This is a genomic window from Epilithonimonas sp. (assembly GCF_032055105.1).
Lineage (GTDB): Bacteria > Bacteroidota > Bacteroidia > Flavobacteriales > Weeksellaceae > Epilithonimonas.
Genome location: NZ_DAMBRK010000018.1, coordinates 33,401 through 79,705, shown reverse-complemented (window position 1 = coordinate 79,705; position 46,305 = coordinate 33,401). Strand labels below are relative to the sequence as shown.

Genomic DNA, 46,305 nt, shown 5'->3' with positions numbered 1-46,305 from the left:
ATTCAATAGCGTGTATATATTATGAATAGGCACTTTTCATAAATTTAGGTGCGTACAAGTACATGATTTTTTTATACGCACCTAATCACTCACTTCTTATTTGCACTTATTTGATGCAGTATGATAGTGTAATAAACAAAAAAGCCTTTAAACACTACTATTTAAAGACTTTTGATGTTGTTTGATTTCTCTTCTTGCAGAAAGGAAGGGATTCGAACCCTCGATACAGTTACCCGTATACTACCTTTCCAGGGTAGCTCCTTCAACCACTCGGACACCTTTCTAATTGAGGTTGCAAATATAATGAAATATCTGATTACTCCAAGGATTATTGAAATTCTTCTGTAATTTCTCCACAAATATTTTGAGAAAAGACATCAAAGAAAGTTTTAGAATATTTAGGGTTTTTCAAAATGTGCATACATTTTGTAATTGCTGACTCTGCAGTCATATCTTTTCCACTGATTGCACCAATTTTTGTAAAAATATTACTATTGCTGTATTTCCCAAAACTAATTCCACCGGAAATACATTGACTAATAACCACAATCTCAATTCCACGATTTCTTAATTCCTGAAGAACCGATTGCGTTTTATCACTATTGAAAATAGTTCCTGAACCAAAAACCTGCAAAACAATGGCTTCCGGCGTTTTCAATTCCAATAAAGATTCGAAGTTCATTCCGGGGAAAATTCTGTAGAAAAGAACATTTTCGTTGAGATAAGTATCCAATTCGAACTCATCTTTTGGTTTCCAAAGCAAATCTTTTTCGATATTAAGATGAACACCTGACTGTCCCAAAATTGGATAATTCGGACTTTGATAAGCATCGAAGAATTCAGCAGAATATTTCAAGCTTCGATTTCCGCGGAGAAGTTTGTATTCGAAATAGACAGCGACTTCTTTGATAACCGCTTCATTATTTTCATAGAGACTTGCGTAATATAAACTTGTCAAAAGATTTTCTTTCGCATCTGTTCGCAAATCTCCAATTGGTAACTGAGAACCTGTCATAATAACGGGTTTTCCAAGATTTTTTAGCATAAAACTGAGTGCAGAAGCTGTATAAGACATTGTATCCGTTCCGTGAAGAATCAAAAATCCGTCAAATGCTTCGTAATTTTTATGAATCCATTCTGCAATCATTCGCCATTCATTGGGTCCCATATCAGAAGAATCTACAGGTTTTTCAAAAGGATGAACAGAAACCTCGCATTCGAGAAGATTCATTTCTGGGATTCTTTTGAAAATAGTGGAAAAATCAAACGGAACAAGACTTCCCGTCGTGTAATCTTTTTCCATTCCGATGGTTCCGCCGGTGTAAATAAGTAGGACTTTTCTTTTCATAAGAGAATGTTGATTCGAAGGTGAAAACTGCAGCCTACTTCGACTCCGCTCAGTATAAACTCATACGGATTAAGCTGCCATAAAAATTCTCAACAAAAGTAAAATTTTAATATGAATCGGGAAAATAAAAAATGCCCGTTATAAAACGAGCATTTTATTGATATTTAAGTTAAATTATTTAACCAAAAGGATACTAGCAATCTGATTCGCCAACTCAGTTCCGATTCTGTCTTGAGCTTCTTCCGTAGCAGCACCTGTGTGAGGCGTCAAAGAGATTTTTGGATGCGTTAAGATTTTCTCTGAAGGCTTTGGTTCGTTCTCGAAAACATCAAGACCTGCAAACGCCAATTTTCCAGAATCCAAAGCTTCAATCAAAGCTTCTTCATCAATTACTCCTCCTCTAGCACAGTTTACGATAGCTGCGCCAGTTTTCATTTTTTCCAATTCTGCTTTTCCAATGATTGGACCATTCTGAGCAGGAACGTGAAGCGTGATAAAATCCGAATGCTGAATCAATTGTTCCAACGGCTCCGTTTCTATCTCCACATTGATATATTGTTGGTTGTAGAAATCTACACGTACACTTGCTTTCCCGATTCTCGTGTCAGAAGCAATCACTTTCATTCCCAATCCAAGAGCAATTCTAGCAACTTCCTGTCCGATTCTTCCGATTCCTACGATTCCTATAGTTTTTCCTCTCAGTTCAATTCCAGCTTCGTATTTTTTCTTCAATTCCGCAAACTCAGTATTACCTTTCACAGGCATTTGTCTGTTAGAATCTTGCAGAAATCTGCTTCCTGAAAAAAGATGAGCAAACACCAATTCCGCCACAGATTCCGAAGACGCTGCAGGCGTATTGATTACGTGTTTTCCTTTTTCTCTCGCGTAAGCAACCTCGATGTTATCCATCCCAACACCACCTCTACCGATGATTTCCAGACTTGGGCAATTATCCACCATTTCCTTCGTCACTTTCGTCGCGCTTCTTACAAGCAGAACTTTAACTTGATTTTCGTTGATATAAGTGATTAGATTTTCCTGAGCCACTTTGTCCGTGATTACCTCAAATCCGTTTTCTTTAAGAGCGTCTATTCCAGATTGCGTCAATCCGTCATTAGCAAGTACTTTCATTATAAATTGTATATTTTTTTTGAAGAACAGAATCTGTTCAATAATTAATTGGTTTAGGAGCTTAATCCCGCTTTCCGCTATATCTTTTTCTTTTTTAGCAAAAAAAGAAAAAGGATGCCGCTACAAAACGTAGTTTCGACGATTCCTTAATTTAATAAAATAATAGAGTCAATCGGGGCTAGTGGTTTTGTCATCAAATCAAAAATTCCCGAAAGTTTGAGGCTCGGGAATTTTTTGATTTAAAATATTTTTAGTCACGGAAAACCTCTATGGTTACTTGTTTTTCAACCAAATCCGTGAATTTTCCTTTGTATCTTGTTGCGCGTACAAGGTGATTGTCTATCCAGTGATAGTTTCCACCTCTTGGTTTTCCAAGCAAAACGCTATGGTATTTGAAACCGTGTTTGTTCAGCCAAGTTTCTGTAATTTCTCTCAAATCTTCTGTTCTGGAAGTGAAGAAACAAATCTGATGACCCTCGTCATACCATTTATTAATGGTCGCCAAAGCATCCGGAAAAGGCTCGCAAGTTACCATTCTCTCTGGTTCTTCGTTAGGAACATCTTCGGTAATTGTACCATCGATATCGATAAGATAATTCTTGACATCGCCTTTCAGCATTGGGCTCAGATGATCTACGTATTCTAATTCCATATTTGTTAAAATTGAAGTTGCAAAATTATATATTTCTATTCAGACTAACAAATTATTATTAAAAGCTTAATGAAACTTTAATTTTATAGTATAATTTTAAGAAAAATATCCTTTTAGTTTTACCATAATCACTTATCAACCTAAAATTTTTCAGCTTATTAGACTTTTAAACACAAAAAAATCATCCGAAAAACATATCTCTACTTTTTATATATTTGATTATTAATAAAAACTATGGAGAAAAAACTCAAACTTTGGGACGCTGTAATGATCGTAATGGGATCAATGATAGGAAGCGGAATTTTTATCGTGAGTGCGGACATTATGCGAAATCTAGGTTCTGGCTATTGGCTGATTGTCGTTTGGTTGATTACAGCAGTTATGACCGTTGCAGCAGCAATAAGTTACGGTGAATTATCGGCAATGTTCCCAAAAGCAGGTGGACAATACACTTACATCACAGAGATTTTTGGGAAACCAATGGGATTTTTATACGGTTGGGGAATGTTTACTGTGATTCAAACCGGAACGATTGCGGCGGTTGCCGTTGCTTTCGGAAAATTCACAGCTTATTTGATTCCAAGTTTGAATGATGCTCCTCCGATTTTTCAAAGTGGCGATTTTAAAATCACGTGGATTCAGATTCTAGCAATTTTTGTGATTCTATTTTTGACTTTTGTGAATACACGAGGTGTTGAAAGCGGAAAACTTCTCCAAAATGTTTTTACTTCATCCAAAATCATCGCACTTTTAGGTTTGATTATTCTTGGTTTTGTTTTGATTTCTCAATCTAATTGGAGTTCTAATATGAGCTTCGGTTGGGATGCATTCCAAAATCTGAAACAAACTGAATGGAAAGGTATTTCCGGCGCAACTGTTTTGGGTGGAATTGCCGCTGCAATGGTTGGTTCGGTTTTCAGTTCTGTGGCTTGGGAAAATGTGACTTTTATCTCCGGTGAAATCGAAAATCCAAAGAAGAATGTTGTGAAAGCAATGATTCTTGGAACTTCTGCTGTGATGATTCTTTATCTTTTAGTGAATTTTGTTTACCTCAACGCACTCGACAGAGATTCTATTGCGTTTGCTGCGAATGACAGAGTTGCTGTTGCTGCTGCCGAAAAAATGTTTGGAAATGCAGGAACAATTATCATTGCAGTTCTTGTGATGATTTCGACTTTTGGTTGTGTGAACGGAATTGTTCTCGCCGGAGCTAGAGTTTTCCAGACAATGGCAAAAGACGGATTGTTCTTAAAATCTGCCGTTGAAAATAATAAAAATGGTGTTCCTGCAAAATCACTTTGGATGCAGGGAATTTGGGCAAGTTTACTTTGTCTGAGCGGACAATATGGCGATTTGCTGGATATGATTTCGTTTGTGATTGTTTTGTTTTATATGATTACCGTTTTTGGTGTCATCCATCTGAGAATCAAAAAACCTGAATTAGAAAGAGGTTACAAAACTTTTCTTTATCCTTTTACGCCTATTCTCTATCTTTTGTTTGGAACCGGATTTTGTATTCTATTATTTATTTATAAACCGCAATATACTTGGCCAGGATTGGGATTGATTTTGATTGGGTTGCCTGTTTATTTTTTTATTAATAAGAACCAAACTAAAAAAAATTAATTAAATATAAATACTATGGCATTAATACCTCCTTTTTTTCTTGATTGTGTAGTAGGGATAGGAATAATAAATAACTCTAAAAAACAATGGATTGGGACTGGCTTTTTATACGGTAACTATATAGAAAAAAATACTGAAGGCCAAAATCTATACGAAGTTTTCTTAGTAACAAATAAACATGTAATAAATGATTTATCAAAAATAATTCTTAGGTTTAATCCTCAAGAAGATTCTCCAGCGAAAGACTATGAACTATCATTAAATGACCAAAATAGATTTGGGCATCCAAATCCTAAAATAGATGTTGCTATAATTCCAATAAATACAAATTTATTGAAAAGTGAGGGGATGAAATTTCAATTTTTTAATTCTGATATCCACACTTTTAACAAAAAACCAATTAATTGACAATGAAACAACTGAAGGTGATGGTGTATTTGTTTTAGGCTTTCCAATGGGATTAATTGGCACCGATAGACAACATGTTATACTAAGAAATGGTTGTATTGCAAGAATTCGAGATTTATTTGAAAATAGAAATACAGACTTTATTGTTGATGCCTTAGTATTTCCCGGAAATAGTGGAGGTCCAGTTATATTAAAACCGGAGATTATAAACATAGAAGGAACAAAAGTTAATAATAAAGCTGCATTAATTGGAATAATTAAATCTTATATTCCTTATCAAGATACAGCAGTAAGTTTGCAAACTAAACGTCCAAGAATCATCTTTGAAGACAACACAGGCTTATCATTAGTAGAACCTGTTGACCACATTTTTGAAACAATTGAAAATTATAAAAAATTAAAAATGATACCAACAAACATAAACAACAATCAACAATTTCAATACATTTTAAAAAAGTAATTAATTCTACCCTTCCAGCAAAAACTCCTTATAATTCCCCAAAAACTTAACATCAGCGCCAATAGCTCTCAATTCATCAATTGAATTAATGTAAAGAACATTGTTCCAATCTCCGACAACAGTTACAAAAAAGAAATAGTTGCCAAGTTTGGTTTTCAAAGTTCGGGATTCGATTTTGCTAAGGTTCATATTGCGCCACGCAAAAACCGATAAAACCTGATGAAGTCCTCCGGCGTGGTCTTGAGGAAGTGTAATCAAAAGTCCGGTTTTCTTTCCAGAACTGTTCAAGTCACTGTCAAAACTTTCATCACTTTTGGAGATCACAATGAATCTCGTATGATTCTCTTCAACATCGTGAATGTTGTCATTTATGATTTTCAATCCGTATAATTCCGCAGCAAATTTGTTGGCAACAGCTGCAATTTTTCTATCAGGATTTTCAGAAACACGTTTTGCTGCAGCAGCTGTCGAAGCAAAATCTTGTTTCGGAACATCCGGATAATTCTGATTTAAAAAATGAAAACTTTGAGCAAGAGCCTGCGGATGAGAATAGATTTTTTCAATTTCAGTATCATTTTCTTGACTTGGATGAATCATCAAATGATGTGCAATCGGCATTACAGCTTCGGCTTCAACTCTGATTTCAGGCGTCTGATAAAGATAATCCAAAGTCATAGAAACCGTTCCTTCTATCGAGTTTTCCAAAGGAACAACCGCTTTATCTACTTCATTATTCTGAACCGCCAAAAAGCAATCCAAAATATTAGCTTTTGGAATCAATTCTTCGTTTGGGAATAATTGCTTTGCAGTTAACTGTGTAAAAGAGGCTTCGGGTCCGAGGAATACTATTTTCATACTGCGAAATTAAAGATTATTCTTTATTTAAACCACCAAAGTAGATTTATTCATCAATAGAAAATCCTTCTACTCCGCTCAGGATGACAATTCTAATACTAGAGTTAAGTCATCAACACTATCAGGTTAAGTAGAGCAGAAAGCTTTTCGCTGAAAAAAACTATGTGTCTATGTGGTTAAATCAATCCATAGTTTTCTTAGAGAAATCGAAATTAAAATTGGCGCTCACGATAAAACCATTGTTGTATTGGAATACATTTTTACCTTCCACTTCTCTTCCAAGTTGAACAATTTGATTTAAATAACCGCCTTCTACTCTAACTAAATCATTGAATTTATAACCTAACAACACTCCGATTCTATTTTGGTCAAAAATATTCTCGCCAACATTTTTCCCGAATCCAATCATTACCTCATCGTAAACCGCTGCATAAGGCGTTTTCTCAGCAATCGAAATTCCCTTTAAAGGCATTTGCAAACGAACCATATAACGCGCTCTGTTCATAAAAGGATATTGATCTTCCGAAGTCAAATTCGCATTAGAATATCGCCCGACCCAGCGCTGTTCTAGCATAAAACGATGAGATAAATCGATTTTTCCAATCTTGTCGGTTACAGTTGCCATTTCGTAAATTCTATGCTCCGTGAAATCTTTTCCCATTCCGTTCAATGGAATTTCACCATAAGGAAAAGTCTCTGCCCAAGCGTAACCAAGTCGTAATTGCAGATTCGGGTTTGCCTGATAATTAATTCCCAAACGCAAAAGACTCTGTTGCCAAGTTGTGATATAATCATTTCGTCTCCATTGATACTCGGTGTGGATAGAAAATTTGGAATCAACTTTAAAAGTTCCGTTGTAAGCGTACCAGCCAATATTATTGTGATTGCTGATTCGATTTTGAGCGGAAAATAAATTTGATATTAAAACTAAAAATAATGCGCTAAAGAATAATTTTGCTTTAGTGAAAACCATATTAAAATGTTATCGATGTCAGCAAAAATAGAAATTCGGAAAGGTAAAAACAAATAACTTTAATTCGTTTCTATGCTGATTGCAGGAACTTTATAATTATTGAATTTCTTATCGGGCTGTAGAATTCTTGCTTTTTTCAAAAGGTCTTCCGCAATTAGAATTGATTGATTATGAACTTCGATATCATTTAGGAAAAACCTTGATTCTGATGTAAGATTCAATTTTGTTTTAGCTTCAGCAATGGTTACTTTTTCGATAGTTTGAGGCTTCTTCATTACAATATTAATCAAACCATTTTTCACAAGGTCATCATATTGTTCGATTTGCGAAGACGGCGATTTGTAAACCTGAACACTTTGAATTTCTTCTGGATTGAAACTGTGAAGCAATATATTAGAAACAATCACGTTATCAACAATATAAATTGGATTATCTTCAGATTTCTGAGCCAAAAAAAACTGAACACAAAAGAAAAACACGAAAACAAGAATTAGCTTTTTCATAAATTTTAGATTTAATTTAAAATTAAAGAATCAATAAAAGTTAAAATTACATCTCGCTGATTTTTCAGATTAAACAGATTTAATTTATTGAAAAAAATCTGCGTGATTAGCGTAATCCGCTTGAGAAATATTTTGAATCAATTTAGTTAACGTCGCCTTTCTCAATACCTTCTTCGATTTTTTCAACCACCTCTTCTTTTTCTTCTTGTGAAATGTTGAATTGTTCTTCTTTATCCTCATTTCTTACAACCAAAGAAATCCAAATCGGAAAATGGTCAGAATCAACAGATTTCATTCTTTTCATATCAACCAATCGGAAATGTGGACTTACGAAAAAATGGTCTAGAGGCCAACGCAGAAACCAATATTTGGCGTGAAACGTATTGTACATTCCTCGTCCACGTCGCGGGTCTAGCATCCCACTGGATTTTAAAAATAACTTAGTCGTTCTAGACCAAGCGACGTCATTCAAATCTCCAAAAACAATAGAAGGTTTGCCATAATTTTTCGCTTCTTCGCCAACCAAAAGAATTTCCGCATCACGTTCTATACTTTCAGGATTTTCCTGTGGCACAGGCGGTGTTGGATGGATTCCATATAAACGAACGATATCATTATTATATTCCAAATCCGCTACAATAGACGGAATATCATCATCAATCAAATAATTGATTTCTTTATTTTTAATCGGGAATTGGCTGTAAAATAGAAGTCCGTAAGTGTTTGGCAAAGGCACTTCAATCTTATATGGATAATTGTCTGTAGCCGATTTCAGAGCGTTTTTCCATTCTTCATCAGTCTCCAAGAAAAACAAAACAGACGGATTATTTTCGTTAACTAAATCAATTAATTTCTGATAATTATTATTGTACTGATAAACATTGCAAACCAAAATATCCAAAGGTTTTTCACCGGAATTTGGTTTAATTTTATCAATCATCGTTTTTCCAAATTTTGTGTAAGGAATGATGATATAAAATAAATAAAATGACAAAATGATCTCCGAAAAAAGAAGAACCTGATCATAAATCGTTGGATTTTCAAAAGTAAAAAACCAAACTAAAATGAGAACCAAAAGAATGATAAACTTCTGAAAACGTGGATAATCAAAAATTCTGAAAGTCCAATATGTATTTTTAATCGCCGGAATCAGAACCGATAAAATCGCCAAAACCGAAATGCTCCAATACAAATAAGACGTCCAGTGTTCCATTCTATCAATTTATTCTTTAATATTTTTTCCGAGGATAATCAGACTTCGTTTTTCGCCGTCCAATTCTGCAATATTTTTGAGATTTGCCCATAATTTAAAACCGAATTTCTGGAACAAAGTCAAACTCGGAAGGTTGTGTGCAAAGATGAAAGCCAGAAGATTTTCGATTCCAAGGTCGTGAGATTTTTCGATGGCATATTCCAGAATCAATCTGCCTAATCCTTTTCCTCTGTATTTTTCATCAATATAAATACTGATTTCAGCAGTTTTCTGATAAGCCGGTCTTCCGTAGAAATCCTGAAAACTTACCCAGCCAACTGTATTTTTCTCCGAATCCAAAACCATCCAAAGCGGACGAAATTCGGAGTTATGCTGATGAAACCAATCGACTTTACTTTCAACAGAAACAGGCTCCAAATCAGCTGTAACCAATCGCGATGCAACTGTAGAATTGTAAATTTCCACAATCTTAGGAAGGTCATCTAAAGTCGCATCACGAAAAGTCATATATTTAATTTAAAGTATTAAAAGCTTGTTCCAGATCAGCAATCAAATCTTCAGCGTCTTCGATTCCGACACTTAATCTCACCAAATCATCCGTGATTCCAAGAACCGCTCTTTTATCTTCAGGAATTGAAGCGTGCGTCATCATTGCAGGAAGATTCGCTAACGATTCTACTCCACCCAAAGATTCTGCCAAAGTGAAAACTTTGATATTTTCTAAGAATTTAATCGCATCTTCTTTTTTACCGGATTTGAAAGTGAAAGAAACCATTCCTCCAAATTCCGTCATTTGTCTTGTTGCCAAATCGTATTGCGGATGAGATGATAATCCTGGATAATAAATCTTTTCTACCAAAGAATGATTCTCAAGATATTTCGCCACTTCAAAACCGTTATCAGAATGTCTTTGCATTCTAAGTGCCAATGTTTTGATTCCTCTCAAAACCAAATAAGAATCGTGAGGACCTAAAATTCCTCCGCTCGCAAACTGAATAAAATGTAATTTTTCTCCTAATTCCGCATCTTTTGCAATCAAAGCGCCGGCAATCACATCAGAATGTCCGCCTAAATATTTAGTCGCAGAATGCATCACAATATCAGCCCCCAAATCCAAAGGTTTCTGAATATAAGGCGTCGCAAATGTATTATCAACTGCTACCAAAATATCTTTGCCTTTTACGGCATCAGCTACCATTTTGATGTCTACCAATTTCATCAATGGATTAGTAGGTGTTTCTAACCAAATTAATTTAGTCTTATCAGTAATAACATTTTCTAATTCCTCAACATTATCAAAACCGATGAATGTAAATTTTAACTGATATTTTTCGAATAATCTTGTGAACATTCTGTAAGAACCTCCGTAAAGATCATCTACAGCAATCACTTCGTCACCCGGACTTAGCAATTTCAAAACACAATCAATCGCTGCCAAACCGGAACCGAAAGCCAAACCTCGAGCGCCGTTTTCGATGCTTGCTAAAGAATCTTCTAAAGCTTGTCTCGTAGGATTTGCTCCTCTGGAATATTCGTAGCCGGAAAGTAATTGTCCTGGACTTTTTTGTGCAAATGTTGATGTCAAAAATACAGGAACGTTCACTGCACCGGTTGCCGGTTCGTGATGTTGTCCGCCGTGTATAACTTTTGTATTGAATTTCATATTATAATATTTAGATTTCAGAACAAAGATTTCAGATGTCAGACAAAAATCTTGTGTCTAATATCTGAAATCTTAATGTCTTTATTTTACATTTTAATCGCTGATTTCACTGCAAATTCTTCTGCTACTTCAGCTAACCATTGTGCTACATCGTCTTCGCTGGTTGCTCTTTCGTAAGTATGTCCAATAGAAACCAGAATCTGGTGAAAAAATCTTTTCATCTCGTCAACAGGCATATCTTTTGTCCAAAGGTCAATTCTAAGAGCTTCCATAGCTTTGCTGTCCCAAACGGAAATCATTGCGGCTTTGGTTTCCTGTCTTTTGATTCCGCCGTCTTCGGCTTTCCAAAACATTTTTTCCGGAACGTGATTATCGTCCAATTCTACATCTATAACGATTTTTGTCTTTTTCATTGATTTTATTCTTATAAAAAATTAAATATTTAAAAATTAAGAGATTCAGAATTTGAAACTCATAACTTATAATTTATAACTAACATTACTTCGGTCTGTAATCCGAAGCATTGAAAATTTCCGTTGCATTCTTTTTCAAAAAAACTTGCAGTTTCTCTTCCGGATGAGCTTTCAGATAATGTTTACAAATTTGCCAACCTGTCCAAATTGCGATTTGTGGCGAGCTTTCTCTATCTACTTCTGTATAGAATTTTGAGAAAGGACCAGGCGTAATAAATCTTTCTGAAAGATTGGGGTCCGCACTGAACAGCAAATCATTTTCTACAAAATAATTCCAGATATTAGCTTCATTTGCAACCGCCCAATCGTATTGAGCTTTTGTATAATTTATTTTTAGATAATCCGGAACATTGGGTAAAAAAGCATCTTGCAAAATCTGAACTTTTCCTTGGTAAACAATCTGATCCAAAAATTTTTGCTGATCATTCATAATTGGAACCAATCGTGATGCAAAAAAAGCAGAGATTTTCGGAACAAGATTATCAGGATTCATCGATTTTTGAAAATATAAATCTAGCCCTTTATAATTTTTGTTTCCATCTCCCATAAAACCTGTTACATCAACAAAAAGCATATTCTGATCTTCTCTCAGAAAAATCGGATCTGTTACATTTTGTGGATCAACAACAGATGAATAAAGATAAATATGAGGCGGAACGAAATTCGGAAAGTAATTTTTGATGTGTGAGAAAAGATCAACTAAATCTTTATTCAATTTTGTTTTATCAATCTTAGAAATCGCTTCTTTATAAATGCGAACTTCCATTGTATCTTTTCTTCGATCTCCATAATCTGCATCTGGAACAGAACCCTGAAACCAAGGATACTTTGCTTTGAAATCTTCCAAACTTACTTTGGAATCATAGAATTCACCTGACAAATCTGTGACATCCACTTTTTTGACAGGATTTTTGATTTCGACATCCCATTGGTTTTCATTTTCTTTTTTACAGGAACTCAATCCAAAAACTAAAACCGCAGAAATCGTGATATATCGGAAAAACTTCATTATTTTTACATTAAGATTTTCGAAAAGCAAAAATAACGCTTTAAATCTTGAATCAAGAATTTTAACAAAATATTATGCAGACACAAAAAGTAATCGATCATATTGTCAACTGGTTAAAAGATTATGCAACCAAAGCGAATTCACAAGGTTTTGTAGTAGGTGTTTCCGGAGGAATAGATTCCGCAGTGGTTTCAACTTTGGCAGCGAAAACAGGATTGCAAACTTTGGTTTTGGAAATGCCAATCCGTCAAAAAGCCGATCAAGTGGACAGAGCCCAGGATCACATCGAATTTTTAAAATCAAATTTCTCTAATGTAGAAGGTTTCCGAGTTGATTTGACTCCAACATTTGAATCTTTTGAAAAAACAACAGAAGGTTACAAAGATGATTCTCCAAATAAAAATTTGGCTGAAGCCAACACAAGATCAAGATTGAGAATGGTTACACTATATTATTATGGCCAAATCAATGGACTTTTGGTAACTGGAACAGGAAACAAAGTTGAAGATTTCGGAGTTGGATTCTTTACAAAGTATGGCGACGGCGGTGTTGATATCTCTCCTATTGCGGATCTTTATAAAACTCAGGTTTATGAGATTGCAAAAGAATTAGGTATACTTGAAAGCATTCAACAAGCAAAACCAACGGACGGACTTTGGGAAGTTGACAGAACAGATGAAGATCAAATTGGCGCCACGTATCCAGAATTGGAATGGGCAATGGAACAGCAACTTGTTGGAAAAACCGAAGCAGACTTCGAAGGAAGAGAAAAAGAAGTGATGACAATCTATCTAAGATTTAACAGAGCAACTCAACACAAGATGAATCCGATTCCTGTTTGTGAGATTCCTGCGGAATTGAAATAGAATTTAATTCAAAAAATAATATGAAAATTAGAAATACACTTGCTATTTCACTGGGTTTAGCCTTTTCATCGATGGCTTATTCTCAAGAAACCAAGACCGAAGAAACTGCTACTTCTGCTCCAGTTGAAGTGATTGACAGACTCAACATTCCGGGACCTTTGACTTTTAATGAAAGCGAATATTTTTTGACTTGGAGCAAGCAAAATTCGACAACTTGGGCTCAGCAACAATATCTTTTGAGAGATGATGATTTTAAAAATTATAAAGAACTTATTAATATCTCTTATTTCGATAAAGAAATTGACATTGACAATGCTGCAAAACAAAAAGTAGAATATGTTGAAAAGAGAAAAGAAAGAACTCAGGACAAATATTCTTTCGTCAATGTAACCGAAAGTCCCGATGGTAAAGAAATCATTGTGGATTATCTCGTCACAGTTGTACCTCAAGATGGAGAATCTTATGCAGAATATAACATTGACAGATTCAAAAATTTTGATACTAATGAAAAAAAATCTTTCTTGATTTTTTCTTATTCTAAAAGAATTGCTGGCGATTTGAAATACTCTAGCAAAGCTTTGTCAAAAGAAAGAAGCCGATTAATGGAAGCTGTTATCACAACTGCAATTCCTGTTGTAACCTATAAACCAACTGCGGTAGAAGCCAAAAAGTAAAAAATAAAACTTAATTTTACGGAACACTTGACAATAGTTGAGTGTTTTTTTATGATGAATGACCAAGTTTACATTAAACGTTGCATAGAATTAGCTGAAAAAGCTCTAGGAAAAACTTACCCAAATCCTTTGGTTGGTTCTGTTATCGTTTATAACGACAGAATTATTGGCGAAGGTTTTCACAAAAAAGCTGGCGAACCACACGCCGAAATCAATGCAATTAATTCTATAAAAGATGAAGACAAACATCTGATTCCAGAATCTACAATTTATGTTTCACTTGAACCTTGCGCTCACTTTGGAAAAACACCGCCTTGCGCTCTTAAAATAAAAGAATTGGGTTTCAAAAAAGTGGTAATTGGCGCAATGGACAGCCACGACAAAGTGAATGGAAAAGGTAAAAAAATCATTTCTGATGCAGGAATTGAAGTGGTTTCAAGTGTTTTAGAAGGTGAATGCAGACAACTAAACAAACGATTCTTTACTTATCACGAAAAAAAACGTCCTTTCATTATTCTGAAATGGGCGCAGTCTGCTGATGGTTTTATGGATAAAGATTTTAAACCAATCCAAATCAGCAATTCGCTTTCAAAGCAATTTGTTCATCAGATGAGAAGCGAAGAACACGCTATTTTGGTTGGAAAAAATACAGCGCTTCACGACAATCCAAGTTTGACTGTAAGAGAAGTTGAAGGTCGAAATCCTATTAGAATTTTAATTGATTTCAATCTGGAAGTTTCACAGGATTCTAATATTTATAATGATGAAGCAGAAACCATTATTTTTAATTCGATTAAAAACTTCGAAGATAAAAATTTGAAATTCATCAAAATTGAAAGACAAAATTCATTAAATCAAATTTTAGAAAAACTGTACGAATTGCAAATTCAATCTGTAATCATCGAAGGTGGAAGATTTACATTGCAAGAATTCATCAATCAAAATCTTTGGGATGAAGCTCTAATTTTCAAAAATCCCAATTTAAATTTGGAAAACGGAACCAAAGCTCCGGAATTCAATTTCAATCCTAAAAAAAAAGAAAATCTACGAGACACAGAAGTTTTATTTTTCAGTAACACGAGTCTTGATTAATATCAGAAACTTAGCTCAGAAAAAATCCGTAAATTCGCACCTTTAATCATTCTATGAAAAATCTAAGCGCATCTGTTAAAGGTTTGATTTTTTCTTTGTTGGCAATGGGATTTGCTTTTGCGATTTACTTTTTGTTTTTGGCAAAACCGAATTATTATTTGGTGGATAATCCTACGCCGGAAACTTATTATTTTAAAATCAATAATGGCGGAGAAAACATTCTTTCTGCAGGACAGTATTTGAAAGTTGACCTTAATAAAGGGAAAAATAAGATTCAGGTTTTTGATCAGAACAAGAAAATGATTTATGATTCTGCTTTCACAGTAGAAAAAGTGAGAGGTTTAATTAATATTACGAAAAAGGATTATTACATCAACAATCAATATTACGGATATGGATTGAACAAAGATTCTCTGATGGCTACAAAACCAGGAATCGAGATTGATAAAAAGCAATATCTTGGCGATGTAAAGAAAACAAACAAGCTCTACATCGAGGATTTCTATTATAATCTGGACGAAGAGTATGATCGTGTCATCAAGAATGTTGCGAAAGTTGAAAGTCGTACAAAAATCTTCAGAAAGCAGGATTTCATCAATTATTACAACAACTACTATAATTTTAAGTAGATTAAATTATAAAAATCAAATGATTAATTATAATCATTTACCAATCATCATTTAATAAAAAAATGGAACATAACAACGTAACACCATACAACACAGAATACAGCAAAAAAAGTCAGGTAGAAGATATGTTTGACAATATTGCGCCAAAATATGATCTTTTGAATCACGTTCTGTCTATGAAAATAGATGTGCTTTGGAGAAACAAATTGGTGAATATGCTAAAACAAGACCAACCAAAATTGGTTTTGGATGTTGCGACAGGAACTGGAGATTTGGCAATTACTGTTCAAAAAGGGACTAATGCTGATGTTGTAGGTTTGGATCTTTCTCAGCAAATGCTGAACGTTGGAATCGAAAAAATCAGAAAGCAAAACCTAGACGGAAAAATCTCTATGCAGAAAGGAGATGCTGAACAACTTCCGTTTGAAGACAATAAATTTGATGGTGTTACCGTTGCATTTGGAGTAAGAAATTTTGAAAATCTTGAAAAAGGATTATCAGAACTAAGAAGAGTTGTGAAAGAAAACAAAAGTATTTATATCTTAGAGTTTTCAAAAGTAGAAGGTTTTCTTGGACCATTGTATATGTTTTATTTTAAAAACATTTTACCAGCAATTGGACGTTTGGTTTCCAAAGACAACCGTGCTTACACATATCTTCCTGATTCTGTGAACGCTTTCCCTTTTGGAGAAAAAATGAAAACCATACTTTTGAACACAGGTTTCAAAAAAGTAGAATATAAAAAACTAAGCTTAGGAATAGCCACAATATACAAAGCAACGAAATAGAATGAAGCAACGATTTATCAAGATTTTAGCATTTGGAATTCTTTTGAGCAGTAATTTACAAGCTCAGACTTTCAACAATCTTTTCAGAACGAAAGATAGACAAGATAATCTGGAAGATTTTGATCTCAAAAAATTCAGTTATGGATTTTATCTAGCTGCTAACAATTTTGATTACAAAATGGTTCTGAATCCTATTTTTGGGATGGATGGTAATCAAAATCTTGTAGAATCTAAATCCACTTACAGTTTCGGAGCTGGATTAATTGGAAAAATGAGACTCAATGAGTTTCTTGATCTAAGAATAGAACCAGGCTTACATTTTGTCCAAAGAGATTTGACTTTCAACACCTTTGAACATAACAGTCAATATTCTGGAGGTACCAATTATAATTTACCATTTGATCCAATCACAAATCCAAGTGATGAGCAAATTAACAAAGTTGTAAAATCCACATACATTGATATCCCAATTTTGTTGGAGGTACATGGTGACCGCTGGTACAACTCTCGTCCATATGCTGCGGCAGGGATCAATTATTTGGTTAATTTACAATCCAATCAAACATCGACTTCGGACAATCTTCTGAACACTTTCCGCTCTACAACACACAATTTTGGCTGGAGTGCAGAGATTGGGATCCAGTTGTATTTTAGTAGATTTAAGCTAACACCAGCCATCAGAGGAACTTTCTTCACCAATAACGAGTTGGTTTCGGATAATGCCACAACACAACCTTATTGGACACCGGCAATTTCTACATTGCAATCCAGAGCCTTTATGTTGGTTCTTAAATTTGAATAAAAATAAACTGAGCTTCTTAGAAAGCTCTTTTTTTATATTACTACGCTCTTAAAACAATCATAATCTATCGTTCTGAATTATTAAGACGATTTAATTTAATGTTAAAGCATTATAAATCAAACAGAAACAAGTTACATTTAATAAAAGAAGAATAAGCTGTTAATTCATGATTATTTTTTCCTATTTTTGTAAAAGTTAGAATTTAATTCTGGTTATGTTAAGCGAATTAGAAAACAATTTTTCTGTTTTGGAAAAAAAGATTCTTAATCTTTACAAGAGATTCAAGAACCTTTCGGAGAAACATGCAGAGACAACTCAGGAGCTAGAAAAATTGCGAGAGGACTATGTAGAGGAAAAACGCAGAAACCAGATCTTAGTAGAAGAAAACAAAGAATTAAAACTTTATTCAGCAATATCTGGAAACGCCGAGCACAACCGACTGATGAAAAATCATATCAACAGATTGGTAAAAGAGATAGACATGTGCGTTTCTGAATTACAAAACACCGGTTTATAATCATGGATTTTAGAAGAATAACCATCAATATCGCCGGAAGAAATTATCCACTGAATGTACCAGCAGCCGAGGAAGAAACCCTTAGAAAAGTTGGTAAGCAGATAGAAAATATGATAAAGGACTTCGAATCTAGTTTTGATGTAAGAGACAAACAAGATGCATTGGCAATGTGTGTGTTGAAACTGGGAACCAATGCAGAAGTTTATTCTTTAAACAATGAAAAAAATATTAAAAATACAAACGAGCGTGTTGCTAAAATCAACGCACTCTTAGATCAATTGGAAAAGTAATTTTTCAAGTTTTTAAGCTACCTACAATAGTTCTAACACAAAGAAGTAAACTCAACAATTAAAAATTACCGGACGAAAGTTCATTTGATGGCGTGCTGCCTTGCGCAGATTACAGAGAATGAAAATCAGTTCAAATCGTGTTTTTATGGAGTTTACTCTATAACTGAACTGTTGTAGGTTTTTTTTATGAAATAAGATGAAAAGTAAAAAGTGAAAGATGTATAATGAAATGTGATGATTACATTTTACTTTTGACATCAAAATTTAAACAAAAAAAAGGAGACAATTAAAACTCAATATATATAAATTTTATGGAAACAATTACCATTATTATCGGGGTTGTTGCACTTATTATCGGAGCTGTTGTTGGACTTTTCTTCGGAAAAAGTTCTCTTAATTCTAAGGCTCAATTTGTGATAGAAGATGCAAAGAAAACTTCCGAAAACATTATAGAAAAAGCCAATGTTCAAGCAGAAGCTATAAAAAAGGAAAAACACCTTCAAGCCAAAGAAAAATTTTTGGAACTAAAGTCTCAACACGATTCTGATATCCAATCTCGTGAGAGAAAAATGCAGGAAGCTGAGAAACGTACCAAAGATAAAGAGCATAAGCTGAATGACGAGCTTAGCAAAGTTGGAAAATTAGAAAAGGACCTTGAAAGACAAGTTTCTGAATACAATAAGAAACTAGAAGTTGTTCAGAAAAAACAACACGATCTAGAAGTTGCAATGGCTCAAAAAGTAGAAATGTTGGAAAAAATCTCTAACTACTCTGCAGAAGAAGCTAAAAACGAGCTGGTAGAATCTTTGAAAGCTGAAGCTAAAACAAAAGCGTCTGCACACGTTCAAAGCATTATGGAAGAGGCGCAAATGAACGCTAAAAACGAAGCTAGAAAAATCATCATTCAAACCATTCAAAGAATTGGTACTGAGCAGGCGGTTGAAAACTCTGTTTCTGTATTTAATATCGAGTCTGATGAAATCAAAGGTAGAATCATCGGTCGCGAGGGTAGAAACATCCGTGCACTTGAAGCTGCAACTGGTGTGGAAATCATTGTTGATGATACACCGGAAGCTATTCTTTTATCTTGTTTCGATCCTGTAAGAAGAGAGATTGCAAGATTATCTCTTCACAGATTGGTAACGGATGGTAGAATCCACCCAGCTAGAATCGAAGAAGTGGTTGAAAAAACTAGAAAACAAATCGAGGAAGAAATCATCGAAGTTGGTAAAAGAACCATCATCGATCTTGGAATCCACGGTCTTCACCCAGAATTGGTAAAAGTAGTTGGTAGAATGAAATTCCGTTCTTCTTACGGACAAAACCTATTACAACACTCTAGAGAAGTTGCAAATATCGCAGCAACAATGGCTGCAGAATTAGGATTGAATGTAAAACTAGCTAAAAGAGCAGGTTTATTACATGATATCGGAAAAGTTCCAGAGCAAGAGTCTGAACTTCCTCACGCACTTCTTGGGATGCAATGGGCTGAGAAATATGGTGAAAATGCAGAAGTAATCAATGCCATTGGAGCCCACCACGACGAGATCGAAATGACTTCTCTCCTATCTCCTATTATCCAAGTTGCTGATGCTATTTCAGGGGCTAGACCGGGAGCAAGAAGACAAGTTCTAGAATCTTATATCCAAAGATTGAAAGATCTAGAAGCAGCAGCTTTAAGCTTTGAAGGTGTTTCCAGTGCTTATGCCATCCAAGCTGGTAGAGAACTGAGAGTGATGGTTGAAAGCGGAAAAGTGAACGACGAAAACGCTTATCAATTATCTTACGACATCTCTGAAAAAATCCAGAATGAGTTAACTTATCCTGGCCAAGTAAGAGTGACTGTGATTAGAGAAACAAGAGCTGTGAATATCGCAAGATAATCCTCAGTTTGAAATAAAAACAAAAGGCTTCCAGATTTTGGAAGCCTTTTGTTTTTTATATTTAATATCAGAAAAGTCGTTTGGTTACAAAACCTTCGTTTTTAAACCAAAGTAAAAGTCATTTGGTTACAAAACGACCGTTTTGTGACTTCCGTCGAAGTTGTTTTGTTACCAAACCCTCGTTTTTAAACCAAAGTAAAAGTCATTTGGTTACAAAACTATAGATTTGTAACCTTCTGAGAACTTGTGTAGGTTCCAAAACTAATTGCAGAGCATTTCATCAATTAATTTGAGGATTACTCCACCGCTACAGAATCATCTCCTCTTCCATCCGCAACAGCATGGATATTTTGATTCTCATCAACAAGGATGATTTCTGTCTTACCGATTTGTTTGATTTTCTCGAATTTATAATTCTTTTTTTCAAGAGCTTTTATGGTTGTTTCTGGGAAATTATATTCTACTTTCACCACTTCTGGCAACCATTGATGATGAAACTTCGGTGTGTTAATAGAGAAATTGGCGTTTTGTTTAAAATCAATCACACCAACAATCGCCTGAAAAACCGAAGTCGGAATTGTAGTTCCTCCAGGTGTTCCAACTACCATTTTTACTTTTCCGTCTTTCAAAACTATCGTCGGCGTCATAGAGGACAACATTCTTTTTCCTGGTTCTATTTTGTTTGCTTCTCCACCAACTGCACCAAACATATTTGGAACACCGGGTTTTATAGAGAAATCATCCATTTCGTTATTTAAGAAAAATCCAGCTCCGGAAACGACAGTTTTACTTCCGTAATAACCATTAAGTGTCGTGGTAATAGAAACTGCATTTCCAAATTTATCCAAAATTGAAATGTGCGTAGTTTGCGTACTTTCTTTTGGTTGATTGATGATTTCACCAACATCTTTACTTGGTGTTGCCAAGTTTGGATTGTAAGATTTCCAACGGTTTTTCAAATAGTCATCAGAAATCAACATTTGAGTTTTGTCGGTTGTAAAATCCGGGTCTCCCATATATTCTGCTCTATCAGCGTAGGCTCTTCTCTCGGCTTCGACCATAATCTGAACTGCTTCAGCAGAATTCTGTTGATATTTTAAAAGGTCTTCGTAAGAGGCCATTTTCAACATCTGAGCGAGCAAGGTTCCTCCGCTGGAAGGCATTGGCATCGATACAATTTCGTTGCCTTTATAATCGAATGACAGGGCTTTTCTTTCTTTCGTTTTATAATTTTTTAGGTCTTTTGCTTGGATGATTCCGTTTCCTAATTTCATTTCGGCAAGAATTAATTCAGCAGTTTTGCCTTCATAAAATTCTTTTTCTCCTGACTTTTGGATTCGTTTCAATGTTTCCGCTAATTCTGGCTGAATCAACAAATCTCCAGCTTTCCAACCTTTGTCATTAATAAAAACAATTTTATTCTTGTTGTGTTTTTTTAAATCATCTTGATGACGATTCAGAAGCTCAGCTTCTTGTTCTGTAATTGCAAAACCTTTTTGTGCTAAATCTATCGCAGGTTCTATCAATTTTGAAAATGGCAATTTCGCATATTTCATAGTTTCGAACATTCCAGAGATACTTCCAGGAACACCAACTGCCAATCTTCCATATTGCGACAAATCTGTATTGGCATTTCCTTTTTTATCCCAATACATATCGAAACTTGCTTTGGAAGGCGCCGTTTCACGATAATCTAAAGCCAACTTTTTCCCATCAGAAGTTACAGCAACCATAAATCCACCACCACCAATATTACCGGCCTGAGGATAAACAACTGCCAAAGCCAATTGTGTTGCAATGGCAGCGTCAAAGGCATTTCCGCCTTCTTTCATAACTTTGGAACCGGCTTCACTTGCCAAAGGATGAGCCGAAACCACAACGCCCTTGTTCTTAACTTTGACTTCTTTGATGAGATTGAAGTCTTTATATTGCGCAGAAACCGTGATGGATAAAAGGAAACTTGCGTATAGTATTTTTTTCATAGTCTTGATTTAATTGATGTTATTAACCACCCCGAATTTCAAAATAAATTTTGAAATCCCCCGTCCATTGGAGGGGAATTTTTGGTGCGTAAATTTAGTCTATAATTATTTGTAGTTGGTCCAATAATCCAGCGAGATTATCTCTTGAGAATTTTGCTTTTATCAATTGATTTTGATTGGGATTAATGGAAAAATGATTGGCATTTCTGAAATCAGCATTATCCAAAATCGTTCTATCAAAAACAGCATTGGTCAAATTGGACTCTGTAAAAACTGAATTCGAAAGATTAGCTTCTGTAAAATCGGTTTCGTTTAAACTGCAATTTTTAAACAGCGTTTTTCTAATATCCAATTGATAAAACGAAGAATGATTCATCAAACAATCCTCAAATCTAAACGAAATATTGAACTGATGAGCATCGTCGAAATTAATTCCAATCAACTTACAATTCTTGAAAACAACATCCCGAAAAGCTGTTTGATTGATTTTGACATTACTGAAATCACAATCTTTGAAATCGCAATCGGAAAATTTGTAATCTGACAAATCCTGATTGGCGAAATTACATTCTGTAAAAACACAATTATCATAATCCGCCTTTGGGACTTTGGTTGTATCGAGTTTCGTAAATTTTTGTTCGGAGAAATAGTCCATTAGATTAGAAGTTAAAAGTCTGAGGTTAGATTTCGGAGAGATTTAAAAATGATGCTTACAAAACCACAAAAGTCACAAAAGTTTTTAATTATTAAAGTTCTTCAAAAGTAAAAAAAGTAATATTTAGAAGTGGCTTATTTTTTCCACTTTAAATAATTTTATGTTTAAGCTTTCCTTTTGTGACTTTTGTGGTTTAAAATTTAATCTAAAAAATAAGTATTAGGTTTTTCTAAGTCCGGCTGAGGAATTTCCGCCTGTTCAAAAATAGAAAACTGAATCGTTTTGCAAAGACTGTTAAGCGCCAAATCATTTTCTTCCTCATCAAACGGGTCTTGAATTTCTTGAATCACCGCATCCAAAGCAATAAATGTGTAACTGATAAACAAAACGATAATTGGTGTCATCCAGCCAATCGCATCTACCAAACCAAATGGCAACCAAAAACAATACAGATAAACCGTTCTGTGAAGCAAAACGCTGTAAGCAAAAGGCAAAGGCGTATTCGCAATTCTTTCGCAACCTCCTGCAATAGTGGACAGATGGTTGAGTTGTACATCTATTGAAGACAAAATAATGGTGTCGATTTTCTGGTTTTGATTCTGAACATTAATCCACTCTCCCATCAAATCTAAAATGATAATTGGTTTGAATTTCTTGTCTTTTATTTTTTCAAAATTCTCTTCAGAAAGCAATTCTCTCAGTTTTCCATTGTCTTCTTTGTTTCTCAATTGGAAATTCAGAGCCCAACAAAATGCAGAAATCATTTTTACGAATTCCTGTTTTTTTGTTTTTGAATCTGGAGAATTGTCATTAATCAAAGTCAAAACCTGACGTGTTAAAGACCTTGTTTCGATAACCAAAGCTCCCCAAAGTTTGCGTCCTTCCCAAAATCTGTCATAACTCGCAGAATTACAAAATCCCATAAAAATGGCCAAAGACAAGCCCAACAATGTAAAAATCGCAGGATTGAGATGGACTTTGAAATCGTAAATAAAACCTTTGAAATAAAATACAATTACCGAAAACAAAGTAATAATCAACAATTGCGGAATAATCTTTCGCAGAACAGAACCTTTCCAAATGAAAAGCATCAAAAACCAGTTGGTTCTTTGTCTAACAATCATAATAAAACTGAGTTGAGAAATGGTCGTTTTTCAAACTTTCAAAAAACAGATAAATTTACTGAATGTTCCGTTGAAGCAAAAATTCTGAAGCCATAAATTTCAAGACTATAAAAAATTAAAGTCTCAGTTTTATAATCGAGACTTTTATTTAATTTTAAATTATCTGTGTCCTTTATGACCTTTGTTATGAGGATTTCCGTGTCCTTTTACTTTTCCAAATTTCTGATGTTTGGGTGGATTATGATATTTTTCCGAAACGATTTTCTTGTGAACATATCTAGGATTTGAAGTAAAGTGATTAACCTTAACAACATTCCTTGGCGGTTTGTGCTTATAATTATTTACAACTATATGATTTCCTCTGTATTTCGCATATTGTTTGTAATGAACCTTATGTCTTTTGTATGGATATCTATCAACCAAGACCACTTTGTGAGTTTTATAAAAATTGACGTGATGATATCTAACCGGTAACGCGGTTGAATAATTCCATCTGTTTCCAGAAAAATAGTAATATCTGCGTTGTGGAACGTTGTAGTAGATATCATATTCTGGCAAATAGTAAGATTCTACATAGTTATAACCTCTTGGCCCCCAATCCGGCTGACTATTGATATTAACATTGACGTTAACCTGAGCTTTAAAAAGTCCCGAAGTAAAACTCACAGAAAATAACACCAACAATAACATTAACCTTTTCATATTCTAATATTTTTCAAGAATAATTCTTAACAAACATAATACCATAGATTTTAAACAATTAGAAATCAATTACTACAGAAATTATATTATTTAAAAAACATTTTGAAATCGCTTTAAAAACAAATAAATTTACAGAACAGTTCTGAGCATTCAGAAAGTTTGAAAATGAAGAAATCGAAAAAAGTTTTAATAGTTACTTATTATTGGCCACCAGCTGGCGGACCCGGCGTTCAACGTTGGTTGAAATTTGCAAAATATCTGCGTGAATTTGGTTGGGAACCGATTATTTACACACCCGAAAACCCGAGTTATCCTTTGGTGGATGAGACTTTGATAAAGGAAGTTCCTGAGAATTTGAAAATTGTTAAAACCAATATTTGGGAACCTTATCAGTTGGCGGAGAAATTCAGTAAGAGTAATAAAAAATTCAAAGGCGGACAGTTTGATGTTGGAAAAAACCAGTCTTTGATGTCGAAGCTTTCAATTTTTATCAGAGGTAATTTTTTCATTCCTGATGCGAGAAAATTCTGGGTAAAACCTTCCATACAATTTCTCAAACAATATCTGAAAGAAAATAATATTGATGTTCTCGTTACAACCGGTCCGCCTCATAGTTTACATCTTATTGGACTTGGATTAAAAAAAGAATTACCCAATCTAAAATGGATTGCCGATTTTCGTGACCCTTGGACAGAAATATCTTATTACAAACATCTCAAACTAACTTCAAGTTCTGATAAAAAACATAGACAACTAGAGAAATCTGTTTTTGAAAATGCTGATTTGACTTTGGCAACAAGTTATACTGATGCAGAAAATTTCAAAAAAAATGGCGCCAATGCTTTTTGTATAACGAATGGTTTTGATAAAGAAAACACTTCGACTCCGCTCAGTGTGACAAATGGAAAAGTAAAATTCACTTTGAGTTATGTTGGAGTTCTGGAACAATTGAGAAATCCTGAGAATCTTTGGAAAGCATTAGAGAATTTGTGTAAAATCAATTCTGATTTTTCTAAAGATTTTGAATTGAAGTTTGTAGGAAGAATTGATGATAAAATATTGAATGAAATTAAGAGTTCGATTTTAAAAAATAACATTAGAAACCTTGGTTATATTGCCCACAATGACTCTGTGAATGAAATGCAAAATTCCGATTTATTATTAATTACCAATTTCCCTAATGGGACATCAAAAGGCATTATCCCCGGGAAACTGTTTGAATATTTGGCTACTGGAAAACAGATTATTTCGTTTGGACCAAAAGATGCTGATGTGGAAACGATTCTTGATAAAACCAAAGCTGGGAAACATTTTGATTATTCGGAAATTAAAGAAATTGAGAATTATATCCTTTCGCTTTATGAAAATTGGAAATCTGGAACATCGATTCATAATGAAGCCAACATTAATGAATTCAGTAGAAAAGAATTAACGAAAAAACTGTCTGAATTACTAAATAAAATTTGATTTATTCATCAAATTTCAAAGACTTCTTAAAAAGAACTTAAAATTAACATCTAATATATTGTTGGCACAAATTTTTCTACTAACTTTAATAATCAATTAATTAATCACAAAAATTTACAAAAATGGGAAATAAAACAAATGGCCTATTGGCATTATTAGGATTGGGAGCATTGGCTTGGTGGAAATACAAAAAATCTTCTCCAGAAGATCAACAAAAAGTGAAAGACACCATCAATAATGCAAAGGATAATCTGACGAAATTTGGTAACGACTTGAAAGATAAAGCCACTCAAACAGCTGAGAAACTGAAAGCAAAAGCTGAAGAACTGAAAAACGACGCACAACAAGCTGCACAATAAATAAAAAAACCGCTTCATTAAATGAGGCGGTTTTTGTTTTTCTAATGTTTAATGATAAGCGATTGCTTCTTGATTATCATTTTTAGATGGTAAATTCATCAAAACAATAGCGAATAATATCAACAAAATTCCAAACCATTGAACAGGAATCACTTCTTCTCCCAATAGCATAAAAGCCATCGTAACAGAAACCGGAAGTTCCAATGAGGAGATGATACTTCCCAATCCCAAACCTGCTTTCGGGAAACCTATATTAAATAAAATCGGAGGAATAATAGTTCCAAACAGCGCTAATACAAATCCGTAAGTCCAGAAAATGGAATAATCAAATGGGCGGATATGCTCTGTATTGTCTGTAAAGTTGAGATAAAAAGATTTCAACCCGTCAAAATACATTGGTCCAATCTGAGCAAAAAACAAAAACAAAAGTACAACCACACCGCCCCCAGAAAGCATCGTCATACTTTTCCTCAAAACAGGTAAATGTGTTGCTAAAGTATTGGATGTAAACATCGTCATTGTAAATGATGCTGCTGCTAAAAGCCCCCAGAATATCCCGTGCCAATCGATTTTCACTTGCATATTGATTAGGTTGGTTGCTAAAATAGTTCCTGTTAAAACAATCATAACAGCTATAATTTTTCTGGCATTTGGGAATTTTCTAGCAATGAAACTTTCTACTACAACGCTGAACCATACCGATTGCATCAACAATACAATGGCAATAGAAACATTAATATACTGAACTGCGATATAATAAAACAAACTAGTGAATCCCATAGAAGTTCCGGCCAACATTAGCATTCTGATTTCTTTTGAACTTGGTTTTGACAATTGTTTTTTTGAGGTTTTTGTTTGGAATAAATTCAGAATTAATAATCCTATAAATCCTAAAACAAACTGAGCTGTCGTAACTTCAGAAGTTGTAAATCCATCTTTGTATGATAGCTTTACAAAAGTCGCCAACATCCCGTAGATACTTGCACCAATCCCTACAAACAAAACACCTTTCAATATATTTTTTTTCTCCATAACTATTTTTGAGCCGGCGAATGTACGATTTAATATTTGAGCTTTAAAGTTTTATAAGATTAAAAAAATCATGTGACTGATAGATAATTTAACTTGGTCTTTAAAATAAAAAAGCCACTCTTACAAGTGGCTTCATTATGATTGAAAATGAATCAAGGATTATTTACCTTCTTCCATTTTTCTTTTCAATTCTGCTAATGCATCGATATCTCCAAGTGTAGATCTTTCTTCGTTGTTAGAAGAAGATGCAACATTGCTAGATCTGTTGTTGTTAGATTCTCTTACATTCTTTTTCTCTTCGTCTCTGAAGATACCTGTGTGAGAAACTACTACTCTTTTGAATTCTTTGTTGAATTCGATCACTTTGAATTGAGCCTCTTCTCCTTTTTTGATTTTAGATCCGTCTTCCTTCTCTAATAGTCTTGATGGGCAGAACGCTTCAACCTCAGCATCTTCGAATTGTACAGAAGCACCTTTGTCGTGAACTTCAGTTGCTTTTCCAGCGTGTACAGTTCCTTCAGCATATTTAGTTTCGAATTTATCCCAAGGATTCTCAGTCAATTGCTTGTGACCTAGAGACAATCTTCTTGCTTGAGTATCCAATTCTAATACTACAACATCTAGTTTATCTCCAACGTTGCAGAATTCAGATGGGTGCTTGATTTTCTTAGTCCAAGAAAGGTCTGAGATGTAGATCAATCCATCGATTCCTTCTTCCAATTCTACGAAAACTCCAAAGTTTGTGAAGTTTCTTACAGTTCCAACGTGTTGAGAACCTACTGGATATTTAGCTTCGATGTTTTCCCAAGGATCTTTGTTCAATTGCTTGATACCTAGAGAGATTTTTCTGTCTTCTCTGTCTAAAGTAAGAACTTCTGCTTCTACTTCATCACCAACTTTTACGAAATCTCCAGCACTTCTCAAGTGAGTTGACCAAGACATTTCAGAAACGTGGATCAATCCTTCAACACCTGGAGCGATTTCTACAAATGCACCATAGTCAGCAAGAACAACTACTTTTCCTTTTACTTTATCTCCAACTTTAAGGTCAGCAGAAAGAGCATCCCAAGGATGAGCTTCTAATTGCTTCATACCCAATTGGATTCTAGTTTTCTCATCATCAAAATCAAGGATAACCACTTTTACAGTTTGTCCGTCTTCCAAGATTTCAGATGGATGATTAACTCTAGACCAAGAAAGATCTGTAATGTGGATCAATCCGTCAACACCTCCAAGATCTACGAATACACCGTAAGAAGTAATATTCTTAACAGTACCTTCAAGAACTTGTCCTTTTTCTAATTGACCGATGATTTCTCTTTTTTGACCTTCAAGATCTGCTTCGATCAACGCTTTGTGAGATACAACTACGTTTTTGAACTCAGGGTTGATTTTCACAACTTTGAACTCCATAGTTTTTCCTACAAACTGATCGTAATCTTTGATTGGCTTAACGTCGATTTGAGAACCTGGCAAGAATGCTTCGATTCCGTGTACATCAACGATCATACCTCCTTTAGTTCTAGATTTTACAAAACCGTTAACGATTTCTCCAGTTTCGTGAAGTTCGTTTACTCTATCCCAAGCTTTAAGCGTTCTAGCTTTTCTGTGAGATAATTGTAATTGTCCAGTTTTGTCTTCTCTTCTGTCAACCATTACTTCAACTTCATCGCCTACTTTAAGACCTTGGTTGTAACGGAATTCGTTAAGAGAAATAACACCTTCAGATTTGAAGTTGATATCTACGATAGCTTCTTTATCTGTTAATCTTACAACTTTACCAACGATTACGTCGTTATCTGTAAGATCATTAAGAGAACCGTTATAGATTTCTTCCAATTCTTTTTTCTCGTTTCTGTCTTCTGCGTTAAGACCTGATTCGAAAGAATCCCAATCAAATTGTTCTGGTGCTACGTTTTGGTTCAAAAGAACCTCTGCTGAATTTGTCTCTTTTGACATTTTCTAAAAAATTTGTATTCCTAATTTATTCAGACTTTGGCTTTGCTGTGACTCCTGAAAAATATGGAAGATGTTAATTGTTAATGTTTTACTTCGCCGAAAGTGCGTTCACAAAAGTGGTGCAAAAATACAAATTTTATTTGAAATAGACAATAATTTAAAAGAAGTTGAATTTATTTATAACCAATTGATAATCAAAACAAAATAATTAAGAGCTAATCCTGCCATCCACTATATCTTTTTTGTCAAAGCTTTTCCATCAGCAAAAAAAAAGGATGCCGTTAAAATCGGGGCTATTGATGAAGTACTTATAAATGAGATTTGATAATTAAACAAATTTGAATCCTAAATTTAAACCTTAAACCCAAGACCTTGAACCTCGAACCAAAAAGAATTATCTTTGCAAAATGGAATTAGAATCAATCTTTCAAAAACTGCAGATCTCTGATATGAATCAGATGCAGAAATCTATATACAAAGCATCCGAAAACGAAACCGACATTGTTTTGCTATCACCAACTGGTTCTGGGAAAACATTAGGATTTCTATTTCCGGTTCTCAGAAATTTGAAATCTGACATCAAAGGAATCCAAGCAATTATTTTAGTTCCTGCAAGAGAATTAGCTTTGCAGATTGAGCAGGTTTTCAAATCCATGGGAACAGATTTCAAAGTAACGATTGCTTATGGCGGACACGATAAAAAGATCGAAATCAATAATCTGATAGAAGCTCCTGCAGTTTTAATTGGAACGCCTGGAAGAATTGCTTATCATTTGAAAAACGAGAACTTTGATCCAAGTTCAATTAAAACTTTGGTTCTGGATGAGTTTGATAAAGCTTTGGAACTCGGTTTTCAAGAAGATATGGAATACATCATTGGTTCTTTGACTGGACTAGCTCAACGCATTTTGACTTCTGCAACCGTAATGGATAACATTCCGAAGTTTGTAGAACTTAACAACGAAAAGAAAATCAATTTCCTCAAAGAAAACGAGTCAAAACCAAACATTCAATTTAAAAAGGTAATGACAACGCCAGAGGAAAAACTAAATACACTTTTCCAGTTAATCTGTAAAATTGGGAACAAAAGAACTTTGATTTTCTGTAATCACCGAGATGCTGTTGATAGAATTTCAGAATTATTAAGAGAAAAAGGAATCCAAAGAGAAACGTTCCACGGCGGAATGGAACAAGACGAAAGAGAACGTGCACTTCTGAAATTCAGGAATGATTCTGCAAGAATATTAATCACAACAGATTTGGCTTCAAGAGGTTTAGACGTTCCGGAAGTGGAATCCATTGTTCATTATCAATTACCGCCGAAAGAAGACGCTTTTATCCACAGAAACGGACGAACTGCGAGAATGAATGCGAAAGGTTTTGCTTATCTCGTAATGACGGAAGACGAGAATTTCCCATTCATCAAAAGTAATACACCGGAAGAAAACGTTTCGGAAGCTAATCGAGTTCCGGAAAGAACACCTAACCAAACAATTTACATTAGCGCCGGAAAAAAAGATAAAGTCAACAAAGTGGATATCGTGGGATATTTAATAAAAAAAGGACAACTTGAAAAAGATGATATTGGCTTAATCGAAGTTAAAGACACCACTTCTTACGTTGCTGTCAACCGAAAAAAAACCATCGAACTTCTTAAAAAACTCGCCAACGAAAAACTGAAAGGCAAGAAAGTAAAAATAGAAATCGCTTATTAACAAGCGATTTTTTTATTTGATTCCGGAAACATTCATCTTTAAAGCGTAAACAGAGTGCGAAGCTGTTATAAATAAGGTTGAATTATTTTCTCCACCAAAAGTGACATTGGAAGTCCAGTTTTCATCAATGGGGATATGATTGATTTTTTCTCCTTTATTATTGAAAATGGTTATACCTTTCCCTGTAAGATATAGATTCCCTTGATTGTCCAAAGTCATTCCGTCTGATCCCATTTCGCAGAATAATTTCTTTTCGGACAATTTTCCTTCTCCTAAAATATCATAAACATAAGTTTTCCCAGCATCAATATCAGAAACATAAAGTTTTTTCAACTTTTGAGAACCTATGATTCCGTTTGGCTGAACAAAGGTATCTAACTTTGTGATGACTCCCTTTTTATTTCTGTAATAGAGGTTTTTCTCCGGAATTTCTACTTTAAAATTTTTCCAATAATCTCTTTTGTACAAAGGATCCGTGAAGTAGATTCCGCCATATTTATCAATCCAAAGATCATTGGGACCGTTCAATCTTTTATCTTCAAAACCTTTCACAAGAGCTTCAATAGACTTAGATTTAGAAACTCTCCAAACTTCACCATTATCATCGGAACAAGTAATTAAGTTATCGTTTTTGTCAAAATAAGTTCCGTTTGCTCTTCCTGTTTTACTAAGGAATAATTCGATTTGATTGGCTTTCCAATCCCAGAAATAGATTTTATCATTTGGCTGGTCTGTGAAATAGACATTTCCTTCTTTATTAGAAGCTGGACCTTCTGTAAAACTGAATTGACTAGAAAGTAATATTGGTGGAACGTCAAACAATTTTCCATTGGGATTTTGAACTTTGCAATTGACTAAAATGAGCAAAATCAAAACATAACCAAATTTGTAAAAACTTTTCATATGCAGATACTTTTTGTTTTTATTTTCCATATACAATTTCTGTTTCTTCATTGGCGCTTGTGTTTCCCGATAATAGAGATTGCATAATGAAATATATAAAGTTGCAAGATACAATTTGTATAAAAGAATTAAAAATAATTATCTTTGAAAATTCGATAAAAATCAATGAAACTCAATCTTCCTGACAAACTGTACTATTCTATTGGCGAAGTTGCCAAAGCTTTTGATGTTAATACGTCTCTCATTCGTTATTGGGAACAAGAATTCCCAATTATCAAACCGAAGAAAAACAAAAAAGGAAATCGATATTTTACACCTTCTGATATTGAGAATTTGAAGATTATCTATCATCTTGTTAAAGAAAAAGGTTATACATTAGACGGGGCGAGAGTTGCACTGACTACAAACTCCAGGATATCGGAAACCATTACCATTATTGATCGATTAGAATTCATAAAAGCAGAACTTCTTAAACTGAAAAACTCATTAAACGACTAATTTAGTCGTTTATTTTTTTGCCAAAATTCAATTTGGATTGGTTTTATTCTTAACTTTATAGAAACACAAAAGATGAAACCAAAACTACCTTTCCAAATCCGGAAAAGACAATTGTTAAGTCTTTTTATTTTCGGAATTCTCATTATTTTTTCTCAAATTGCTTTTTCGATTTATAAGAAAAATCAGCAATACGAAAAACCTCAAATAACCTTCATTTCTCCAAAAATTGAAGAGCTAATTTTAACTGAATTTAATCCCAATGATTTGGATGAAAGTCAATGGAAAAACCTTGGATTCAGCGAAAAGCAAATCAAAACGATCCTGAAATACAAAGAAATTGTTGGCGGAAATTTCAAATCAAAAGCTCAATTCAAAAAGTGTTATGCGGTTTCGGAGGAAAAATATGAACAGCTGAAAGATTATATTTTACTTCCAGAAACTAATTCTAATTTAAAAAATAGCACATTCGATTTCAAACCTTACGAGAAAAAGAGACTCAACATCAAAGGGAAATTCAATCCAGATTCTTATTCTCAAAAAGATTGGGAGAATCTTGGCTTTTCGGAGAAACAATCGGCTGCTATTCTGAAATATAAAAACTATCTCGGTGGAAGTTTCATCAGCAAAGAAAAATTGAAAGAATGTTTTATGATTAATGATGAACAATTTGCTCAGATGTCGCCTTTCCTTATTTTACCAAGTAAGACTCCAGAAAATTTGGCTAGTAAATTTGAAAAGAAAAAGGAAAAAGAAGTAGTGAAAATCAATCATTATTTTGATCCAAACGAACTTAATCTTGAACAATGGAAAGCATTAGGATTCTCGGAAAAACAAGCGAATGTAATCGTCAATTATCGTGATCGAAACTTGCGAGGAAGCTTTAAATCTATAGATGACATTCAAAAATGTTTTGTGATTTCGGAAGAAAAATTTGAAGAAATGAAGCCTTGGATTAAACTCTCTGTGGTCGAAAAACCGAAAGAAGAAAAACCAATTATCACAGAAAAAACGGATTATTCTAAAATTAATCTGAATGAAATTAGCTTCAAACAATTGCGAGAATTTGGTTTCACGGAAAAAGATGCGGCTGGAATTTTGGCTTTTAGAAAGAAACTAGGTGGTTTTGTCAATAAAAATCAATTATTGGAAACTTATGAAATCGACCGAGCTCTTGGAGAAAAACTAATTTACGATGCAAAAATTGACAATTCTCATGTTCCAAAATACAATCTAAAAGATGCTCCAGAAGAATGGCTGAAAAAACATCCGTATTTCCGATATTCTGCTGACCGAATTATCTTTTATAGAACAACTTATCCTGATGACAAAAAAATATGGAAATGGCTGAAACTAAAACCCGAGTTTGAAGAGAAAATGAGACTTTATACGATTAATGATAAATGATAGTTGATAATTGATGGTTGATAGTTGACAATAAAAAAATCTCGCAGATTTAGCAAATATAGCAGATTTTCTTATGATCTACTAAATCCAACAAATCTACGAGATCATTGTATTTTCATTTTATAAAAATCATTCAAACGTTTTACTAGAGTCTTCTAATAATCCGTTAAGTTCGTTCATTTCTTGTGGAGTCAGATCGCGCCATTTCCCAACAGGAAGATCGAGTTTGATATTCATTATTCGGATTCTCTTGAGTTTTTTCACCTCGTAGCCAAGATGCTCGCACATTCTACGGATTTGGCGATTCAGTCCTTGTGTCAGAACAATCCGGAAATTCATTGTATCGATTTTCTCGACTTCACATTTTTTGGTAATTGTATCAAGAATCGGAACACCATTTCTCATTTTTTCAAGAAATTTTTCGGTAATAGGTTTATCAACTCTTACGTAATATTCTTTCTCGTGATTGTTTCGAGCTCGTAAAATTTTGTTGACGATGTCTCCGTCAGAAGTTAAAAGAATAAGACCTTCACTCGGTTTATCCAACCTTCCGATTGGGAAAATACGTTTTGGATGATTAATATAGTCAACAATATTGTTTTTCTCACGTTTCGTATCTGTTGTACAAACGATACCAATAGGTTTATTGAAAGCGATGTAAACAAATTCTTCTTCAGTTTTTTTGATGGTTTTTCCATCTACGAAAATCTCATCTTCGTCAGAAACTTTGGTTCCCAATTCCGGAACTTTCCCATTGATGGTAATTCTACCTTCTTCCAAAAGTCTGTCTGCTTCTCTTCTGGAGCAAAAACCTACTTCTGACAAATACTTGTTGATTCTTATTTTTTCCATTAATCTTTACCGTAAACTGTTTAATTCTTTTTACTAAAAACCGTTATGCTTCCAGAAAGTCCTATAAACCAAGCATTAGAAACATTAGAGTTATATCTATAGATGAACAATCCAATTTCCTGATTCAATCTTTTTGAAAAGAAATCCTGATAGCCAATTTTTCCTCCAAAATAATGTGTATCACTTACATTAGATTGATTGAACTGTTTTCCATACTCAAACTCGAATGTGGTTGCTGCCGTATCACCTTTGATAATAAATTTAGGCTGAATAACCCAATTGAGCAAATGCAAATTATCTGAAATATAATTGTACTTAATCCCTGTTCCCAAAGCAAAAAAAGACAATAACTGATAACCTCCCACAACACCAACGCCATAAGTAAAATCATTGGGAAGATAAGGGGAAACATATTGCTGATAATAAGCATCATTCTTATGCTGACTGTCTTTTATCGAGTTTCCAAGATTATAACCGACCTGAACATTCGGGCTGATGTAAAACCCCATTGTTTTACTATATTTTTCTTCCGATTGTGCAAAAGCTAAAACCGAAAAAAGCAAAGTTATAATAAGTAAATTTTTCTTCATTCAATATCTTTTCACTAATTTATCTCTAACAAAATTCTGTTTAAAATATTTAGCAAAGCTATGTTTTATTAAAATTGAATACAAAAAAAACTCTACTTTTCAGTAGAGCTTTTAAGTCAATTAGAAAGTCATTATTTTTTGATTACTTTCTTAGTATAAATTTGGTTATCTGCATTCACTTTTACAAGATAACTTCCCTTTGCAAGATTTGAAACATTCAAAGACTTAGCACCATCATTTGCTGACTTAACCAATTTACCTGCAGCATCGTAAACCTCAACAGAAGTTACTTTACCTTGAAGATCAAAATTAACAACATCTACAACAGGGTTTGGATAAACTGTAAAGATATCTTTTTTGGAAACGTCAGAAGTCGCTAAAGTAGCATCAGCAATTTGAATATTATCTACAATATATCCGCTAGAATAATTATCAGTTGTTAAATCAATGATGTCTAAACTAACAGCATCTACTATAGAACCAGTTAAAACTAGATTACCATTCAAATAATATTCAATTTGATTTGCTGTAAGATCGACAACATATTTCAATTTATAGACTGTATTTGCAGTCCAAGTTCCAACAACTTGATAAGAAGTTCCGTCATAAGCATTGATACCTCCTTCATAATCGAAATAAAATGATGCAATAGGATTATAATCAACATCATACAAATCAACTGCCTGATCTGACCCATCTAATTCATCAATTCTAATATCTAAAGAAAGATCAGTTTTGGAAAAAGCATTAATTTGTTTTTCAATACCCATCATATCACCTGTATAGTATTCATCGCTTACAAGTCTGTAAGAATTAGCACCGTCAGTAGGTTGTAGGTTTGTAACTTGAGTCATAGCACTTACCGCATCGCCCCAAACTGCCCAGCCTTTTTGTCCATCTAAAGATCCTAAAGAATACCCTTCTGATGTCTCGAAAGAAATTTTTGTTTGAGCATTAACCGAATAAAAAATTGCTGATGTAGCAAAGAAAGATAATAGAATTTTTTTCATATTATTTATTTAAATTAAACATTCGTTTTAAAAAAGGATAGCGAAAATAGCACATCCTTATTAAATAAACAATAGAATTAAACAGTAATTTAAACTTTAACTTATCATTTTTATTAGCATATAAATTAAATTTCAAGATATTATCATTCCAAAATTCAACAACTACTGACAATTTATTATGGAATAGATAAAATAAAACAATTTAATTATTAAAATAGAATTCGTTATCAAGGTAATCAGAAGTCGCATTATCTACAGAATAATCACCGATTTTTGTTCTTCTAAGTTGTGTAAGATAAGCACCAACTTCTAACCCCTGCCCAATATCGTGAGCCAAACTTCTGATATACGTTCCTTTTGAACATCCAACTGTAAAAGAAACTAAAGGCAAATCAATTTTAATATCATTAATATAATGAATCGTTGTTTTTCTAGATTTCATTTCCACTTCTTCTCCAGCTCTTGCAAGATCATAAGCGCGTTTTCCATCAATTTTAAGTGCAGAAAAAACAGGAGGTTTCTGATCGATTTCACCGATGAATTTTTCTAAAATATTATAAATCTGTTCTTCTGTAATATGAGAATAATCTTGATGCAAAATCTCGGGTTTCTCGGTGTCGTAAGATTCGGTTTGAACGCCGATTTTTATCTCTGTCCAATATTCTTTTGCTGCATCTTGAATCTCAGGAATTTTCTTCGTGAATTTTCCTGTACAAACAATCAAAAGTCCAGTTGCTCGTGGATCCAAAGTTCCAGCATGCCCAATTTTGAATTTCTTTGGCAGTTCTTTGAACTCTCTTTTGAGTTTATATTTCAACTTGTTAACAGCCTGAAAACTGGTCCAATCCAAAGGTTTGTCCAATAGAAATATGTGTCCGGATTGTAATTCTTCTGCCGTCATTCTAAGTATTAAAGTATTTTTTGAGTTTGAGAGTTGGAAAGTATTACTTAAAGAAATAGAAATAAATCAACAAAGCGATACCAACAAAAATACGATACCAGCCCCAAGGTCGGAAACCATATTTATTCAACAAAGCAATGAAAGATTTGATAGCAATCCAAGCAACAACAAATGCGACAATATTCCCAATTATGAAAATTAAAATATGGTCTTGGGATTCCAAAATCATTTCGTAGCCTTTCATTGGATTTGGCGTTTCTTTACCCCAAGTTTTTACAAAAATTGAATAAACAGTCACTGCCAACATCGTTGGAACTGCCAAGAAAAAAGAGAATTCAGCAGCCGCTTTTCTGGATAAACCTTGTGCCATTCCTCCAATGATGGATGCTGCACTTCTACTCGTCCCAGGCATCATTGCCAAACATTGCCAAAAACCAATGGTTACAGCTTTTTTGATTGTAATTTCTTTCTCATCGTGAACAATCGGGTTTTTGAACCAATTATCTGCGAATAACAAAACAACGCCACCTAAAACCAAAACAGACGAAATAGCGATTTGATTTCCCAAAACAGATTCTATTAAATCATCCAAGAAAAAACCAATTCCTAAAGCTGGCATTACTGCAAAAGCTAATTTATAATAAAACTGAAGATTGCTGAAATCAAAGAACTTTTTCCAATAAGCAACCACCACGGAAAGTATCGCTCCAAACTGAATTGAAACTTGAAACATTTTTAGAAATTCGGTTTCTTCCAATCCCATTAGATTAGCCGCAAACCCCATATGAGCGGTTGAAGAAATCGGAAGGTATTCTGTAAGTCCTTCTATAATTGCAATGATAATTGCCTTTATCAAATCCATAGTTTCTGTTTTTATTAATAAAAAACTTTGCCTCGAATGATCAAGACAAAGCTTTTATTTTATTTAAATTTAAAATTAATCTTTGTTTCTTTTCAGAATTGCAACCACCTGAACTACAAAACCAGTAATCACCAAAAGCGGAGCAAGCCTGATTCTTCTGAATGAGAAAATATCCTCGTTCCAATAATTAGGATCCAATTTCCCGTCTGGTGTTGTATTTGCATCAGCTCCCATCATCAGAACAAATCCTAAGAGAATCAATCCCAAACCAATTAACATCAATTTGAAATTTTTATTTCCAAAATAGAATGCTTTTTTCTCCACCGTTTCGGATGTCCCAAACTGATCTGCAGAATATTTATTTTTTGTTTTTTTTGCCATTTTTAAGAGTAATAAAGGTCATCCACATTGCTTCGTAAGAATCTCCAAGTTGCAAAGATAGTACTTGCTACTGTAATAAAAATACCAACAAACAAAACTATTAATACCAAAACAACATACTGATTGGTGTCTTGTACAAAAGGGGTTCCAATTTGATTGGTGAAATAATACCAGATTCCGCCTAAAGCTAAAAGTCCGATAAATGCGCCAATTAAACCAAGAACCAAAGCTTCTTTGATAAAAGGCATTAGAATAAATCTTCTTTTCGCCCCAACCAACTGCATTGTTTTGATAATGAATCTTTTAGAGAATATCTTAAGCCTGATTGAATTATTAATCAAAACCATTGCAACAATCAAGAATAAAATTGAAAATGCTAAAATCCAAGTCAAGATTCTGTTTAGATTATTGTAAACATCTATAGTTAGCTTATTGTCGTTCGCTACATCTTTTATACCTTTTATGGCTTTTAATTGAGCTACAACACCGTCAATTTTTGCTGGATCTACAAACTCGGGTTTCAAAGTAACCTCAACAGATGCAGGGAAAATATCTTCTTCAAACAATGCATCAGCGTCTATTCCTAGTTGCTTTTTAGCAAGAACTGTCGCTTGTTGTTTGGAAATATACTTGGCTTGTTTTACATAATTTTGCTCCTTGATTTTCGCAAAAGTCTCTTCCTGAAATTTTAGTGTTTTCGCAGAATCTCTCGGGTCAAGATACTCATCAAAATAAGCTTCTACAACTAATTGTTCTTTGATATAATCAGAATATTTTTGAGCATTAATCAAAATCAATCCAAATAATCCTACAAGGAACAAAACCAGTGAAATACTGATAACTACAGTAATATTGCTGGATCGGAGTCTACTTTTGTTAAAATCGTCAACGGTCTTTGGCATCAAAAAAATTTTTGCTAAAATAGAAATTTTCGTTTAATAATTGGTTTTAGTCTCTGTTAATAAAATCATAAAAACTTTATAAAATGTACTATTTCATTCCTTTTTGAGAAAATTTAAACTCGGCATTTTTATTGTTTAAAGAATTTTACCAAATCAAGAATTATGAAAATTTTACGTCAAACCAGAGGCAAAAATTTCTTCTACATCAATCAACATAATGAAAAACTGAAGGATCAAGATAAAATCGATTTTATCCAATCTCTTGTAATTCCGCCAGCGTGGACCAATGTAGAAATTACCACCAACAGACGGGCAAAAATATTGGCTATTGGACGCGACCAGAAAGGCAGAAAACAATATATTTATAATCCCAAATTTCGTGCGAAAAAAGACGCGGACAAGTTTGACAGAATCCTCCATTTTGCAGAAAATCTGGAGCATATGAGACGGGTTACCGGACAACATCTTCGTAAGAAAAAAATGACCCGCGAAAAAGTAATGGCCGCTATGGTAAGACTTCTGGACTCTGCTTATTTCCGACCTGGAAGTCCAAAATACACGCAGCAAAATAAAAGTTATGGCTTAACGACAATCCGTAAAAAACACTTGAGTATAGAAGGAGACGAAATAATTTTTTCTTACAAAGGAAAATCGGGAAAATTCCAGGAAAAGCACATCATTAATTCAAAATTATCAAAAGTTATTGCCCAATTGGAAGAATTGCCTGGCTACAGACTTTTTAAATATTATGATGAAAATGAAGAATTAATTTTGGTAGAAAGCCAGGATCTTAACCAATACATCAAAGAAGTAATGGGCGAAGAATTTTCCGCAAAAGACTTCCGAACCTGGGCTGGAACTATGATTGCCGCAGGAATATTAGACGAACTTGGCATCTGTGAAAAACAACAGCAAAAAGAAATGAATAAAAGAATCCGAAATGCTATCGTTGCCGTATCCGAAAGATTGGGAAATACGCCTGCCGTTGCCCGAGATTCTTATATTGATCCCAGAATTTTTGAACATTATAAAAACGGACAAACCATCCAATATTTCCAGAAAGAAATTAAAAAACTTTTGAAGAAAAACGAAAACCTATCTGAAACAGAAATTGGCGTGTTGTATATGTTGAAATCTAAGATAAAGGCTTCGAGAGCCTCAGCCTGACAAGGCATTATATCAATTAGTACGATAAATACTTGAAGACGTTTCCAATTTTGTTAATTAAATCTGTAGGTAACGTTGCTTCTTTTGAGAATTCCTCAGCTGCAAAATCACCGGCTTTTCCGTGAAGCCAAACTCCGAAAACACAAGCTTTTTCGACGTCATATTTTTGAGAAATCAATGATGTTAAAATTCCTGTGAGAACATCACCACTTCCGCCTTTTGCCATTCCGGAATTGCCTGTGATGTTATAGAAAACCTTTTGATTTGGTGTAATTACAACCGTATGATGATCTTTTAGAATAATAAAAATCTGTAATTCTTCTGCTTTTTGTTTTGCTAATTCTAATCTTTCAAAAGAGTTTTCTGTTTTCCCAAACAATCTTTCAAATTCCAAAGGATGTGGTGTAATGACAGAATGTTTTGGAATTAGATTTAATTTTTGATTTTCTGCTAAAATGTTAAGCGCATCTGCATCCAGAACAACCGAATTCTTATAATTTTCAAGAAATTCTAATAGAGCTTTTTGTGTTTCGATTTTCTTCCCCAAACCTGGTCCGATTCCGTAAACTGCTTTATTCTGAATTTCTATTTCATTAATATGATTTTCCCCTGAATCTATGAACATTGCTTCAGGAACCTGAGATTGAAGAATAATATTTCCACATTTCGGAGCAATTGTAAAAGTCAACCCGCTTCCGGTTTTCAAAGCTGATAAAGTTGACATCAAAACTGCACCGATTTTACCATAACTTCCGCCAACCAAAACACTTTTCCCATAAGTCCCTTTATGACTGAATTCTTCTCTAGGTTTGTAAATGTTTTTAATTAAAGTTTCATCAACTACAAAATAATCGGTTTCTGTTTTATTAATAAAATCTTCATCAAGATCAATATCCAAAACGATAATACTTCCGCAAAACTTTCCCGTTTCTGGATGAAGAAAACTTCTTTTATAGAATTGAAAAGTCAATGTGAAATCTGCTTTAAAAACTACAGAATCTTCGTCAATCATCTTGTCTGCAAATAATCCTGTTGGAACATCAATAGAAATCTTCGAAGCCTGAATTTGGTTCAGATTTTCAATTAAATTTTTAAATTCTTCAGACAATTCCCGATTCAATCCATAACCGAATAACGCGTCAATGATTATAGAATTATCACGGTTATCAAATTCAGAATAATCTTTAATTGTAATTCCGCTGATTGGTTTTATTTTATTAAGATTAATTTTTGCATCTTCAGAAAACTTAGAGTTATTTTCATCAATAAAAACATCGACATCAAATCCTTTCTCATAAAGCATTCTTGCAATTGCGAATCCATCTCCTCCATTATTTCCGTTTCCACAAAAGATGGAGAAACTTTGATTTGATTTAAAATTATCACCAATCCAATCAGCACAATTCTTGGCTGCTTTTTCCATCAAATTAATGGAAGAAATTCCTTTTTCTATGGTTGCAGAATCACATTCTTTGATTTGAGAAGATGAAAGGATTTTCATTAGAATTAAATTTTAAAAGAGTGCAGTTTCAAATTTAATCAATAATACTCTTTTATCAATAGTAATAAATAAATCGATTTAAAAAAAAATTGATACTTTTGTTTATAACTAACTATAAAAAAATACAACTATGGGATTTGTAAAAGAATTTAAAGAGTTTGCATTCAAAGGGAATGTAGTTGACTTAGCAGTCGGTGTTATCATAGGTGCTGCATTTGGAGCTATTGTAAAATCATTGGTCGATGATGTTATCACTCCGCTTCTATTGACACCTGCTTTGAAAGCTGCCGGTGCAGAAAACATCAAAGAACTAGCTTGGAATGGCGTGACCTATGGAAATTTCCTTTCTTCCGTCATTAGTTTTCTGGTGATTGCATTTGTTTTATTTTGGTTGATTAAACTAGCCAACAAGTTCAACAAAAAACCAGAAGCTGCACCAGCCGGGCCATCTTCTACAGATCAATTACTGATGGAAATCCGTGACGAACTTAAGAAAAAAGCATAATAAAAATCGCCACTTTTGGAGTGGCGATTTTTTTAAGTTAGTTTCAATCCGAAAAAGATTATTAGAAGTGATTTAGTATTACTTCTCAATATCCAACTCAATTCTATTATTATCTTTTTTGATTCGAGCTTTCAAACGTTCTTCTTGTTCTTTTGCAATTTTGGTAGAAGTCCCATCTTTTCCCGTTAAAACGATAGACGTTCCGCCCATTTGGATTTGCTTGATTCCTTTTGTAGGATCATTTTCGTATTCTTTAATCACTTTCTGAAACTGTTTGGAATTGACGGCAATTTCTTTAGCGTCAAAAACATTAATATCCAATTCTTTTTTTATATTTTTGATTCCTTTCAATTCTAGTTTGTGAGAACCTGTTTTGTCTTCAATCTTAACAATCAGCCCTGGTAAACCATTAAATTTATAAGGTCCATCTTGAATGGGAATTTCTGTAGAAAACCAAGCCATCCAATGTCTGCCAGCAAAATCTGCTTCAGCTTTTTGAGCATTCCACTCTGCTATCTTTTCTTTATCTGATGAGATTTTCCAGTTGATTTTTCTGTCGTCGGAAATATTGTAAGCATCCATTCCCAATCTGCGATGGAGATTAATTTTATAATCAGGATAAGTTTTTGTTACCGAATATCTTACATCTCCTTTTCGCATATCCGATTTTACATTGATAGAACCTGTAGCAGCCAATTGTTTTTCCAAATCCACCTTCATAATAGAATCCGAATTAAAAACGGTGTAACTGTAATATTTGGAACCATCTTTTGTGGTATCCAACAACATCATTTCTGTTTTAACATCCTCAAGATTGGTTGAATCCGAAATGAATTTGTATTCGTAAATGAATCGTTTGTTTTGAGCAATTGTCAAAACTCCTAAAAACGTAAAAAGTAAAAGTAATTTTCTCATATATAAATTATTAAAAAAGCCGGCGAACCGGCTAAAGAATTATGAATGTACTTGTTTATTTTGTAATAACTTCGATTTTCCCTATTCCATTAGTTTTGAAAACACTCATCGAAGAAATTATGCTAGGATCTAATTTCTGAAGTTCTGACTTTTCGACCTGTTTTCCATCAATATAAATTGTTGTATTATCCAAATTAGAAGATGATGCAGTTTTGTTGAGAACAAAAGTCTTATTGGAAGCGTTAATCTTTGGACTATCAACAAACACTATTTTATTAGGAGAATCCAAATTAGAATTAAAGCTAATTGTCCAAGGATTATTCTGACGCATCTCTTTGTTCAATTCACGTTGCTTTTCCTGAAGCTTCTTTTGCTCTTTCATCAGTTCTTTCTGCTTTTCCTGAAGTTGCTTTCTTTTTTTCTCCATTTTTTTCAATTCTTTTGGAGACAATTTGGATTTAGCTTCATTAAAGAAATTATCATCAGAAAAATTAAATTTGAAATTACTTGTCAAGTCTTTAAACTCAGGAAAATCGCTTGCATCAAAACCATAAGCTACTGTTCCATCCGTAAAAGCATCTTTCCCAAATTGGTCTTTTATCATTTTCTGAAACTCGTCATTAGTATAAGTTTTCCCATACTTTTCAAGCGCATCTTGTGCTCTTTTCTGTGCATCCTGAATCTTTTTCTTGAATTCAGGAGAATTGATTTTAATCTGCATTTTCTCAACTTGTTCCTGTGCATTTTCCAAATTCTTTTGGAACTTTGGAGATTTCATCATTCGTTCAGCTATTTTTGCTTGCTTTTCTGCATCAGCAATTCTCTTTTTAAATTCTGGAGAATTAACCATTGCTTCAGCATCTCTGCCCGCTTTTTTTGCGTCGGCAATTCTTTTCTTGAATTCAGGAGAATCATACATTTTAGCCATCGCTTCAGAATGTTCTTCCAAACCTTTTAGATTTTTTTGATAGTTGTCAGAATCTACAATAGACTGCATTTGATTAGAAAGATTTTCCAAATCATTTTCTAAAGCCTTATATTCTGATGAATCTTCTTTTTTAGCTTTTTTAAGAGCCGATAATGCTTTGCTTTTTTCAGCCATTTTTGCACTAAGCGCAGACATCTTCAAATGGTCTTCTTTCAAAGCTTCAGAATATAATTGTGTTTGTTTTTGATGACTCATCGATAAACTGTCAAACTCGGAAGTTTTAGGTTTTATCGTGTCATTTTTCATTTCGTTTACAGCAATTTCAATTGCTTTGTTCGTTTCTGTAATTTCTTTGTTTTTTGCATTCACCATATAGGCGAATACCATAAAGAATAAAATTGGTAGCGCAAAAAGTTTGCGTGCGTAGCTGTACTTGGTTTGGTTTTTTGTTAGCATTGTAAGTCTTTTTTTGAGGTTAGATGATAAAAAAGGACTTGTAACAGGAATCACCGACCCCGAGAAATGACTCTCGAGAAGCATCTGCGCAAATGCTCTGGTGTCGGACTTTTTAACTGCTTTGTTGTCCGCCAAGTATTCGTGAATAAGATTGATTTCTTTGTTGATGAAGTAAAACACAGGATTGAACCAGAAAACAGATTTGGAAACCTGCATCAGAAGTTTGTCCCAACTGTGTTTTTGTTCTATATGAACCATCTCGTGTTTCAGAATCTGCTGACCAACAGGAGAATTAATCTCTATTGACTTTTTCCAGAACAGGTTTCTGAAGAATGAAAACGGCGCATTATTAAGATTGGTTTGATAAAATTTAATTCCCTCGATTGTTTCATTCGGGAACTGATTTTTTATCGAATTGATTTTTAAAATTCCTAATATTAATCTAATTAAAAGAGTGACTGAAACCACTCCAATAATTGTATAAAAAACTGAATAAATAGTGATATCATAGTTTGTTGTTTGAGATTGATTTTGATTGAATCCGCTCAACAGCAGATACAAATTCTTGTTTGTTTCTATCGTAAAATAAGAAACTTTTATCAGAGGCAGAACAAGACTCACAACCACCGAAGACAAAAGATAAAATCTATTGTAATGATGAAAAGTCTTATCCTTTAAAAACAAAAGATAATAGGCAAACATCACTGCTGAGCAGAGAATCATCTTGCCAAAATAAAGTAAAATTAGTTCCATTATTCCTTGTTTTTAAGTTCGTTTAACAAAAGCTCCAAATCTTTTACACTAATTTCGTTTTCTTCTACCAAAAACGAAACCGCATTGGTATATGACCCTTCAAAATAATTCTTAACCAAGCTTCTGATAGACTTTCCGCTGTAATTCTCTTTACTTATCAATGGGAAATATTCGTGTTGTCTTCCAAAAGTTTTGTAATTCACAAATCCTTTTTCCATCAAGATTTTCAAAATCGTAGAAATCGTGTTGGTATGCGGTTTTGGTTCGGGAAACAATTCTAAAACGTCTTTTAAAAAACCTTTCTCTATCTGCCAAAGGTACTGCATTACCTGTTCTTCTGCTTTGGTTAACTTATTCATAATCTAATACTTTAAAAACAATCAATCTTATATCACTAAAAACTTAGTAATACAAATGTAGGATTAATTTTCATTCGTACAACTATTTTTATAGTTAAAAGACGTTAAATATTATAACTAATTGAAAATCAAAATACAAACAATTATTACTCAAAATTTCCATTCTATGACTTGACTTGTATCGAAAAAGTCTTATCTTTGCACCACAATATCGCGAGGTAGAGCAGTAGGTAGCTCGTCGGGCTCATAACCCGGAGGTCGCACGTTCGAGTCGTGTCCTCGCAACCAAATCAAGAGAATCACAATTGTGGTTCTCTTTTTTTTATTTCATAAACTAAGAATTTGTTTGTAGAATTGGTTATAATATCATCTCATAGATCCCGCTAATTAAGCAGATTATTTCTATCAGCAGAATTGCTATATCTGCGAGAATTTTAAAATTTAGAATTCAATTAAAGAAAATAAAAACACCAATTCGCTTGACTTGTATTGAAAAAGTCGTATATTTGCAGTACAATATCGCGAGGTAGAGCAGTAGGTAGCTCGTCGGGCTCATAACCCGGAGGTC

48 protein-coding genes and 3 tRNA genes (1 of these 51 running past the window's edge) are annotated in these 46,305 nt (G+C 33.8%); 21 read left to right on the top strand and 30 right to left on the bottom strand.

The features are described from left to right. Window positions 1–197: 197 nt before the first annotated feature. The 4 genes from RTY06_RS14130 to RTY06_RS14115 all read right to left on the bottom strand — a co-directional run bounded on the left by RTY06_RS14130 (window position 198) and on the right by RTY06_RS14115 (window position 3,131). A tRNA-Ser gene (locus RTY06_RS14130) sits at window positions 198–284 on the bottom strand. A gap of 44 nt (window positions 285–328) precedes the next feature. Further along, window positions 329–1,348, bottom strand: coding sequence for an asparaginase (locus RTY06_RS14125; RefSeq protein WP_312825619.1), 1,020 nt, complete (start codon window positions 1,346–1,348; stop codon window positions 329–331). 174 nt (window positions 1,349–1,522) lie between these two features. Further along, a complete protein-coding gene (locus RTY06_RS14120; RefSeq protein ID WP_312825618.1) occupies window positions 1,523–2,479 on the bottom strand; it encodes a D-2-hydroxyacid dehydrogenase in 957 nt (318 codons plus the stop codon). Between the two features lie 250 nt (window positions 2,480–2,729). Further along, window positions 2,730–3,131, bottom strand: coding sequence for a phosphoheptose isomerase (locus tag RTY06_RS14115; protein WP_312825617.1), 402 nt, complete (start codon window positions 3,129–3,131; stop codon window positions 2,730–2,732). Between the two features lie 234 nt (window positions 3,132–3,365). Between RTY06_RS14115 and RTY06_RS14110 the strand changes: the two genes are divergently transcribed. The 3 genes from RTY06_RS14110 to RTY06_RS14100 are packed head-to-tail and all read left to right on the top strand — an operon-like array spanning window position 3,366 to window position 5,625. Further along, window positions 3,366–4,757, top strand: a complete 1,392-nt coding sequence (locus RTY06_RS14110; RefSeq protein ID WP_312825616.1) for an amino acid permease — start codon at window positions 3,366–3,368, stop codon at window positions 4,755–4,757. Between the two features lie 15 nt (window positions 4,758–4,772). Next, entirely contained in the window at window positions 4,773–5,165 is a 393-nt protein-coding gene (locus tag RTY06_RS14105) for a hypothetical protein (RefSeq protein ID WP_312825615.1), read from the top strand. 46 nt (window positions 5,166–5,211) lie between these two features. Continuing rightward, complete coding sequence (locus RTY06_RS14100; RefSeq protein ID WP_312825614.1) at window positions 5,212–5,625, top strand: hypothetical protein; 414 nt, start codon at window positions 5,212–5,214, stop codon at window positions 5,623–5,625. A gap of 6 nt (window positions 5,626–5,631) precedes the next feature. On the opposite strand, the gene pheA is transcribed toward RTY06_RS14100, so the two are convergent. The 8 genes from pheA to RTY06_RS14060 form a co-directional block, all read right to left on the bottom strand. Then, the gene (gene pheA / locus RTY06_RS14095; protein ID WP_312825613.1) at window positions 5,632–6,480 is read right to left on the bottom strand and encodes a prephenate dehydratase; all 849 of its coding nucleotides are present in this window, start codon (window positions 6,478–6,480) and stop codon (window positions 5,632–5,634) included. A gap of 181 nt (window positions 6,481–6,661) precedes the next feature. Continuing rightward, on the bottom strand, window positions 6,662–7,453 hold the full coding sequence (locus tag RTY06_RS14090) for a DUF2490 domain-containing protein (protein ID WP_312825612.1): 792 nt from the start codon (window positions 7,451–7,453) through the stop codon (window positions 6,662–6,664). A 59-nt stretch (window positions 7,454–7,512) separates the two neighbouring features. Then, entirely contained in the window at window positions 7,513–7,956 is a 444-nt protein-coding gene (locus RTY06_RS14085; protein ID WP_312825611.1) for a hypothetical protein, read from the bottom strand. A gap of 142 nt (window positions 7,957–8,098) precedes the next feature. Beyond that, complete coding sequence (locus RTY06_RS14080) at window positions 8,099–9,169, bottom strand: endonuclease/exonuclease/phosphatase family protein (RefSeq protein ID WP_312825610.1); 1,071 nt, start codon at window positions 9,167–9,169, stop codon at window positions 8,099–8,101. Between the two features lie 9 nt (window positions 9,170–9,178). Continuing rightward, window positions 9,179–9,676: an N-acetyltransferase family protein gene (locus RTY06_RS14075; protein WP_312825609.1), complete on the bottom strand. Its 498-nt coding sequence runs from the start codon at window positions 9,674–9,676 to the stop codon at window positions 9,179–9,181. Window positions 9,677–9,680: 4 nt separating this feature from the next. Further along, on the bottom strand, window positions 9,681–10,832 hold the full coding sequence (locus tag RTY06_RS14070; protein ID WP_312825608.1) for a cystathionine gamma-synthase: 1,152 nt from the start codon (window positions 10,830–10,832) through the stop codon (window positions 9,681–9,683). An 86-nt stretch (window positions 10,833–10,918) separates the two neighbouring features. Beyond that, window positions 10,919–11,245: a gliding motility protein GldC gene (gldC, locus tag RTY06_RS14065; RefSeq protein WP_312825607.1), complete on the bottom strand. Its 327-nt coding sequence runs from the start codon at window positions 11,243–11,245 to the stop codon at window positions 10,919–10,921. Window positions 11,246–11,330: 85 nt separating this feature from the next. Beyond that, entirely contained in the window at window positions 11,331–12,314 is a 984-nt protein-coding gene (locus tag RTY06_RS14060; RefSeq protein WP_312825606.1) for a gliding motility protein GldB, read from the bottom strand. Window positions 12,315–12,388: 74 nt separating this feature from the next. On the opposite strand from RTY06_RS14060, the gene nadE reads away from it, so the two are divergent. The 9 genes from nadE to rny all read left to right on the top strand — a co-directional run bounded on the left by nadE (window position 12,389) and on the right by rny (window position 19,855). After that, on the top strand, window positions 12,389–13,180 hold the full coding sequence (nadE, locus tag RTY06_RS14055) for an NAD(+) synthase (protein ID WP_312825605.1): 792 nt from the start codon (window positions 12,389–12,391) through the stop codon (window positions 13,178–13,180). A 20-nt stretch (window positions 13,181–13,200) separates the two neighbouring features. Next, a complete protein-coding gene (locus tag RTY06_RS14050; RefSeq protein WP_312825604.1) occupies window positions 13,201–13,854 on the top strand; it encodes a hypothetical protein in 654 nt (217 codons plus the stop codon). A 54-nt stretch (window positions 13,855–13,908) separates the two neighbouring features. Continuing rightward, window positions 13,909–14,946, top strand: a complete 1,038-nt coding sequence (gene ribD, locus RTY06_RS14045) for a bifunctional diaminohydroxyphosphoribosylaminopyrimidine deaminase/5-amino-6-(5-phosphoribosylamino)uracil reductase RibD (RefSeq protein ID WP_312825622.1) — start codon at window positions 13,909–13,911, stop codon at window positions 14,944–14,946. 53 nt (window positions 14,947–14,999) lie between these two features. Further along, entirely contained in the window at window positions 15,000–15,575 is a 576-nt protein-coding gene (locus RTY06_RS14040) for a hypothetical protein (protein WP_312825603.1), read from the top strand. Between the two features lie 62 nt (window positions 15,576–15,637). Continuing rightward, complete coding sequence (gene ubiE, locus RTY06_RS14035) at window positions 15,638–16,363, top strand: bifunctional demethylmenaquinone methyltransferase/2-methoxy-6-polyprenyl-1,4-benzoquinol methylase UbiE (RefSeq protein ID WP_312825602.1); 726 nt, start codon at window positions 15,638–15,640, stop codon at window positions 16,361–16,363. A 1-nt stretch (window position 16,364) separates the two neighbouring features. Then, window positions 16,365–17,165 (top strand): porin family protein, encoded by an 801-nt coding sequence (locus RTY06_RS14030; RefSeq protein ID WP_312825601.1) that lies wholly within the window; start codon window positions 16,365–16,367, stop codon window positions 17,163–17,165. A 214-nt stretch (window positions 17,166–17,379) separates the two neighbouring features. Beyond that, on the top strand, window positions 17,380–17,682 hold the full coding sequence (locus tag RTY06_RS14025; protein ID WP_116032237.1) for a hypothetical protein: 303 nt from the start codon (window positions 17,380–17,382) through the stop codon (window positions 17,680–17,682). 2 nt (window positions 17,683–17,684) lie between these two features. Beyond that, window positions 17,685–17,972 (top strand): cell division protein ZapA, encoded by a 288-nt coding sequence (locus tag RTY06_RS14020; protein WP_116032239.1) that lies wholly within the window; start codon window positions 17,685–17,687, stop codon window positions 17,970–17,972. Window positions 17,973–18,283: 311 nt separating this feature from the next. After that, window positions 18,284–19,855, top strand: a complete 1,572-nt coding sequence (gene rny / locus RTY06_RS14015; RefSeq protein WP_312825600.1) for a ribonuclease Y — start codon at window positions 18,284–18,286, stop codon at window positions 19,853–19,855. A gap of 296 nt (window positions 19,856–20,151) precedes the next feature. Here the strand turns inward: rny and ggt are convergent, their stop codons facing one another. From ggt to RTY06_RS13995, 4 genes are all read right to left on the bottom strand, one after another. Beyond that, window positions 20,152–21,837 carry a gamma-glutamyltransferase gene (gene ggt / locus RTY06_RS14010; protein WP_312825599.1) on the bottom strand — a complete coding sequence of 562 codons (1,686 nt, stop codon included), beginning with the start codon at window positions 21,835–21,837 and terminating at the stop codon, window positions 20,152–20,154. A 94-nt stretch (window positions 21,838–21,931) separates the two neighbouring features. Continuing rightward, window positions 21,932–22,492 carry a pentapeptide repeat-containing protein gene (locus RTY06_RS14005; protein WP_312825598.1) on the bottom strand — a complete coding sequence of 187 codons (561 nt, stop codon included), beginning with the start codon at window positions 22,490–22,492 and terminating at the stop codon, window positions 21,932–21,934. A 200-nt stretch (window positions 22,493–22,692) separates the two neighbouring features. Beyond that, window positions 22,693–23,616: a bestrophin family ion channel gene (locus RTY06_RS14000; RefSeq protein WP_312825597.1), complete on the bottom strand. Its 924-nt coding sequence runs from the start codon at window positions 23,614–23,616 to the stop codon at window positions 22,693–22,695. Between the two features lie 159 nt (window positions 23,617–23,775). After that, a complete protein-coding gene (locus RTY06_RS13995) occupies window positions 23,776–24,318 on the bottom strand; it encodes a hypothetical protein (RefSeq protein WP_312825596.1) in 543 nt (180 codons plus the stop codon). Window positions 24,319–24,483: 165 nt separating this feature from the next. Here RTY06_RS13995 and RTY06_RS13990 point away from each other — a divergent pair, with 165 nt between their 5' ends. Together RTY06_RS13990 and RTY06_RS13985 are read left to right on the top strand one after the other, a co-directional pair. Further along, window positions 24,484–25,785 (top strand): glycosyltransferase family 4 protein, encoded by a 1,302-nt coding sequence (locus RTY06_RS13990; RefSeq protein WP_312825595.1) that lies wholly within the window; start codon window positions 24,484–24,486, stop codon window positions 25,783–25,785. Window positions 25,786–25,907: 122 nt separating this feature from the next. After that, window positions 25,908–26,144 carry a YtxH domain-containing protein gene (locus RTY06_RS13985; RefSeq protein WP_312825594.1) on the top strand — a complete coding sequence of 79 codons (237 nt, stop codon included), beginning with the start codon at window positions 25,908–25,910 and terminating at the stop codon, window positions 26,142–26,144. Window positions 26,145–26,192: 48 nt separating this feature from the next. Here RTY06_RS13985 and RTY06_RS13980 read toward each other — a convergent pair whose 3' ends face one another. After that, on the bottom strand, window positions 26,193–27,176 hold the full coding sequence (locus tag RTY06_RS13980; RefSeq protein ID WP_312825593.1) for a DMT family transporter: 984 nt from the start codon (window positions 27,174–27,176) through the stop codon (window positions 26,193–26,195). Between the two features lie 159 nt (window positions 27,177–27,335). Beyond that, window positions 27,336–29,135 carry a 30S ribosomal protein S1 gene (rpsA, locus tag RTY06_RS13975; protein ID WP_312825592.1) on the bottom strand — a complete coding sequence of 600 codons (1,800 nt, stop codon included), beginning with the start codon at window positions 29,133–29,135 and terminating at the stop codon, window positions 27,336–27,338. Between the two features lie 407 nt (window positions 29,136–29,542). Between rpsA and RTY06_RS13970 the strand changes: the two genes are divergently transcribed. Next, window positions 29,543–30,850 carry a DEAD/DEAH box helicase gene (locus RTY06_RS13970; protein ID WP_312825591.1) on the top strand — a complete coding sequence of 436 codons (1,308 nt, stop codon included), beginning with the start codon at window positions 29,543–29,545 and terminating at the stop codon, window positions 30,848–30,850. A 12-nt stretch (window positions 30,851–30,862) separates the two neighbouring features. On the opposite strand, the gene RTY06_RS13965 is transcribed toward RTY06_RS13970, so the two are convergent. Then, window positions 30,863–31,804 carry an SMP-30/gluconolactonase/LRE family protein gene (locus tag RTY06_RS13965; protein WP_312825590.1) on the bottom strand — a complete coding sequence of 314 codons (942 nt, stop codon included), beginning with the start codon at window positions 31,802–31,804 and terminating at the stop codon, window positions 30,863–30,865. 114 nt (window positions 31,805–31,918) lie between these two features. Here RTY06_RS13965 and RTY06_RS13960 point away from each other — a divergent pair, with 114 nt between their 5' ends. Together RTY06_RS13960 and RTY06_RS13955 are read left to right on the top strand one after the other, a co-directional pair. Further along, window positions 31,919–32,251 carry a MerR family transcriptional regulator gene (locus tag RTY06_RS13960; protein WP_120212914.1) on the top strand — a complete coding sequence of 111 codons (333 nt, stop codon included), beginning with the start codon at window positions 31,919–31,921 and terminating at the stop codon, window positions 32,249–32,251. Window positions 32,252–32,323: 72 nt separating this feature from the next. Beyond that, complete coding sequence (locus tag RTY06_RS13955; protein ID WP_312825589.1) at window positions 32,324–33,655, top strand: helix-hairpin-helix domain-containing protein; 1,332 nt, start codon at window positions 32,324–32,326, stop codon at window positions 33,653–33,655. A 129-nt stretch (window positions 33,656–33,784) separates the two neighbouring features. Here RTY06_RS13955 and rluF read toward each other — a convergent pair whose 3' ends face one another. From rluF to RTY06_RS13920, 7 genes are all read right to left on the bottom strand, one after another. After that, window positions 33,785–34,507, bottom strand: coding sequence for a 23S rRNA pseudouridine(2604) synthase RluF (rluF, locus tag RTY06_RS13950; RefSeq protein ID WP_312825588.1), 723 nt, complete (start codon window positions 34,505–34,507; stop codon window positions 33,785–33,787). A 20-nt stretch (window positions 34,508–34,527) separates the two neighbouring features. Then, window positions 34,528–35,097 (bottom strand): hypothetical protein, encoded by a 570-nt coding sequence (locus RTY06_RS13945; RefSeq protein WP_312825587.1) that lies wholly within the window; start codon window positions 35,095–35,097, stop codon window positions 34,528–34,530. Window positions 35,098–35,228: 131 nt separating this feature from the next. Continuing rightward, window positions 35,229–36,107: a T9SS type A sorting domain-containing protein gene (locus RTY06_RS13940; protein WP_312825586.1), complete on the bottom strand. Its 879-nt coding sequence runs from the start codon at window positions 36,105–36,107 to the stop codon at window positions 35,229–35,231. Window positions 36,108–36,309: 202 nt separating this feature from the next. After that, complete coding sequence (truB, locus tag RTY06_RS13935; RefSeq protein ID WP_312825585.1) at window positions 36,310–37,008, bottom strand: tRNA pseudouridine(55) synthase TruB; 699 nt, start codon at window positions 37,006–37,008, stop codon at window positions 36,310–36,312. A 43-nt stretch (window positions 37,009–37,051) separates the two neighbouring features. Next, window positions 37,052–37,870, bottom strand: a complete 819-nt coding sequence (locus RTY06_RS13930; protein ID WP_312825584.1) for an undecaprenyl-diphosphate phosphatase — start codon at window positions 37,868–37,870, stop codon at window positions 37,052–37,054. Window positions 37,871–37,945: 75 nt separating this feature from the next. Continuing rightward, on the bottom strand, window positions 37,946–38,251 hold the full coding sequence (locus RTY06_RS13925) for a DUF3098 domain-containing protein (RefSeq protein WP_312825583.1): 306 nt from the start codon (window positions 38,249–38,251) through the stop codon (window positions 37,946–37,948). Between the two features lie 2 nt (window positions 38,252–38,253). Continuing rightward, a complete protein-coding gene (locus RTY06_RS13920; protein WP_312825582.1) occupies window positions 38,254–39,153 on the bottom strand; it encodes a cell division protein FtsX in 900 nt (299 codons plus the stop codon). A gap of 162 nt (window positions 39,154–39,315) precedes the next feature. Here RTY06_RS13920 and RTY06_RS13915 point away from each other — a divergent pair, with 162 nt between their 5' ends. Beyond that, on the top strand, window positions 39,316–40,320 hold the full coding sequence (locus RTY06_RS13915) for a DNA topoisomerase IB (RefSeq protein ID WP_312825581.1): 1,005 nt from the start codon (window positions 39,316–39,318) through the stop codon (window positions 40,318–40,320). A gap of 16 nt (window positions 40,321–40,336) precedes the next feature. Here the strand turns inward: RTY06_RS13915 and RTY06_RS13910 are convergent, their stop codons facing one another. Further along, entirely contained in the window at window positions 40,337–41,821 is a 1,485-nt protein-coding gene (locus RTY06_RS13910; protein ID WP_312825580.1) for an NAD(P)H-hydrate dehydratase, read from the bottom strand. 130 nt (window positions 41,822–41,951) lie between these two features. Here RTY06_RS13910 and mscL point away from each other — a divergent pair, with 130 nt between their 5' ends. After that, window positions 41,952–42,326, top strand: coding sequence for a large conductance mechanosensitive channel protein MscL (mscL, locus tag RTY06_RS13905; protein WP_312825579.1), 375 nt, complete (start codon window positions 41,952–41,954; stop codon window positions 42,324–42,326). 78 nt (window positions 42,327–42,404) lie between these two features. Here the strand turns inward: mscL and RTY06_RS13900 are convergent, their stop codons facing one another. Genes RTY06_RS13900 through RTY06_RS13890 form a run of 3 tightly spaced genes read right to left on the bottom strand, consistent with a single transcriptional unit; the run spans window position 42,405 to window position 45,737 of the window. Further along, entirely contained in the window at window positions 42,405–43,241 is an 837-nt protein-coding gene (locus tag RTY06_RS13900) for a GLPGLI family protein (RefSeq protein ID WP_312825578.1), read from the bottom strand. A 55-nt stretch (window positions 43,242–43,296) separates the two neighbouring features. Continuing rightward, window positions 43,297–45,378, bottom strand: a complete 2,082-nt coding sequence (locus RTY06_RS13895) for a M56 family metallopeptidase (protein WP_312825577.1) — start codon at window positions 45,376–45,378, stop codon at window positions 43,297–43,299. After that, window positions 45,378–45,737, bottom strand: a complete 360-nt coding sequence (locus tag RTY06_RS13890) for a BlaI/MecI/CopY family transcriptional regulator (RefSeq protein WP_312825576.1) — start codon at window positions 45,735–45,737, stop codon at window positions 45,378–45,380. The genes RTY06_RS13895 and RTY06_RS13890 overlap by 1 nt, the downstream gene beginning before the upstream one ends. Before the next feature lie 212 nt (window positions 45,738–45,949). Between RTY06_RS13890 and RTY06_RS13885 the strand changes: the two genes are divergently transcribed. Further along, a tRNA-Met gene (locus tag RTY06_RS13885) sits at window positions 45,950–46,025 on the top strand. A 232-nt stretch (window positions 46,026–46,257) separates the two neighbouring features. After that, a tRNA-Met gene (locus tag RTY06_RS13880) sits at window positions 46,258–46,305 on the top strand (it continues 128 nt past the right edge of the window).

Coding starts and splice junctions, on each gene's coding strand:
- RTY06_RS14115 (WP_312825617.1), bottom strand. CDS start 3,131: ATGGAATTAGAATACGTAGATCATCTGAGCCCAATGCTGAAAGGCGAT.
- RTY06_RS13980 (WP_312825593.1), bottom strand. CDS start 27,176: ATGGAGAAAAAAAATATATTGAAAGGTGTTTTGTTTGTAGGGATTGGT.
- RTY06_RS14025 (WP_116032237.1), top strand. CDS start 17,380: ATGTTAAGCGAATTAGAAAACAATTTTTCTGTTTTGGAAAAAAAGATT.
- RTY06_RS14110 (WP_312825616.1), top strand. CDS start 3,366: ATGGAGAAAAAACTCAAACTTTGGGACGCTGTAATGATCGTAATGGGA.
- RTY06_RS14070 (WP_312825608.1), bottom strand. CDS start 10,832: ATGAAATTCAATACAAAAGTTATACACGGCGGACAACATCACGAACCG.
- RTY06_RS14075 (WP_312825609.1), bottom strand. CDS start 9,676: ATGACTTTTCGTGATGCGACTTTAGATGACCTTCCTAAGATTGTGGAA.
- RTY06_RS14105 (WP_312825615.1), top strand. CDS start 4,773: ATGGCATTAATACCTCCTTTTTTTCTTGATTGTGTAGTAGGGATAGGA.
- RTY06_RS13930 (WP_312825584.1), bottom strand. CDS start 37,870: ATGGATTTGATAAAGGCAATTATCATTGCAATTATAGAAGGACTTACA.
- RTY06_RS14120 (WP_312825618.1), bottom strand. CDS start 2,479: ATGAAAGTACTTGCTAATGACGGATTGACGCAATCTGGAATAGACGCT.
- RTY06_RS13895 (WP_312825577.1), bottom strand. CDS start 45,378: ATGGAACTAATTTTACTTTATTTTGGCAAGATGATTCTCTGCTCAGCA.
- RTY06_RS14090 (WP_312825612.1), bottom strand. CDS start 7,453: ATGGTTTTCACTAAAGCAAAATTATTCTTTAGCGCATTATTTTTAGTT.
- RTY06_RS13985 (WP_312825594.1), top strand. CDS start 25,908: ATGGGAAATAAAACAAATGGCCTATTGGCATTATTAGGATTGGGAGCA.
- gldC (WP_312825607.1), bottom strand. CDS start 11,245: ATGAAAAAGACAAAAATCGTTATAGATGTAGAATTGGACGATAATCAC.
- rny (WP_312825600.1), top strand. CDS start 18,284: ATGGAAACAATTACCATTATTATCGGGGTTGTTGCACTTATTATCGGA.
- rpsA (WP_312825592.1), bottom strand. CDS start 29,135: ATGTCAAAAGAGACAAATTCAGCAGAGGTTCTTTTGAACCAAAACGTA.
- RTY06_RS14080 (WP_312825610.1), bottom strand. CDS start 9,169: ATGGAACACTGGACGTCTTATTTGTATTGGAGCATTTCGGTTTTGGCG.
- RTY06_RS14040 (WP_312825603.1), top strand. CDS start 15,000: ATGAAAAATCTAAGCGCATCTGTTAAAGGTTTGATTTTTTCTTTGTTG.
- ubiE (WP_312825602.1), top strand. CDS start 15,638: ATGGAACATAACAACGTAACACCATACAACACAGAATACAGCAAAAAA.
- RTY06_RS14125 (WP_312825619.1), bottom strand. CDS start 1,348: ATGAAAAGAAAAGTCCTACTTATTTACACCGGCGGAACCATCGGAATG.
- rluF (WP_312825588.1), bottom strand. CDS start 34,507: ATGGAAAAAATAAGAATCAACAAGTATTTGTCAGAAGTAGGTTTTTGC.
- RTY06_RS13955 (WP_312825589.1), top strand. CDS start 32,324: ATGAAACCAAAACTACCTTTCCAAATCCGGAAAAGACAATTGTTAAGT.
- RTY06_RS13910 (WP_312825580.1), bottom strand. CDS start 41,821: ATGAAAATCCTTTCATCTTCTCAAATCAAAGAATGTGATTCTGCAACC.
- RTY06_RS13920 (WP_312825582.1), bottom strand. CDS start 39,153: ATGCCAAAGACCGTTGACGATTTTAACAAAAGTAGACTCCGATCCAGC.
- RTY06_RS13945 (WP_312825587.1), bottom strand. CDS start 35,097: ATGAAGAAAAATTTACTTATTATAACTTTGCTTTTTTCGGTTTTAGCT.
- RTY06_RS13900 (WP_312825578.1), bottom strand. CDS start 43,241: ATGAGAAAATTACTTTTACTTTTTACGTTTTTAGGAGTTTTGACAATT.
- RTY06_RS13995 (WP_312825596.1), bottom strand. CDS start 24,318: ATGAAAAGGTTAATGTTATTGTTGGTGTTATTTTCTGTGAGTTTTACT.
- RTY06_RS13925 (WP_312825583.1), bottom strand. CDS start 38,251: ATGGCAAAAAAAACAAAAAATAAATATTCTGCAGATCAGTTTGGGACA.
- RTY06_RS14000 (WP_312825597.1), bottom strand. CDS start 23,616: ATGATTGTTAGACAAAGAACCAACTGGTTTTTGATGCTTTTCATTTGG.
- RTY06_RS13970 (WP_312825591.1), top strand. CDS start 29,543: ATGGAATTAGAATCAATCTTTCAAAAACTGCAGATCTCTGATATGAAT.
- mscL (WP_312825579.1), top strand. CDS start 41,952: ATGGGATTTGTAAAAGAATTTAAAGAGTTTGCATTCAAAGGGAATGTA.
- RTY06_RS14085 (WP_312825611.1), bottom strand. CDS start 7,956: ATGAAAAAGCTAATTCTTGTTTTCGTGTTTTTCTTTTGTGTTCAGTTT.
- RTY06_RS13965 (WP_312825590.1), bottom strand. CDS start 31,804: ATGAAGAAACAGAAATTGTATATGGAAAATAAAAACAAAAAGTATCTG.
- RTY06_RS14050 (WP_312825604.1), top strand. CDS start 13,201: ATGAAAATTAGAAATACACTTGCTATTTCACTGGGTTTAGCCTTTTCA.
- truB (WP_312825585.1), bottom strand. CDS start 37,008: ATGACGGCAGAAGAATTACAATCCGGACACATATTTCTATTGGACAAA.
- ribD (WP_312825622.1), top strand. CDS start 13,909: ATGAATGACCAAGTTTACATTAAACGTTGCATAGAATTAGCTGAAAAA.
- RTY06_RS13940 (WP_312825586.1), bottom strand. CDS start 36,107: ATGAAAAAAATTCTATTATCTTTCTTTGCTACATCAGCAATTTTTTAT.
- RTY06_RS13960 (WP_120212914.1), top strand. CDS start 31,919: ATGAAACTCAATCTTCCTGACAAACTGTACTATTCTATTGGCGAAGTT.
- RTY06_RS14060 (WP_312825606.1), bottom strand. CDS start 12,314: ATGAAGTTTTTCCGATATATCACGATTTCTGCGGTTTTAGTTTTTGGA.
- ggt (WP_312825599.1), bottom strand. CDS start 21,837: ATGAAAAAAATACTATACGCAAGTTTCCTTTTATCCATCACGGTTTCT.
- RTY06_RS13890 (WP_312825576.1), bottom strand. CDS start 45,737: ATGAATAAGTTAACCAAAGCAGAAGAACAGGTAATGCAGTACCTTTGG.
- RTY06_RS14020 (WP_116032239.1), top strand. CDS start 17,685: ATGGATTTTAGAAGAATAACCATCAATATCGCCGGAAGAAATTATCCA.
- RTY06_RS14005 (WP_312825598.1), bottom strand. CDS start 22,492: ATGGACTATTTCTCCGAACAAAAATTTACGAAACTCGATACAACCAAA.
- RTY06_RS13990 (WP_312825595.1), top strand. CDS start 24,484: ATGAAGAAATCGAAAAAAGTTTTAATAGTTACTTATTATTGGCCACCA.
- pheA (WP_312825613.1), bottom strand. CDS start 6,480: ATGAAAATAGTATTCCTCGGACCCGAAGCCTCTTTTACACAGTTAACT.
- RTY06_RS14030 (WP_312825601.1), top strand. CDS start 16,365: ATGAAGCAACGATTTATCAAGATTTTAGCATTTGGAATTCTTTTGAGC.
- nadE (WP_312825605.1), top strand. CDS start 12,389: ATGCAGACACAAAAAGTAATCGATCATATTGTCAACTGGTTAAAAGAT.
- RTY06_RS13915 (WP_312825581.1), top strand. CDS start 39,316: ATGAAAATTTTACGTCAAACCAGAGGCAAAAATTTCTTCTACATCAAT.
- RTY06_RS14100 (WP_312825614.1), top strand. CDS start 5,212: ATGGGATTAATTGGCACCGATAGACAACATGTTATACTAAGAAATGGT.